The following is a 56,941-nucleotide window of genomic DNA, read 5'->3' on the forward strand; positions in this document are numbered from 1 at the left end:
CCTTCCTGACAGCAACTTCGAAGGCACCACGGGGGTGCTGCCTGCAACGCCCTGCGCCCCCGACATTCCATTTTAGGTCGTCGTGAGAGAGGGAAGGCGACCCACATGGGTCGCCTCCGGCTCGCGCGGAACAGTACCTGAGCTCATCGCCGTCGAGCGATTCGTGGCCCCGGTGAAGCTGGGTAACCCTTGCGGCGTCCCCTCCTGGCAGACAGCCGACATGATCGCTTATAGAGGAGCGGTCAACGTAGGCCGCTACACCCAATTTATCTCATCGGTGCGCGTAATCCGGGCAGGGGTATGCATTGCCAATAGCTCATGCGTGCAAATTTGGAACTGTCCCGGATGCGTCCAATTCGACAGAGCTGCCTCAACAGAGAGTAGCGTTGTCCATACGCCCTTCCGCAGAGATGCAGCCGTGTCCAAGCTCGCCATTAGTCTGTCCACACTGCTGGTTTTGCCCGGTGCCTCAGTTGCTCATCCAAAGGATGGCGCTGACCCGAAGATGCACTTCAGTCTTTATGACCAAGGCACCGGCCGGTTCCACATGTTCGAAAATGAGACCGGTAAGTACCAGGTTGGAGGATCTGAAAATGGCATCGGGATGACTCTCAACGACCAGTGGTCCAACTGGTGGCGCGTAGGTATGCGGCCACCGCCGGGTCAGAAGCTCGCGCCGGGCTTCTATCCCGAAGCAGGATGCCGCTACGGGCGCATCGCGTATCTGACGCTGACCAATAACAACCCGCCGTGCATGTACCACAGCCCAGGGCAGTTTGGATCATTCACGATACGCCAGATCGAGTTTAATCCTGCGGGCTCCCTCACAGCCTTGGAGGCGGTGTTCAAGGTGTCCGGCGGATCGCACGAGGCGCCGGGCACCGTCGGCATGATCCGCTACAACGCGTACCCGTTGTACTTCAAGCAGAAAGCAGCCAAAGAATCTCGCTGGGGGAAGGTGGACGAGACGTTCCATGGCGACTCCACAATTTTCACGCTTACAGGCGACCGCCGGAGCATCCGGTTTGAAGCCGCGGTCCCACGGGATATCTGGGCCTTTTCGCTCACGGCACCCAAGGGCAAGGTGTTTAAGGTCGGCCGCTACAAAACAGCGGAGCAACCCACTGCGTCCAAGGCGGGCATGGACATCCTCTGGTTCGTTGACGCACAGCGCGACCAGCCTTGGACGCGCTGTGATCTGGAAGCGTCCGGCCACAAGGCGAAGGCAGGACCGGGAGTACTCAATATCAGGGCGGTCCGTTACGACTCCGCCGGGAAAGTCTCAGGGATGCTTGCCGACTACGAGTTCCACTGCGTGGATGTAAACGGGCGAACCGAGTTGCCAATAACGGGCAAGTTCCGCATCAACATCTAGCTTGTCTAGTCCGCCACGCGGACGCATCCCCACATAGAAGGACATCCGGCTGCGGATCCACAGTAGCCATCGCGCGCGCGGGACCTTTTGCGTAGCCGTTCCGGTGTGGGCTGAACACTCTGCTTTTGCTGACCAGGCAATGTCCGCTACCGAGCCGACGCGGACGTGGTCTCTAGGGCGTTCGTGAGGGAAACCGCGCAGCTAATCGGTCGCCCCGCCGGATCGTTCTACGTCTACAGGCTCTCGTAGATCGACGTCACCAGCTGGTCGGGCTTGATGAAGGCCTTGCCGAGCGCCTCGTCTGTCTCGGCGGTTGGCTTTGCGGCGATCACCTGTTGCAGCGTCTTGCCCTCGCGCTTCATCCCGGCGATCGCGTCGCGGTAGCGCCGAAGCATGTCGCCATAGGCAGCCAGCTCGGCGCGATTACTGACGGGCCCGTGGCCTGGGACGACCAGTGTCTTGTCGTCACTCATCGCAAGCCCCGCGCGTACGGCAGCGAGAAAACCATCGATGCTGCCACCGGACTCGAGGTCGATGAACGGGTACAAGCCGTTGAAGTAGATGTCGCCCATGTGCAGCACGTTGGCCTTCTCGAACTTCACCAGTGCGTCGCCGTCGGTATGCGCCTTGGCGACGTGACGCGCGTGCACGTGGTCACCGTTGAGGTGCAGGGTGACGCCGTCCGCGAACGTGACGACCGGCAGCGCGCCGGAAGGTGCGGCTTCGCGCGCTTCGCCGCGGAAGGTGCCGGCGGTGCCCATGCGCGTGCGCACGTTGTGGTGCGCCATGATCACGGCGCCCGCCTTGCCCATCGCCTCGTTGCCTCCGGTGTGGTCGCCGTGCCAGTGGGTATTGATGACGAAGCGCAGCGGCTTGTCGCCCAAGCCCTTAAGCGCGGCCTGGATTTTTTCCGACATCGGCGCGTACTGGTCATCAATGATGAAGGCCCCATCATCGCCCACGCTAGCAACGATGTTGCCGCCCGCCCCGGTCAGCATGTGGGTGGCGCCGCGCAACGGGGCGACCTTGATCTGCACCTTCGAGAAATCCTGTGCGGCGACAGGCGCGGTGATCAGGGCAACGGACAGGGCGATGCAGGACGTGAGACGCATGGGGCACTCCGTTGTCGGTTAGGCAGATGCACTGTACTGCAGCCTGTCCCGGCCTCGGCGGTCGTGCGCTGCAGCGTCGCCGTAAGAGCGCTCGGCCAAGTCCGCTCCTGGCCGATAGCGGGCCTGGTCAGCAACAGCAAAGCGGTCAGCTCGGACCGGTACCAGCGACCAACCCGATCGGTATGCGCATCTGACTCAACGAGACCACTTGGACGTATGCGCTTGGGAACACCAAAACCAACGCCGGTGGTGTGCGTCGCGAGACGCCCTTGCGAGGGGACGTTGTCGTGACGCTTCAAGCCTGGCTCGACGTGGCGAAACTCACCGAAGGCCTTCTCTTCCGCCGCCTGTACCGCGGCGGCGCCACCGGTGCGGACCTTTCGCAAGATCAGGTTGCGCGCATCGTGCAGCGACGGGCACAACCGGCTGGCTTGGCCGGTGATTAAGCTGCACCCAGCCTACGGTCCGGCTTGGTGACCTAGGCCGGTCGCCAAGGCGTGCCGCTCGGCGAGCTGATGGCGATGACGGAGCATCGCAACGTGGGCGCCGTGATGGGTACTCCAAGGCTGGAGCTCTGCTTAGCAGCGGAGCTACCGATCTTCTGTCCGTGGCTCGAAAGGCGGTTCCCGCAGACCCGGATTTGAACAGCCATGGCGAGGAACAGAGGAAACCTACGCAAGCTAGGGATTGAAAATCCCCGTGTCGGCGGTCCGATTCCGTCGCCGGCCACCATGTTGGAAAAGCGAGAAAACGTAGGCCCCCGCGACGCTCTCAGGCTTGCGGGTGTCTTGTTTCCGGAGTCGGCGCCTCGCGTCACTTGGACACGTTCCCCGGCCGTTCTTCGGTGATTTGCGGGAACATCCCGCAATGCGTTGTACCCATCCTTAGACGGGGACTTCTCCTTAACGTCGAACGGACTACATTGACGAGGTTCGCCGTTAAGTCCCGATTGGAACGGCGCCAGAATGGCTTGTCACCGGCCGCAGGGCCACCAGACGCCCGGCCGCACGGGCGAACCCCGCATCCAAGACGAGGCGGACGATGTCGCTGCAATATCTCAAAGAAGCCGCCGCCGAAGGTGATCGCGACAAGCTGATTCGTTACGTGCGGCTCCACCTCGGAGACGGCAACGAGGAGGCGGGGCGGAAGGAGATCGACAAGGCGTGGTCGGAAGCGCTGCTGCCGCTTCTTGACGTTCCACCGACCGACCGCGAGTTTATCCTCGGTACGGTGCGCACAAAGGATGCGGCGACTCTCGCGCACCTCTTCTTCCACCTGCACTTCTACTTCGTACAGCGTTCAGGAGAATGGATCCATGACGGAAACCTCTAGCGGTCCGAGCGGTGGAAATGCCGCGCCGCAGGGCGGGCGCACGGCGGCGGAGATGCGGCCGGGGCTCTGGGAGACGGTCAACGATCGGTATCCGGGCTCCATGGTCGACAAGCAGGACTTCGTTCCGCTCGCGCCGCTGCCGAAGCCGCTCTCCGAGTGCCGCGTCGCCTTCATCAGCACGTCCGGCACCCAGCCGAAGGGATCGATGCCGTTCGATACGGTCCACCCTGTGGGGGACTACAGTTTCCGGCGCGTGCCGTCGTCTACGAGAGCGGAGGATCTGGAGATCCACCAGCTCAAGTATCCGACGGTGGGCGCGAACCGGGACATCAACGTGATCTTCCCGATCGACCGACTGCGGGAGCTGGCGGAAGAGGGCATCGTCGGCGGGCTGACGGAGAACTTCTACACCTTCATCGGCTACAACATGGACCCCGAGCGTCTGGAGCGATCGCTCGCGGAGGACATCGCGGCTGCGGTGGTGGCGGAGGGTGCGGATATCGCGCTCGCGGCCCCTGCCTGACCCATCTGCCATCAGAGCATCGCGCTGGTCCAGCGCGCTTTAGAAAAACGGGGTGTACCGACCGTCTCCCCCACGGTCTCGTTGGATGTGACGCAGAAGGCGAAGCCGCCGCGGGCGGTCTTCGTGCCTTTCATGATGGGCCACCACTTCGGGGTCCCGTTCCACCGCGAGCTGCAGCGGCGGATGGTCCTGGAGTGCCTGGATCACCTGGTGCACGCGCAGGAGAGCGGTGAGATCCGCTACCCGGAGATCACCTGGGCCCAGGCCCGGAAGCAAGGGATCGAGATCGAGCGCAAGCTCGGGCTGCGGAAGTAGGTTCGGGCGGAGCCGCATTGCAGGGGGCCGGGTGATCTGCCCGGCCCCCTGCGCTGGTACCCATCCAGCGCATCCCTCGCCACGGCACTACCGAACCCTGTCCCCAGGAGAGAATCCATGCAGGCCCCGCCCACCGAAGCCGAGCAGCCGGCGCGCCCCATCCGTCTAACCGAGTACTCGCATGGAGCAGGGTGCGGGTGCAAGATCGCGCCCGCGGTGCTGAATCGGATCCTGGAAGGGATCCCGCAGACCACACCCGATCCGCGCCTACTGGTCGGCAACGGAGCGCGCGACGACGCCGCCGTCTACGCGCTGGACGAGGAGCGGGTGGTGATCAGCACCACCGATTTCTTCATGCCGATCGTGGACGATCCCGCCGATTTCGGAGCCATCGCATCGGTCAACGCGATCAGCGACATCTACGCGATGGGGGGCAGACCGATCATGGCCATCGCCATCCTGGGCTGGCCGATCGACAAGCTCGACGCGTCCGTGGCGGGGCAGGTGCTGCGAGGCGCGAGCGAGGCATGCGCGCGGGCCGGTATCGCCCTGGCGGGGGGCCACAGCATCGACGCTCCCGAGCCGATCTTCGGCCTCGCCGTCACCGGCACGGCCAGTCGAAACGAAATCCGCGCCAACACGCAGGCGAGAGCCGGGTGCGATCTTTACCTCACCAAGCCGCTCGGGATCGGCATCCTGACGACCGCGCAGAAGCGCGGGGTGGTCCGCGCAGAGGATTTCGCGGAGGCTCGCGGGCTGATGCTCACCTTGAACGATCTGGGCCCTGAGCTGGCCCGTCTGGACGCCGTAGCCACCATGACGGACGTGACCGGCTTCGGGCTGTTGGGCCACCTTATCGAGCTGTGTGAAGGCAGCGGCCTCTGTGCGGAGATTCGCTACGAGGCCGTCCCCCGGCTGAGCTCGCTTCCCCGATATCTGGATCTGGGGACCCTGCCCGGAGGCACCACCCGGAATTTCCGCAGCTATGGACACAAGGTCGGACCCCTCACGGATGAGCAGCAGGCCATCCTGTGCGACCCGCAGACGAGCGGAGGTCTGCTGGTGGCGGTGGAACCGGGAGGAAGGGAGGAATTCCAGCGGGTGGTCCGCGCCCGTGGGCTCGATCTGGAGCCGATAGGAGCACTGAGGCCAGGCGGAGAGCAGGAGCATCTCGTCCGCGTCGTGTGAACTGGGCGGAGCTCGCTGCGATGGACCTCAGCGGAGGTAGTGCCGGTCGCCTGAGCGCCGCAGTACGTCCTTCTCGTTCAGGTACTCCAGAAAAGGGATGCTGTATTTGCGGGATAGTCCGAGCGCCCGGCCGAATTCGGCGGCGCTCACACCATCGAGCCCTTGGAGTGCCGGAGCACTCCGCAGGTGCGCCTCGGCAATCGGGTGCAGCGCGAAATCCGGGCTGACCAGAACGATCTGTCCCGCGGCGCGGAGCTTGGCCAGAACTCGCTCGACGATTTCCGGCTCGGATGCGTGCTGCCGGTGCAGGTCCTGAATTCGCGCGGGTTGCAGCCCCTCGGCCTTGAGCCGCCCCACGATTCGGCGGGCGATGCGACGCTCCTCAGCGCTGAACGCGACCTCGCCTGGATACAGCACCATCCCCGTCCGCTCCAGCCGGGTGTCGGCGCGTAACAAAGCGGCGGCATCGTTCTCCTGCTCGTAGAGTCGCTGCAGCCACGCGTGCAGGTCCGGGAGCCGCAGGCCCAGCTCGCGCCCGAGCTTCGCGAATGGCAGAAATTTCTCGTTTCGCGGCTGGCGGGCGACGTAATCGCGCAGCCGCGTGAGCAGCGCCTGTCCCTCAGCGCGGCGCCAGACCAGCGAGCCGGCTTCTTCCCTCGCCCCCTCCGGGCCCACGGCCAGCTCCGGGCTCTCCAGCGCCTGCCTGATCAGCTCCGACTCGCGGACCATCCACCTGCGTGCAAGCGCCGTCGTGCGGTACACCCCCCGGTCGCCACCGGCGAGGTATGTCGCGAGCCACGGCTCGCCACGTTCGCGCAGCGCGTGCGCCGAGCGTTCGGCGGGTGTGACGCGGCGAGGACGATCGGGCGAGAGGTCCAGAACCTCGCCTCCCCCTACCGTCACCCGTGGGTTAGTGCCACGAAGGATGAAGCGCTGCCGGGGGAAGAAAGCCATTTCCCTGGGCAGTTCCACCTGCGCCCACAGCGCGTCCCCTTCGTCGACCAGTCCCCAGACGCGGCACTCTGTTTCCGTAGCGCCCGCGTGAAAAAGCATTCGCAAGCCGTGCTTCCATTCCAACGTCGTGCCGTGGACGAGCTCCACGCGGACATTGAAAAATCGACCCGTGTAAGGGTAGTTTCGCGAAACCAGCGTATCGCCCCTTCGCACCGCGTCGGCCTCGAGCCCGGCGAGGTTGACGCCCACCCGGTGGCCGGGCCCGATCTCCCGCACCGGAGCGTGGTGGTTGTTCAGCGAACGGATCCGCCAGGCACCCGGGACCGATGAGATGGATACGTGGTCGCCCTCGGCGAGCCGCCCGCGCATCAGCGTCCCGGTGACCACCGTCCCGATCCCCCTGAGGCTGAAAGCGCGGTCGATGGGCAGATAGGGGAGCGCATCATCGTCCGGGTCCTCGCGCTCGCGACAGAGCGCGAAGATGGAGCGCTGCAACTCCGCGATTCCCCGCCCGCTGAGCGAGTCCACCACATGGAGCGGCTCGACACGGGCCCGCACGCTGTGCAGCAAAGCACCGATCTCCTCGCACGCCGTCGCGATCTGCTCTTCGCTCGCCAGGTCCGCCTTGGTGAGCACCGGCACCAGGCAGCGGACCCCGAGCAGATCCAGGATGTGGAGATGCTCCCGCGACTGCGGCATCACGCTCTCCCGGGCGTCCACCACCCAGAGCGCGAGCTCGAATCCTGTCGCTCCGGCGACCATGTTCCGGACCAGTCGTTCGTGGCCGGGCACGTCCACGACGCCGAGCTTGTAGCCGTTCGGGTGCTCGAGGTACGCATACCCGAGATCGATCGTCATCTCGCGGGCATGCTCCTCCGGTAGGTGCGATGGGTGGATCCCCGTCAGCGCGTGCACCAGGGTGGACTTGCCGTGGTCGATGTGCCCGGCCGTACCGATCAGTCGCACGCCTTCACTCCAGCGCATCCCCGGTCCCGCCGAGCTCGTCCAGCGCCCGCTGGAGCTCTGGCAGGTCCTCGGGAAAGCACGTGCGCAGATCGAGGTAAAAGCAGCCCTGCTGGACGTAGCCGACGATCGGAACGGGGCGCGTCGCGAAGCGGCGCTTCAGCGCCTCGGCCGAAAGCTCGCGATGCCGCAGCTCGAGCCCGAGGCTCTCGAAGACGGCCTCCGGGTTGGAGCCGCCCCCCAATCTTCCCTGGAGGGGGGTGCTGCGCACGCTCAACCATCGGGTTCCGGATTTCGGCAGTCGCAGCTGGGCGATCCGCGCTTCCAACTCGTCCAAACTCGCGTGGAAGAGGCGCCAGAGCGGCAAACTGCCCGCATCGCCGGCCAGGTACAGCTTCAGTGTGCGGTCCAGCAGCGCCAGGCGGACCTTGTCGAGACGGAGCACCCGGTAGAGCGGGTTCCGGCGCATCGCCTCGATGTGCTCAGCCGTGCCGAGGAGAATGCCCGCCTGGATGCTGCCGAACAGCTTGTCGGCGCTGCAGCAGACGATGTCCACGCCCCTGTCCAGGCTGTCCAGCACCCTCGGCTCGTCCTGCAGGAGAGCCGCGTACTGGTTCGCAATCAGCCCCGACCCGTTGTCCTCGATGACCGGGACGCCCAGGCGCCTGCCCAGCGCGACCATCTCGTCGATGGACACCCGCTCCACGAACCCGCGCTGCACGAAGTTGGACTGGTGGACCTTGAGCAGCACCGAGCTACCGGGTACGACGTGCTCCTCGAAGTCGCGCAGGTTCGTCTTATTGGTCGTGCCCACCTCGCGCAGCCGGCACCCGCTGGCCTCCATGATCGCCGGGACCCGGAAGCTGCCGCCGATCTCGACCAGCTCCGACCGGCTAACCAGGACCTGCTTGTTCGATGCCAGCGTGTTCAGCGCCAGCATCAGCGCAGCGGCGCAGTTGTTCACCACCAGGGCCGCCTCGGCTCCCGTCAACAGCTGCAGCTGGCGCTGCAGCCGGAGATCCCGGTTTCCTCGCTCCTGTGACTCGGGGTCCCACTCCAGATCAGTGTAGCCACCGAGATCGGACTCATTTAGTGCCTCGACCAGCGCCCCGAGCGGGGCGCGCCCGAGATTCGTATGGATCAGAACGCCCGTGCCATTGACCACCCGGCGCGGGGATGGCGTCTGGAGAGCCTCCGCTTCCCGTATGCACTGGTCGAGAATCGAAGAAAAGAGTGGGCCGGGCTCGTGCCTCTCTTCGGGATCTTCGAGCAGCGCCTGCCGATGAGAATCGACGGCGCGGCGCACCAGGCGGGTTCGGAAGGGATCGGCGAGATCGCCGCACGCCGCCCGGAATGCGGGGTCGCGGAGGATCTCGTGAACCGACGGGAGTGCGGCCAGGGGATGCTCCATGCGCTAGCAGAGCTCTCCCTGTGGGCGGGGCCGTAAGGACATCGAACTACCACGTGGTACGGGTCAGGACGGCGGAGAGATGCCGGAATCGAACCGGCCCGCAAGACGCCGTCCCGCGCCACGGTTTTGAAGACCGCGAGCCACACCTGTGACTGGATCTCTCCTTGGAGGCAACCCCGCAAACGCCACCCGTTGAGCGACAGGCGACGGGTCTCCGCTAACTCAATTACGGTACCAGTATCTCCGGCTGGGTTGAGACGTCAAGTGTGTCCCAACGTGCCCCAGAGGGCGTACCGAGACGCAATGATCCCGACACCGCCTGCTGGCCGTCGCGCATGCACCCTAGGCGCTTAGCCAATGGATGAACAATGCTAATAGCGCCGCACACCTTGCGGGGCATGATGCAGCTGAAGCAGGCCGAGCCTTAGCCAGGCCCCCGCCAGGAGAAAGTCTGCCTCGGCCCTAGTCGTTCGGATCAGGGTCGTCCATTGAGGCCACCTGCCACGTCGTGTGGAGAAAAACGCACGATCTTCAACTCCTCGCGGCGCGAGCGACGGCGCAAGGCCACCCGCCGCAGCTCTACATCGGGCGGCGCCGGCCCAAACATGTAGCGCAGAAAGGGGCCGGATGTCCTTGCCGCCATCCTTGGCACGGAACGTCAGCTGCCCTCCGCGCGCAGCCCTGTGGCGTGCAGAAACCTCGAGGCGGCTTTTCACATGGCCCTGGATCAGGTCGCGGATACCACAGCTGAGGTGGCCTTCTCCAAGGCGGCGATTACAAAGTTGTGTGGGCACTCCGAAGGGCCAAGCGGGAGCGTATCGAGGGTCGGCAGACCGTGCCTCAAGAGTTCGTGACCAAACTGTGCGTGCGCCGATGCCGATGCATCACGGTTCCAGTCGGGGCTGACCAGCCTGACGGCGCCGACCAGCCTAGGTCCGCTTCCGACCCGATGCAGACGTGCCCCGGATGTTGGGGCCTCGGGCTAGCGGTACTCCAGCACTGCGTGTGCTGTGCTCGTCAGGCGCTTCAGGGCGGCCAAGGGCCGGACGCAAGCCGCGCCCACGCAGCCGGGCCTCACTCGGATAGCGCACGATCGCGGGTGCTGTGCATCGCCGATGCCAGATACGGTTGGCACGCTGGACGATCCATACCCGTACCCATGCGCCGCCTAGGTAAGGGTCCGTTATTCTCGGATAGGCTGCGCACATACAGGGGAGGGACACGCAGCAACGTCCCCTAGGGAAGGAATCGAGATGAATCAAGTTGCAGGCGAACCGGTCGAGGGTGACGTCTCACTGCCGCCGAACCCCGAGCAACTTATGCTCGCGCTTCGACAGATCGGCTACTCCTTTGAGCAGGCGATCTCTGATCTAGTCGACAACTGCATCAACGCCGAAGCCAGACGGGTGCTGATCCGCTTCGAGTACGACCGGAAGTCGATCCGCAAGGTGCTGGTAGTCGACGACGGTCGGGGTATGACGCCGCGTCGGCTTACCGAAGCCATGCGGTTCGGCGCACACGAGGACGGCCAAGAGCATTCGCTCGGGAAGTTCGGTATGGGACTGAAGCTCGCTTCGTTCAGCCATGCCAAGACCCTGTCCGTCTACACACGCGCCGGTGGCACCGCGTCAGGCCGCCGCTGGACGGCTGAAGGCGTGGGCCGCAACTGGATCTGTCACGGCATTCCGGAGGACGACGTCCAGGCGGTTATTGCGGCGCCGTATCTGGACCTCGACCTGCGCCGCTGCGGCACCGTGATTGAGTGGGACCGCATTGACCGGCTAGTTCCGGGACGCAATGGCACCCGGGCCACGATCGACAATCTGACCTCTCGCCTGCGCGTGCACCTCGGTCTGCACTTCCACCGGTTCATCGAACGCGGCACGCTTTCGGTGAGCGTGGATGCACATGAGGTCGGCCAGTCGGTGCCCGACCAAGCGACGCGGATCGCGGCCTTCAATCCCTTCGGCTACGACCGAGTGGGGGACCCGAACTTCCCGCAGACGTTCGACGTGCGGATAGCCGGTGTCGGCGCCGTGCACGCGAACGCCCACATCTGGCCGCCCAACAGCAAGTCGCCGGAGTACAAGCTTGGCAACCGTGCGGCTTCGCGGCAGGGCTTCTACTTCTACCGCAATGACCGTCTCATCCAAGCCGGCGGATGGAACGGGGTGGTCGAAAGCGAGACCGAGCCGCACACCTCGCTCGCCCGCGTCGCCATCGACCTGCCACAGACCCTCGATGACCACTTCGGACTGAATGTCCAGAAGTCCGGGGTGAACGTCCCGGCCGGCTTCGTCGATGCGGTGCAGGGCAGCGAATCGCTGACCGGCATGTCGTTTCCGAAGTTCCGGCAGCGCGCGGCCGCGGTGTACCGGCAGAAGGACGAGCGCGTCCAGAAGGAGTACCCGTTCGTTCCCGGGGGCAGCATCCCGGCCGAACTCGCGCGCAGGGCCCAGGAGCTGATCGGCGGCGGTGGGAAGACCCGCGAGGTCGAGATCGTCTGGGACGATCTTGATGACGGCCGCATCTTCGATATCGACACGAGCGACGGGCGCACGCTGCGCATCGACCGCCGTGTGCGCAGGAAGCTGCTGGGCGGACGCAAGGGCACCGCGACCGACCTGCCGGTGTTCAAGACGCTGATATTCCTGCTGGTCGAGGCCGAGTTCGACAAGGCACGCCTGTCGGCGCAGGGGCGTCGCCGCGTGGAGCTGCTGAACGAGCTCATCTCGCTCGCACTGCGCCACGAGGCCTGAGGATGGATGCCACCCTGCCGGAATGGCACCTGCTGCGCGGGAACTACATCGACACGGCGACCCCGATGGACCACATCGTCGTGGCGTCGCCGGAGTTGCGGATCTTCCATGACCCGGACCGCAGCGCACTCGGCGTCCGGCTCCGGCTGGATCGTCCCCGCACGTGGTCGCGGGCCGCCGCGATGCGCCATATCTCGACTCGGGTGCTCGTCGCCTCTGGCGTCCACTACGCCGAGCTGTACACCACGCTGCCCGAACTGCATCGTGCCGTATATGCGCTAGTGCAGGACGTGGTGGCCCGGCTGCACGAGGGCGAGCGCGACTGCCTGCGGGCGATGGAGCTGAGCCTTGCGGACTTCGAGGCGCTGGTCGCCCGCAGCGTGCAGCTCTCGCGCGAGCGCGTCGTGGGACTACACGGCGAGCTCATGGTGCTCGAACTGCTTCTCGATGCCGGACATGACGCGATCGCCGCGTGGGTCGGCCCGCGCCGGCAGCCCCACGACTTCCGCCTGAACGGGTTCGAGCTCGAGGTGAAGACGACGCTCGCGAACGAGCGGCGTCACACGATCCACGGACTCAACCAGCTCACGCCGTCCCCGGGCAATACCTTGGACCTCGTGAGCGTGCGCATCGCGCCCCCGGGCGCATCGGGCGGTGCGAGCCTCGACGATCGCGTCGCCGCGCTCCGCCGCCGCCTCGCGCACGATCCCGCCACGCTGTCGGCGTTCGAGGCATCCCTCCAAGCCTCCGGCCATGAAGCCGGACATCCCGAATGTGCGGTGCCCTATGCGGCCGCCGCCCCGGTGCAGGCCATCCGCATCGGCACCGACTTTCCGTGCATCAGCCACGCGTGGCTGGCCGAGGCCCTCGGGGTCCCCGCGACCGGACGCGTCGCCGGTGTGAACCTGACCCTCCAGCTGGAAGGTCTCGGGCGACCCTTCGAAGCGCTCGACTATGGAGCAGCAGATGATCAGTGAACACGAACAGCGCGGCGCCGCGAAGGCCCTGCAGGCCCTTCTCACCGCGCTCGGCGTGACCGGGCCGCGCCCGTTCGGCAGGCGACTGCGCGACGAGATCGAGGAAGCCGACTTCACGGGCGACGTCGAGGGTGCGATCGCGCATGTGATGGACGCGATCCGCGGCAGCGACCCGAACGCGCTCCCGCACGCGCTGTTCGCCCGCGCACTGCGCGAGTGGGATGCCGCCACGGACACCGACTGGGACAGCGGGACGGAGCGGCTCTCCCAGGAGCGTCGGGATCTCATCCTGCGCAAGCTCGCGCTCGATGAGGACACCATCGCCGCGGTCGAGCGGAGCATTCCGATCGCACGCAAGTTCGACCAAGCAATCGTGATCGCGGACTCCCACCAGGAGTGGTACACGGACAGCCGCAAGTGGAAGCACCGGTTCTACTGGCCGCGCTACCAGAAGTACCTCGAGACCCAGGCCGGCTGGGACGAGGAGGGCATACGTGCGCTCGACCATGCGACCGACCAGGTCATCCGCCGCCTCTCCGATCCCGAGCGCAAGGATGCCCACGCAGTCCGCGGACTGGTGGTGGGCTACGTGCAGAGCGGCAAGACCGCCAACTTCACCGCCGTGGTCGCCAAGGCGATCGATGCGGGCTACCGCGTCGTGATCGTGCTGGCGGGCGTGCTCGACAGCCTACGTCTGCAGACCCAGCGGCGCCTGGACAAGGAGCTCGTCGGCCAGGAGCAGATCAACCGGGACAAGGCCTCCTACCTGCCCGACGAGTACGTGGGTGACCAGGACTGGGACCGCTTCGTCCGCTATGGCGGCATGCCGAGCGAACACGGCGCATGCAACCTGCGCCGCATCACCACGTCGCGGTCGGACTACAAGGGTCTGGGGCAGGGCAAGGACGTGCTGCGCCTCGAGAAGCTGTTCGCGGACCGGGCGGCCAACCATCCCGACAACCTGCACCCCGCCGCCGCACGCATTATCATCATCAAGAAGAACTCGCACGTCATCCGCAAGCTGATCAGCGACTTCCGCGAGCTCGGGGTCGGGCTGGACGACATGCCGGTCCTGATCATCGACGACGAGTCCGACCAGGCATCGGTGAACACCATCAACCCCAGCCGCGGGCGTCGCCGGAAGATGAGCGAGCGCGAGGCGCGCGAGGCCGCTCAGGCCGAGGCCGAGCGCACCTCCACCAACCGCGCGATCGTCGACCTGCTCGGGATGTTCCCGCGGTCGCAGTACATCGGATACACCGCCACGCCGGCGGCGAATGCCCTGATCAACCCGGAAGACTCGCGCGACCTGTTCCCGCGCGACTTCATCGAGCTGCTGCCGCGTCCGCAGAACTACATGGGCATCGCGGACTTCCACGACTTCGACGAGGGCTTCAATCCCCTCCATGACGAGGAGGTGGAGCAGCTCGGTGTCCGCTCGAACCGCAAGGCCTTCGTGCGCAAGGTGGAGAACCACGATGACGACACGATGTTCCGCCAGGCGCTGGATGCCTACTTCCTCGCGGGTGCGATCAAGCTGTTCCGACACGCGCGTGATCCCGGGTCAGTGAACGTCCGCCACCACACGATGCTCGTACACCGTGGTGCCCAGCGGGTGGTCCACGAGGACGACCGCAGGCGCGTGTGCGAGCTGCTCGGGGCGAACGCGTACTCGCAGGAGTCCGCCAAGCGCAGGCTGTGGAAGCTGTGGGAGGAGGATTTCCGCGAGGTCAGCGAGGTGCGCGAGCCGGATCTCGCGCGGCCGGAGTCGTATGCGGACCTCCACGGCTTTATGGTCGAGGCGATCGACAGGTTCCAGCGCAACGCCAAGCAGGTGCTGATCGTCAACGGCGACAACGAGTACAAGGATGACATGCCGGATTTCGATCGCGAGGATGTGTGGAACATCCTCGTCGGCGGCGCCAAGCTCTCGCGCGGCTACACCGTCGAAGGCCTGACCACCACGTACTTCGTGCGCAAGGCAGCGGCAGGCGACACGCTCATGCAGATGGGTCGCTGGTTCGGTTTCCGCCGCGGCTACCGGGACCTCGTCCGCCTCTACGTCGGCACCCAGGTGCCCGCGGGCAAGGCGTCGGCCGGGAAGGATGGCATGGCCAAGCCGGCCAAGACGGCCGACCTCTACGAGATGTTCGAGTCGATCTGCATGGACGAGGAGCGCTTCCGGCGCCGGATCGCGATGTACTCGCGCGATGGCATCCGGCCCATCCAGGTGCCGCCGCTCGTTCCGATGGGCATGCTGGTGCCCACGCAGCGCAACAAGATGTACAACGCCGAGATCCAGATGGAGAACTTCGGCGGGCGCCACGCCGAGTCGGGCCGCGTAACCTTCAAGCCCACGGAACGCGCGGAGAATGTGGACAGGCTCGCCTCACTGGTGGAGGGCGCGCCGGCCCACACCGTGAACCTCACCGGTCGTGCGGCGGATGGAACACAGCGCTCGCTCAACGGGCGCCTGTACACGCTCGGCGCGGACCGCTTCCTCGGGTTTCTCGAGCGCTATGCGTGGGGCACACCCGAAAGCCAGTTCGCGAATGTCATCAGCTTCCTCAAGGGCACGGGCGCGGACTCGCCGGGGGTGGACCAGTGGCTGCTGCTCATGCTCACCAAGCCCAGCGCGAAGAGCCACTGGGCGTTCGACGGCTTCGACCACGGGGCCTTCGAGCGCAGTGTGCTCAACGGACGGTTCAAGGTGTTCTCGGAAAAGCGCCACCGTGACATCGCCGACCATCTCACCGGCATCTCGTGCCTGCCGGTGGCCGATGCCGCGCTGGACGCCCTGTGCGCGCCGCGCCAAGCCGTGGCGCTGCTCTACCCGACAGTGCGCAAGGGCGACGGCGTGAAGGCGAAGGTGGCGGACCGGGAGATCACGCTCGGCCTGGATCTGGCGTTCCCACCCAATTCGATCCGCCAGCGCATGAACTGGCGGGTCCGTGACACATCGCCAAGCGCCGGTGCGTTCGTCGATACCCCTGTCCCGACCTGACGGGCGGGTGTGCATGCATCACCCATGTGCGCGGCCCATGGACTGCTGCAGGTGCAGGACCTCTGACCCGGCGCAGCCCATGTGCCAACTGTAGGGAGTGGACACAGGGGTCAGAGTCTAGTTCTGCCTAATCTGCTCTTGATCGAAGCCGCGTGCAGCCCGAAGACGTCGGGTTCATCTCCTGCGAGAAGCGGGGGCGGGTTCATTTCTTCGGAAACTAGACCTGTCCTCTCAACGTCTTGCAGCTCACGTGGCAGGCTGCGTGGCCGCTTTAACGTCTAAGGGTGAGTCTGGCGTCGTCCGCCATCCTTATGGCGTTAGCCTAGAGCGGCAGAATCAGCGACGGCCGCTTGGACCTGACCTCAATTTCGAAGAACTCAGTGAAGGTGATGACGTTCGAGTTGCCGTCGTAGGCCGATTCATTTGCCTTCTTCAGCGACTCCGGAACCACAAGCGAGATGGCGTTCCTGCCCATTTCATCGATCGCCTCGCTGGATATGCGGTCATCGACGGTTGCCAGAAAGATGGCTCCGAACGGCTTTTCCAAAGCCAGCTGCTTCCACCGCTCGCGGAGGGTGGTTTTTAGGGAAACGATTACTGCATCCCCGTTCGCGTTGAGTTCACTCACATCCGGCAGGACAAAATCCGGACGCCTGCCGCCAAAGACAGCCTGAGCCTCGTGGTGCACCCGGCCATCTCGGAAAAGTCTCTCCACGTGGTGCTCGAAGGAAAGACCTGCCCGGCTTTTTCGAGTTTGTGCCGCGCTCAGGAAGATTGCGTCCAATTCGGCAAAGCCGCGGACGAGATTGACAATGGGGTCGCCCCCGCTGGAAACAAGAATTCGGGCTACTTGTGCGGCGCGGAAGCGCAGCTCTGCCTGCTTGTAAATGGCGTACTCGATATCCCGGCTAATGCGCATAACGGCGTCGCCCGGATTGCGAATCGAGAAAGGGTTCATGTCGCGTCCACCGTTCTCGCTCAGCCACTTCGCCTGCGCTTGGCTCGCGAGAGTTGCTGGAGGTGGCATCGCCTGAGTCTTTATGAACCGCTCTAGCGTTCCGTCCTTGATTGCCTGCACCAGATCGCCGATGAGTTGATCGGTGACAGATGTCTGAGCTGCCGGGAGGGCGGGATCGAACAGACCGTAATGGAAGTCTGCATCAAGCTGAAAGGCGGTCTCGACGATCTCTGCTTCTTGGCTTACTGAATCAACGACCACGAACCAGTAACCAGCACCGGATACGTCCTCTTCGAGCTTGCCTACCAAGAGCAAGGATGCCGGCGACAGCGCCTTGAACTGCTCCTTTGGTATCCCCGTGTGTTGCCACTCGTACCTCGGCTTAGCATTCGCTTTGCCGGGGTTGCGCAGCGAGAAGTATTTGATGGTCGAGTTTCTGACTTCACCTGACGCTGGCCAAAACGTCGGATATTCGACATCAAAGATGTGCGGCTTGTCCGGATTGGAGTTTTTCAGTTGCGGAAAGAAGTCCGACTCAGCGATGGGGCGGGGAATGAAGAATCCGTTCTGGTGGCCGTTGCTGGCACTGTCGGCCCAAGCCGCATCGTTGCGGGCCAGCTTCTTGATGAAGAGTCGTCGGCTGCGCGAGATCCAAGCCGAAATCTCGTTCCATTCAGGGTGGAAGCCCATCGTTGTTCCCCTTCTCTATTCCTAGGCGTGGCACTTAGAGGCGGCTCGTTCAACTCGCAAGCTTAGATTACCGGCACGCACCCGCGAACTCCTCCCAGCAGCTGCCTGACCTTTGCGTCACGCCTACCCTCTCTCGACTGTTTGGGGCGGGAGGGATGACAGCAGCCTGACTTGGCGAAGGCGTCACTTTGGCGCGTTCGAGACGATCCTGTTTGCAAGGGCGCCGATAGCATCCGCTTTCACGTCGGCGTTTTGTCCGCGGAGCTGGCACTCCCATATCGTCTCGATGTTCCATCCGAGCGCGCGCAATTCCGCTTCTTTGCGAGCGTCGCGCGCCTGATTGGCCGCAATCTTGGCCTCCCAAAAGTCCGTACGTGTCTTCGGTAGACGGAACAGATGGCAGCAGTGTCTGTGCCAGAAGCACCCGTGCACGAAGACCACCGTGCGGAACTTTGGCAGCACGACGTCGGGTCGCCCGGGTAGCTTGGACCCGTCAACCTGATAGGTATCGCCCAATCGGAAGCGGAAGCCTAGTGCGTGTAGTCCACGCCTGACCTCCAGCTCGATCTTCGTGTCTTTTCCTTTGACCCGCGACATCAGCGCGGAGCGCTGCTCCGGGCTGATGATGTCCATGGATCAGGCGACCTTGCGGTCCACTACCCCGGCTTCGCCGATGCGGTCCAGCAGAGGCACGATGAGCTCGGCCACAGCACCGATTACCGGTACGACGACCGAGTTGCCGAACTGCTTGTAGGCGCGCGTATCCGAGACGGGAATCCGGAACGTATCCGGATAGCCCATCAGGCGGGCGCACTCGCGCGGCGTCAGGCGACGCGGATTCTTCTTCTTTCCCTGGTCGACAAGGATCTCGGATCCGTCCTTGTAGTACCGGGCGGAAAGAGTGCGGCAGGTGTCCTTTTTCGTGACCAGCCCGAAGCCGAAGCCGTTGCCCTTCTCCCGGTGCTTGGTGGCGTAGTTCTGCAGGTATTCCCAGAGCTTGTCCGACAGGGTGTAGCAGTCGCGGACCTTGCCCTTGGGCCCCTCGAGATAGTTCGGATCCACCGTCTCGGACCCGTCCTGCGGATGCAGGATGGACGCGAGCTTCGGGCCGGCCTCGATCGGAGGCAAGTGCAGGTCGTCCCAGCTGAAAGGTACGGGCTCGCGGAAGCCCACGATGATGATGCGCTCGCGGTGCTGCGGCACGAAGTGCTTGCCGTTGATGACCTTCGTGTGGACGGTGTAGCCGAGCTCGTTCTGCAGCACGTCGATGATCGTGGAGAACGTGCGCCCCTTGTCATGGCTGACGAGGTTCTTCACGTTCTCCAGCAGGAACGCCTTCGGGCGCTTGGCCGCGATGATGCGCGCCACGTCGAAGAACAGCGTGCCCTGCGTCTTGTCGGCGAAGCCGTGCGGGCGGCCTAGCGCGTTCTTCTTGGAAACGCCGGCGATCGAGAAGGGCTGGCAGGGAAAGCCGGCGAGCAGGACGTCGTGGTCCGGCACGTCGTTCTCGTGCACCTGCGTGATGTCGCCGGCGAAGACGTGTCCCGGGCCATCGTGGAAGTTGGCCGCGTAGGTCTTCTGCGCGTAGGTGTCCCATTCACTCGTGAAGACGCAGCGGCCGCCGAGCTTTTCGAACGGAATACGCAATCCGCCGATGCCGGCGAACAGGTCGATGAAGCGGAAGGTGCCCGGATCGGTCGGCGCCTCGCCCAGTGGAAGCAGGCGCTGTCGGATGGCGTCGGCGACATACGCCGGCGGCTCGGTCTCGCGGATCTTCCAGCGGCGCACGGTCTTGGGATCGACCTCCAGCACCTTCGCGACCTCCTTGGGAGAGTAGCGCTTGAGGGCGAGATCGATCAGTTCGTACGCGTCCATGGGGGCTCCGGGAAGAATAGGGACAGTATGTCCAGAGTTGTCCCAGCGGAAAAGACTTTCCATCGGGAAATGTCGTATGCCGGCGCCGGAAAACTGCCTTCTGATGGGGCGGGCTGGACTGACCTGTTCAGTCTCGTTGGAGGCGTCTCAGAACCTGCGACTGCAGGGACGCGCTGTTTGTCTTCCCGGACGCTGGTGACACAGCCAGAATCGGCGCCCGGCAACGGTTAAAGAGAGATCGGATGCATCCGGAGCACAATTCATCGTCCCTGTCCCGACGCGACGAGCGTCAGGCTGAGGTCCATGCCTGGTGTGTGGCCGCGTTCGGTGACCACGACGCGTGGTCCATACCGCAGCGCGGCCTGCGGCTGGCGGAGGAGGTGATCGAAACGGCGCAGGTCTGTGGCTGCGATGCCGCGATGCTGCACCGGCTGATTGACCATGTATATGCGAAGCCCGTAGGCAAACTGGATCAGGAACTGGGCGGACTCAGTGTGACGCTACTGGCGCTCGCCGAAGCTGCAGGACTGAGTGCCGATAAGGCGGAGATGGCAGAGATCGAACGTGTCAAAGCGAAGCCGCTCGAGCACTTCGCCACGCGTAACGCCGCCAAGAAGAAGGCAGGCTTCGAGACGCCCTGACGGGGACATGGGCGCACTCACGTCACGAAGCCTACGCGCTAGGCCGGCAGCAGGCCGACTCAAGCATGACGCGTGCTGGCTTCATATGTCGGGTCCAATCAGCTTGCAGCAGACGCGCAGCCCCGTAGCGCAACCATCATGTGATGGCTTAGCTAGCGGCTTCGCCAAAGAGCAAGGGCCTCAGTAAGTAGCCGACGGCTCCTCTTCTCAATCTCAGTGGCTGTCCACTGCTGCTGGTTTGCAATCGTTTTGTAAGTTAGCCACTAAGGGCGCAGTCGGTGCAATGCGTTGCACGACAGGAACGCTGAGATCAGGCTGCATCTGGTCCTAGAGGCTGCCCCTATGTGCATGTAGCCGACCAATGCCCCTAATCCGTTCGGACCGCCGCTCACGGCAGCCGAATCCGCACGACACCTACTTATCGGGCGGCAGCATTGATGAGTACGCCGTTGACCGGCGCGGCCAGCACGACGGCTTACCGCAGGCCTCTCACACCGGCCTCCCCGAGGCTCGCTACTGAAGCGTTAGGTCGCTCTGATGCGCATTCGTCTCCGGGGCGCTAGCTGAGGGACTTCAAGCTCTACGCCGAAGCCGGGGCCTTAGGCTACTCGTCAGGACGCGCAGGAGCGCGATCCCGGCACGCGAGCGAGAATGTTTCTTAAACGTTCCGCCCCAAAACCCAGCCACAGTCACACTTCACGCGCTCTTCACGTTTCAGAATGGTGAGCCTTGAAGTGATGAAGACGCATGGCGACACGGTCTCTGAAGCATCCCCAGGCGGTCACGGCAGCGCCCGGGGCAGACGAAGCACGGCATGTCTATTCAGCAGCTGCAGGTGAGATCGAGCGCATCCTGGGGCACCTGGGCGAGGCCTCCGCTGACGAGGAGGTGGCGCAGGCAAAGCACAGCGCTATTGAGTCGCTGCGGCCTACGCAAGACCGGCTACAGCACGAGCTTTCTGCGCTCGAAGCTGACACGGATTGGAAGACGTTCACCATCGCGTTCTATGGCGAAACGAACGCCGGGAAGTCCACTCTGATCGAATCCCTGCGCATTGCGCTCGGCGAGCCGACAAAGATGGCATCGCAGACGCGCTTCCGCGAGTTGCAGGATCAAGAAGGCCTGACGCCAGAGAAGATCGACGCGGCCGCGCAGGCGGTCACGGAGGCTGGCGCGGTCCGGGCGCAACGTGAGGCCGAGCGTTCGGCGCTCCAACACGTCGACGCTGCGAGCGCAGATTCCGAGCGGGCAGCCGTCGCTGAGTTGGAGGCCGTGATCGCACGCAATCGTGCGCAGGCCTCCGTATGGACGAAGATCATCTTCCTGTTCCGGCCGATGCCGGAGCTGCGGCAGCTGGCCGACCTGCAAAAGCGCCACGCCGCAGAAGCGACCTCCCGCGCGGAAGCACGTGCGCGCGCTGGCCGGGCGGTCGACGAGGCTCAGCGGGACGAAGAACGCGCCAAGAACGCGCTGGCACGCCGTCAGGCAGCATTGGCGGAGCTGGCCGCGTATGCCGATGGCGGCATCATCGGCAACGGCCAGTCTGACTTCACCCTAGAGGCCACTTCGTATGCCTTCAGCGCCAGTGGCCAGCCGTTCGCCCTCATCGACGTGCCGGGCATTGAAGGCAAGGAAGCGCGCGTCATGGAGGCGATCCTCAGTTCCGTGCGAAAGGCGCACGCCGTTTTCTATGTAACGGATAAGCCGGCACCCCCACAAAAGGGCCAGCCGGGCAACCCCGGCACGCTCGAGAAGATCAAGGGGCATCTGGCGGCGCATACGGAGGTATGGACCGTTTACAACAAGCGCGCCACCAATCCGGCGGCCCTCGCGGACGCGTTGCTCAATGACGACGAGAAGCTGTCCCTCGACGGCCTCGACACCACGATGCGCAGCGAACTCGGTGATGCGTACCAGCGCACGGTCGGCGTGAGCGCGAAACCGGCGTTCTATGGTGTGGCCACCTGCCTTGTGCCCGGCTCGCCCGACGAGCGCGGCCAGGCGAAGTTTCTGGCGCGGATCGACCGGGCCGGGCTGCTGCAACGGTCGAACCTCGCGGGATTCCGCCACCTGCTCGAGGGTGACCTCGTCCGTGGTCACGAGCGAAAGATCCGGCGTTCGAACTTCAACAAGGCGCTCAAGGTCGTCGAAGAGGCGCAAGCGGCGCTCGAGGGCATCCAGAAGAAGTTAGTGCCGATGGAAAAGAAGCTGCACGAGCGCACCGAAGACGCGCGCCTGCAGATTCGAAGCGCCACAAATAAGCTGCGCACGCGACTCGACACGCAGGTGCAAGGCAGCGTCGACGAGTTCGCCACTCGCGTGCGGGAGGCGATCTACGCGCGCATCAAGAGCGATATCGACAACGACACCTTCAAGCAGGCGCTCGAGGCCGCCTTCGCCGCAGAACAGGCTTGGCTCGAGGAGCAATTGCCGGCTCGCTTTGAAGCGGAGCTGACGCGTTTGCAGAAGCAGATCGCTGATGTCGTGTCGCGTCTCGAGGAACAGACTCAGGAGCTGGCCGCCCTGTTCGCGGTGGTGGACGTGGGGGGCTCGGGCCGCGGATTCGAGCTCAAACTGGATCTTGATAGCGGCCTGAAGGTAGGCGCCCTGGTCAGCACACTGGTAGGCGCAGCATTGCTCTGGTGGAATCCGGCTGGCTGGGTAATTGTCGCCCTTGGCGCCTTCACCGCGGTCATCAGCCTCTACAAAGCGGTCCGCGGCTTCTTCAGTTCCGACTACCGTAAAGGTCAGCAGCGCAAGGCTGCTGACGAGAATATCGACCGCGTCGTTGAACAGATGCGCAGCTCGCTGGGGGATAACCTCAAGGACGGCCTCCCGGCGCTCGAGCAAAAAGTGGATGAGATCGACGAGGCGCTGGGACGCCCAGTGGCCGAACTCCGCTCACTCAATGCGTCGCTCCGCCGGTCGCTTAAGGCGCTCGAGGAACTGTCCGGTTCCATTAAGGCTCAAGGGGAAAAGTAATGAAGCAGACATTAGGGGCGTTCAACGAACGCCGCTCTGAGGTGCTGGGTGTGCTCGCTCAGCTCGACGCGTTCGTTTCCGGTGCAGACGCCGTAGGCATAAAGATCGACGAATCATTGCGGACGAAGCTGCGCAATGCGATCGGCCAGGTGGCGGCCGACAAACTCAAAGTGGTGCTGGTGGGCGGCTTCTCCGAGGGCAAGACCTCTATCGCTGCGGCTTGGATGGAGCGCCTCGAAAACGGCAGCATGAACATCAGCCACCAAGAGTCGTCCAACGCCGTCGCCGTGTACGACGGGGGGCAGGACTTCGAGCTCGTGGATACGCCAGGGCTGTTTGGATTCAAGGAAAAGTGCAGCGCCAGTTCCGGCGAGGTGGAGAAGTACAAGGACATCACGCGAAAGTACGTGAGCGAGGCGCACCTCGTGCTCTATGTCATGGGTCCGGCAAATCCAGTCAAAGAGAGCCACCGCGAAGAGCTTGAATGGCTGTTTCGCACGCTCAACCTCCTGCCGCGCACGGTATTCGTGCTCGGACGTTTCGACGAGGTCGCCGACGTCGAGGATCCGGAAGAGTACGCGCAGCAGCTGGCCATCAAGCGCGAGAATGTCACGCAGCGACTTAGGCAGCTGATCGGCCTCAGCGAGGCCGAGGAAGCCGAGCTGTCGATCGTGGCGGTGGCAGCAAACCCGTTCGACAAGGGCATGGGCCACTGGCTCAAGCACCTGGATGTGTTCCGAGAGCTCTCGCACATTGGAACGCTCCAGGCGGCCACGTCAGAGAAGGTCGCAGCTAACGGCGGCGCGCTGGCAATCGTCGAGGAGACCCGCACCTCCATCGCTCGCGATGTGCTCGCAAAACAGCTGCCCGTAGCGGTCGAGAACGACGAGCGCATCGGGCAGGAAGTCGCGCGACTAGAAACGATGACCGGCCGGCTGCAGAAGCAATTGGGCATGGTCTCCAGTGAGGTGAGTGAAGCGCGGTCCGCGCTGCAGGAATTTGTACTGCGGTACTTCGCCGATCTCATCCTGCAGGCGCAGGGGGCCACGCTAGAGTCGTTCAACCAGTTCTTCGAGCGGGAGGTCGGCCCGGGGGGCATCGTGGTCTCGACGCGCCTGCAGAACGAGTTCGAGCGCCAGTTGCGCGCTGTGAACCTCGAGATCCAGCGTATGTCGGTGGATATCAACGCGGAGGTCGACCACTTCAATACTGCCGTGGGGGCACTTGGCAAGCAGGGGCTCAGCTACCTTTTGAAAAACAACGTCATCAACAACACCAGTGTGCTGGCCGCGCGCGATGGCCTTGCGTCGGCCGCGAAATTCGTGGGGTTCGATATTGGCTCGATGCTCAAGTTCAAGCCTTGGGGGGCTACCAAACTCGCCAACGGGCTCAACGGCGTCCTGTCGGTCGTCGGCTTGGGGCTCGAGGTGTGGGACAGCTGGGAGCAGGCCAAGCGGGAAGAGGCATTTGCGAAGGCAATCGCCGAGATGGTGAAGAACTTCAATGGACAGCGGGAGGAGCTGGTCCAGCTGTTGCGCAGCGAAGGCTTCGTCGAACGGTTCTTCCCTGACTATGGGGAGCTCGAGGGGCGCATTGCGGAGGTAAATCAGGCGATGGAGGCAGGGCGCCGAAACCGGGAAGCCTTCAGGAAGTGGCGCCAGATGGGGGAGGCGATCGACGCCGAGTTCTCAGTAGTGGAAATGGCCGCCTGAACTCCAAGCCCGTGGGCAGGCACGCAGTGCGTGCCCACGCTCGGCTGGTACCTCGCTCATACGCATCCCGTCGTCGGTCACCGGGAGTCGCAGTCAGGCAGGCGAACGCACCCGGCCGGCATGATTTTCAGCGAGAGGCAGCGCGGACAGCAAGGGGCCGGGGCAGCATCTGCCGGAGCTTCCACATGAATACGTGTCTGCAGGCACTAGAAGGAGCCCGCGATCACTCCGGTCATCAGGTCCTCGTTCTGGAGTTTGGGTGGTCGAGTGGAACTCGGATAGACAATGTGGAAGGGAAGTTCAGGCCCTACGCCGGAGCCTGGGACCGACGACACCCGAGGAGCTGTACAGGTACTCAACAGTGAGGACTGCGACACATTCTTCCCGAGGTCGCTCTTGCGGACCGGCAACAGCCACCGGGAATCGGCTCAAGCTGGACGTGTCACCTTCTAGAAAAGATGCCACCCGGCCGCAGGAGCATCGTCACTTGGGGCATGGAGGCATCCGGCGGGGCTGAACACTCGCTCAGGATTAGGCCGCCATTGGAGTTCATGCAGCTATGAAAGGTCTAGGGTTTCCCCTGCTGGTTCTGTTCCTGTTCGCGCTCGCTGCGTTGCCGCTAGTTATTTTTGATGCGCGGCGCTTTGCAGGAAAATTTATCAGAGCCAATGCGCTACTCATTGCGCTCGGATCGGCCGCAATGCTGGCCACTTCAGAGGCGAAACGACCGGGCGCTTTAACGTTCATCGTTGCGATGGTGTTCGGCTTGGCGTTCTTGAAGCAGGTGGTTCAACGCCGTGGTATACCAATTCTTGAATCCATGGCTGGCCTTATGGTTTACAACGCCGTAGCGTCGGTAACGGACAGTGTCCTGCTTGCGGCTGCTGTTGCATCGAGCGCCGTCTTTACCTTAACGCTCGCCAGTGCTGCGAGATATCCGATTCGCAGCCATCATGCGGATTCTTAAGAGCCTGGCTGTAGTGGTAGCTGTCTTTCCAAAGTGACGCTGCTTCGGGGCACTGCAAGGGGGGCGGAGATCGATCTGTCAGGGAAGCGCATTGCTGGCCAGACCTCGCTGCAACGACTAATCAAGACTGTACAGGCCTGACGTCCGACTTGCGGCCTCCGGGACGACCCGGCAGTGGTCGGCGCCGAAAGTAGTCCAGGTGTTGTAAGTAGAGGTCCGAGACAATCCGTAAAGCCGCTCGAATCAAAGCTCAAAAAAAGGAGATGCAATGGCTCGCTTCACTGTCACGTTCGATGTCCGCAAGGGCAGCAACGTTTCGTCACCGTCCGCCACAGTCCAGGCAACTTCCGAGTCGATGGCAGTTCGATTAGCAGCTACTCAACTGAAGGCTGCTTATCCTTCGCTCCGAACATACACGTGGAGCCCGAAACGTATCTCGAAGGCGTAGAGTCAGCCCTTTGGAAGAGGTATTGTCGCAATTCAGACGTCAATTCGTTGGTATGTTTAGAAGAGCCGCGACTGGCGTTCCTGAGCAGTTTCGTCCGGCGTCATAAGGTGCCGCTGCGATTTACATTGCGGTACTCATCAGTTGATTTGGTCCTTGAGCCTCAAGCCGCCCGAGCGCAAAACGGCGCGGCCGGAAAAAGGGGAGGCAGGTTCCATTTGCCGGCGATCGCTGCGGCCCGCGGTTGGCTGAGCTTTTAATGAGGAGCGGGGGTAGTTAAGCCTCGCAAAGAACGCCGTCCGGTTGTCTTCAGGGTCGACTGCAGCCCTTTTCGCGCTAGCTGTGTAATTCCGCTTCCGCCATGCGAGTTCCCTTGCAGTGCGGATAGGCCGTGCATCCCCGGAATGCCGACCCCGTCTGGCGGTTCGTCCGCCGGACCATCGGTTCCGGGCACTTCGGACACGGGGGTGAAGCAATCTGCGCCGGTTCCGATACTAGCGATGGCGCAAGGGTCGGCTCGATCCGCAGGATGGGCGATCGCTTAGACGGAGCCGTCTGCCGCACCGCGTCCACCATTGCGACGAGGTCCCGCCCGGTGATCAGGTCGATCGCCTTCTCGGACGCGAAGCGGCGCGCGTCTGGCGTGTAGTCCCCCACGCAGACGATCTTGACGCCGTCGGCTGCGTGGTGGGCGAGCAGGCCCCACATCTCGCGCACCGTCGCCACCGGCACCTGCCGCTGGCGCCAGCGCTTGCACTGCACGAGCCAGGTGCGGCCTTCGCGTCGCAGCACGAGGTCGACGCCACCGTCCGCGCCGCCGAGCCCCGTCTCTTCGATCGAATAGCCCTGCCGACGGAACGCCTCGCCGACGAGTTGCTCGAACTCGCGCCAGTCGAGGGCCGTGATGCTATCGAGGCCGGTGCGGGTCTCGAGCAGTCGGGCCCTCTGGCGGCTGCGCAGGTAGGAGACACCGGCGGCGATCCAGCACAGGATCAGGACCGCCCACGCCAAAGGTGCTAGTGCGCCGGAGCGGAGTTGCTGGCTGAACGCCTCGGCGAGTTCGTCATCGCGAGAGCCGAAGTACCAGGCAGCGCCATACCGCACAGCCCAATACGCGAGCAGACCGGCACCGATGCCGACCGGCCAAGGCAGGGCAGCCAGAACGTCGAGTCCGCTTTCGCGTCTGCGTGCCATGTGTCCGCTCCCCTTGGTGGACTATCCAGCCAGTCGAGCCAGATAGGACACAGGCGCTAGCTGGCAGCGTACGGAGATGCTACCGGGCAAGTCGAACAGCCGGGGGCGATCGCGGAAGTCGAACAGGCGGTAGAGGTGGAAGTGGTCCGCGTCGGCCTCGGACCGGGCCAGCTCGTTGCGGCTCACATAGAACGGGGTGAGCTCGCCAAAAGCGGTCGTCTTGACTTCGATCAGCCGCTCGCGGCCGTCGTCGTCGAAGGAGAGGACGTCATACCCCAGCCCGTCTCCCTGCGTGGCTGCGACATGCTCGACCCGATCGGCGAGCTGGTTCTTTCCGCTGGCATGGAGTCGGCGTGTTTCTAGCTCTGCCACGAACAGTTCCCCCGCCCGGCCGAGTGAACGGTTCCGAGATTCCTGCGCGAGGTAGTCGCGACGAGCCGCCGAGAAGCGCGGCGCGTAGGCGGCAGGCTCCTCCGAGCCCTTTCGTGGGTGTGGCGGCGGCACCCAGATTGATCCGGTGTCGCCGGGGGTAGCAGTAACGGCCGGGCGGAGAACTGGCGCCTGTACCGCTTCCTGCAGGGCCGTATTCGCCTGCAGATGGCTCTCGACCACGTCCAGCAGTAGGGTCTGGAAGTTGCCCCGTGGCTTATAGCCGTCGATGTAGGGATACCCAAGGGCCACCGTCACTGCGCTGATATTGCAGTGCTTGAAATCGACCGACGGCCGGCTGCGACCGTCAAGACGCTCGAGGAGCGCGCGGGCGTGCTCAGTCTTGCTATAGCGCTGCCCGTTCAGTTCCATCGTGAGCATGCGCAGGTAATCGGCTACGCAGGCTTCAACCTCTTCCCGCGACCAGTTCTGACCTTCCGCCATGCCTCGCTCCCCCGGATCGTTGACACCAGGGTAGCGAACACCGGGAAGGGTTCGCAGCGCGCCTGACAATGGGGTCAAGCACACAGGGGTTAGGTTCTATTTCCTATCGACCCGTCGCCCGTGCCGGGGCAGACTCGGCGGGCACCTGGGGAGGGCGCATGGCCAAGCCGTACTATCTGATCGATTTCGAGAACGTGCAGCCCAAGGCGCTCGACCGCTTACGCCCGGGCGAAGCCCGCATCAAGGTCTTCCTGGGCCAGCAGCAGACCAAGCTGATGCTCGACCTGGTGCAGGCGCTGCAGCCGTTTGGCAGTGATGCCGAGTACATCTCGATCACCGGGAGCGGGCCGGATGCGGTGGACTTCCACATTGCCTACTACATCGGACGACTCGCGGTGGAGGAACCGGGCGCCACGTTCCGGATCATCTCCAAGGACAAGGGTTTCGATCCACTCGTCTGCCATCTCACCGCACGCGGCATCGGCTGCCAGCGGCTGGCTGAGCTTCCGCAGCCCGGCGCGTCGCCCGCGGTATCGAAGCCGCCGCCCGCGTCCGCCGATAGTACTGCCAAGAAGGCCGCCAAGAAGAAGGCGAGCAAGGCGGTCGTGATCACTGTCGAGCCCGCAGTGGCGCCGAAGCCTGCGACCGCACCGAAAGTGTCGACCGCGTCGCGGGTTAAGGTTGTGCTGGAGTGCCTCGCCAAGTCCACGCGCCCGACGAAAGTGAGCGGTCTGCGCGCGTCGATCAAGTCGTGGTTTAAGCCCGCACTGGACGACAAGCAGGTCGACGCAGTGCTGCAGAGCCTGCAGTCGAGCAAGAGGATCGCCGTCGAGGGAGCGAAGGTGACGTACGCGCTGGGCTGAGCATGGCGTGCCCAGGCGCGTCGAAAACAAGGTCAGGTACTTAGAGGCTAGGCAGCAGTTGTCACGCTGCTGGGGAGACGACCCCAGCATGGTACGTGCTGGAGTATCAGTTCGCGGACCATTGGGCAGCGGCTTTCTCGAAGTGCGCGCAGCAGTTCGTGGTCTTCAGGGCGGAGCTTTGTTGAGCCGGTCGATGAGTGCGCGCGCCTCCCAGACCCGATTGCGCTTGCGCTCTTTCTGCAGATATAGGATGCCTCCGTCCACAAGGGCATCAATGCCCGTGCGGGCGGAGCGGTCGGAGACATTCATCAGTTGGGCCACGCGCGCGGCGTCCACCACGGGATGACCCAAGAGCAAAGGCGCGAGGCGCCGGGCGACGGAGTCAATGCGGAACTTCTGAAGCCTAGTCCCCCACCCTTCCAGCATCGCGTCGAAGTCCCGCGCAATCGCGATCGCGTCTTGCGTGGATTCCACTACTGCACGACACGCGAGGGTGATCCAGGGCGACCAGTTACCGCGTACCTGCACTTGGTTGAGCGCGTTGTAATAGCCGGTCCGGTTGCGCAGCAGTGCACCCGAAAGATAGAGCGGCGGGTAGCCCTCGGCGGCGAGGATGAGCGGCATCAGCAGCCGGCCCACGCGGCCGTTTCCGTCAACGAAGGGGTGGATGGTCTCAAACTGGGCGTGCGCGATCGCCAGCTGTTGCAACGGCGGCAGGCGCAGGGCTTCATGCTCGCGAGGCGCGTATTGCAGCATGCTCGCTTCCAACTCTCGCATGCCGGGCGCGATCATCGATGGCGGTGCCGGTACGAAGGTTGCGTCCTCGATCCTGGCGGATCCGCCGATCCAGACCTGGCGATCGCGATAGTGCCCTTTGGGGAAGCTCTCCGGCTCGTCCTGCATGAGATGGGCGTGCATCGCACGGACCAGGTTGAGGTCGATCCCCGCGCGGCCGCGTTCACGCACTGCGTCCAGACCCAGCTGAAGCGCCTCCACGTAGCGCTCCGTTACGACGACATCAGGCGCGCTGCCGTCCGAGCTGCGCGTGACCTCATAGGCCAGCACATCGCGCAGTTCCGATTTCGTCCCCTCGATCTGGGAGCTTTGCACCGCCTCCCGGCGGGCGAGCGTCCGGGTCAGAAGGTCGGCGTTGGGTCGGTCTGCAAGACTGCCCTTGAGTTCTCCCAAGGCGCTCGCTGCCGCATTAAGGCTGGCGACCGCCGTGCCGTCCAGGTCCAAGCTCCGCGGGGTCGGCGGCGGTGCCATGGCCACAACGTGCGGCTGCCCCTCAACTGGGACCAGGAAGGGATGGAGGGGCGGTGCGATGTCGGTTCGGCGCACTAATAACCTTCAACAAGGAGTCCGGCTATTGAAGTTTACATGGATATACTTCCGTTAAGGTGCGGGCTGCGGAAGGATCGCTCTGCGCAGCCCGCACAGGCTTATTACGCTGGCAGCACGCCACCTTCTGCCGGGCGGCTGGGCGCTCTTTTCCACCGCGAGCCATGAGGTTCGAGAAGCGAGCTCGCGGCTGTCAGGGCGCCCGCAGTGCCATCGGCTATGTCGCTTCACACCGGTTGGCGGCGCCGCGTCTGTGAGTACGATAAGGGTCGGCCTGACTAGTCGCGGGAGACTCGGCAGGGTGATGTCGTTCCGCAGCAAAGACGTCATGTAGGCCACCCTCGTGCGTGGTGTCGCACGGACCCGTCCGCAGGGGAAGGTTTCGCGGGTCAAGCGCGTACTCGCCGACTGACCCTGCCGCCTACGCCAAGCAGCTGGCATCCATGACCTCCAACCCCGGGCTCTAGCTCAGACCGCTACTGAAAGGGGGCGTCGAAGCATAGGCACTTCAGGTCGCCAGATCGCTGCGGACGTGTCGACTTACTCGAGCAATGCCTTCGCCTCCCTCAAGCAGCAAGTCGAGTGGGGCTCGCCCATCGAATGCACCGTTGCGCCGGTGGACCCACGACCACCGAATGGCACTGTTCTCGGGGAAGAGCAACCGCAGGCCGGCATGGATCCCGAGCAGCACGCGCGCCCGATCGAGCTGTTCAGGGGTAAGGGCGGTGGGCGGGGTGGCGGCAATCGCTTCCCGGTCGGTGCCCAGCAGGCGCCGACGTGCCTGCTCATCCAACTGCCAACGATCGAACAGCTTGCCGACCAGTTGCGCTACCTCGTCCGGGCTTAAGCAGTCGGCTGAGCCGAGTGGATCGAGCATCTCAAGGTCTTTCCTGTTTCGTTGGGAAAGTTCGTCGTCTGGACACGACCTGCATGGAAGCGGGGTCTTCGCGCCTGGATGACGCGCATCGGAAGGACAGACAGCCTGCCCAAGTTCGCAGCTGTGGCCCGCCATGTCGCGAACTCGCTGAAATCGCAGACCCGACCGATTGCCACGGAGCGTACGTCACGGGTCTTCAGGCCACGACAGCCGCGTCGAATACGTCAAGGGACCGTGCTTACCGCTGTCGTCCCAGTCGACTTCGGACGGTGGGACGACCGCGTGTCGGCCAAGTGCGTCACGGGCGTGCGCCATCGACCCTACGTCCTCGATGGTCGGGAAGTGGCGCGCGATGACAACCGCCTGTCGTCGTAGCTGCAGCGGCAGGCTCCTGTCGCGCGCGACCTCGATCAGGAACGAACCAGCCCAGAGCATTGCCCTCGTCCTTTCCTTGGGCATCGTCATACGCATATCTCCTTGTAGTAAGCAGGGGAGGCAGTGGAACGCTTTATTGCCCGCTCATGCGGCGAGACTTCAGCCAACCCACCGGCGTCCGGCCCATGCCTTCGATGAAGCGCTGGGCATGGCGAGGGCTGTGGAACGCGCGCGGCCGTGGAAGGTAGGCGCTGAGCGGACGGATCAGTGTTGGTGCGAACAGGATGTCGTCCTGGATCAGGCGATCGAAGCCGCGCCCACGGACAAGCACGCCCCACGACGGGCGCTCGGTCCGCTCGAGCTTCACGACCTCGATTGCGCGAACGAGCCCAAGTAGCCGCGAAAGCTGGACATTGGCCAGGGATATCAGCTTGTAGGTCATCGGAATACTCCCGTGAGTCTGAAAAGGTCTGAGTGCCTACCGGCGGCGGACGCCTTCGAGATAGGCCAGGACATCGTCCGTCCGGCCCTGTTCAAGCAAATCGAGAGGGGAATTTCCCAAGTGCGTGTTCGCGCCGTAGAGCCAGGAAACTGCGGCCTCCCGGTCCGGGAGGATTGCGTCGAGCGCACGGAAGATCCGGATCAAGCCCAATGCGTTGTCGCGCTGCTCAGCCGTGACGCCCTCCGGATCAAGCGAGTCCACCGTGGCCGCCGCCACAAGCTGCGGCGCGAGGAACTGGGCTGTCGCACGCTCGGACAGCCGCAGGTATGAGGCGGCGCGAAGTGCCGCCTGCGCGAGGATGCGATCGGCGTGGGCAGTCGAACAGCCTGCGCCATGCGGCACGAGCCCGCGAGCGGCCAACTCCTCGTCGAGCGCGGCCTGAAACTCTGGTGAATGTGGTCGTAAGCGATCCGGGTCATCCACCCTGAGCCTTCCGTTCGGTCTGGAAGGCGTGGCAGCGGCCTGGCGGAGAGTGCGCCCGAGTTTCTCCTGGTTTTCCGGGGTGTGGCAGATCCGTTGCCAGGCCACGCGCCATGCTTCTGCAATCAGCGGCCCTATGTGCTTTGAAGTCATCACCATCCTCCTGAGGCGATCTACGGCATGAAGACATTGCGTTTCGTGGCTCGCATAGCGTGAGACGCTCGATGCACCGATGCGCGAGTCGGTTTCCAGCAGGGACCCCGGTTCGCAAGCGCGGGCCCGATCCTGCTTCTGGAGACCCGGAATCTGTCCCTCATACGACGTCCTAAAAAACCAGTTGCTGCAACGCATTGTCGGGTGGACCCGGAATCTGTCCCTGATACAAGCCCCCGAGAGCGAACCGTTGCAGGATGTCGCCGGGTTGCCCCGGCTTATGGAAAGCCGCTGGGCCGGGATGGCACGTGTCAGGCGGCTGTAAGCGCCCGGTCGCTGACGACCAACCCGCAAAGCCCCGCAACGAGCGCATGCCGCAGCCACGGCATCAGGCTCAGGTCCCATAGCTCGACGCCAAGTGTGTAGCTTCCGATTGGCCAAAGTGCGGTCAGGTTGAGCGACGCCGCAATCGCGAACAGCGAGGCGGTGGCTAGATAGGTCCACGTCCGCAACCGGCGGCAATGCAGGCCGAGCGCGTCGGCTTCGAGCGTCCTGGACATGAGCGTACGAAGCACGTGGGCCCGGTATGCATTGGCCAGGAGGGGCGCGGCGGCAGCCGTCGACGCGCTAGCGGCCAGCAGCCCGTCAAGCGCTGCTCGATAGATTGACACCCCGGTGCCGAACGACAGGGCGCACACGACAACGGGAACGATGAGCGCAAGAACAAAGAGTTTGCGGGCGACCGGGAGTGGGCGGGACCGCTCGAGGAAACGAAGAATCTCGGGATCCGCGCCGCGAACGACGTCGAGGGTGATCTTGGGCATGAGGCGACTCCGGGAGTGGAGGCGCCAGAGCACCACGCCGGCCTCTGATTCAAAGTCCGGAGGAAAACTGCACTCAGCGTGCTCGATGGCCGCGTCGTCCTGCCGCGAAAAAGCGGCGGCGGTAGGTGTAGCGCCGCGGCGGGTGTCTTCACGCGCGTCCGGAACCGGCGCATGACGAGCGAAGCCGGTCACCGAGGAGCCGTTCCATACCGCCGGCCACCGCTGGATCGCTCGACGCGCCGAAGGCAGGGCCGCCACCGCGTCGGCGAAGGGACTCACATCATTCGCATCAAGTAACGCTACCGCGCATGGCACACGCGGTAGCGTCCAGCTCTGCGCCGTTCGCCTTCTCCCCGGGCCGCAAGAAGCCCCGGCGCACGGTCGTTACGGTGCTGCCTTTACGCCACCCGCCAGGAGCGTGCCAACGTCCTCGACCGGGTGGCCCTTGAACGCCCAGTACGCCGTCACCTTCATGCTCCCGGACGGCAGCGTTTCGGTCGTGAAGTACTGGATACCCATCGCGCGGTCGAAGGCATTGAAGCGTGCGCCGTCGCCAAGACGGATCACATTGACCTCCCGGAGGCCGTTCTCGATGGCCGTCGCGAGCGGGCCATGCGCGGTGTTCTGCCATTCGAGCGACCAGAAGTAATGCGAGTAGTTCGGGCGGCCGTCCTGCTCGTAGATCTCGTTCGCTGTTTCCCAACTCCTGCACTTTCGGCCGAGTCCGTTCGGCGTGCAGCCATAGCCCTTGTTCACTTCGTTGCGGGCCATCGAAATGTTCAGCGGCACCGTCGCGCCCGTATCGACGTTGAACAGCGCGTAGTCGAACGCCTTGTCCTTCTGACCCGTCACGGTGCGGAAGATGGAGACGGCGTCGGTCAGGACCTTGTCGGGCTTGACCCGCCGATCGTCCACGCGCTCGAGCAGCACATGCCGCGTGCCACCAACGTCCCCGTTCTGGAACTCCGCCATGCGGAATCCTTCCGGCAACGCGATTGCCTTTGCGCCCTTTTCCCAGTCATAGCTCACCGCGCTCCCGTCCCGCAGCAACACAAGGCCCCGACTGGTCGGTCGCGCCTTCAGCCCGCCAGCCGTCTCGCCGGCGACGGACTGGAAGCTGACCGCATCGCCTCGTTCGGTCAGGTAGCCGAGCAGCATCGGCTGTGCGTCCGACCGGGCATTCATCAGCTTCACGAGGGCGCTGCCTTCGCCCGTGTCGACGATGTACGTCACCATCCCACTGACCCCGTCGCCACCGAAATCCACGATGCGACCGTCCGGATCGAGGAATGGACGTCCGTCCACGTTGAACCCGTCGGGACGCCGGGCGAAGACGACGAACGGCCCGGCGGCGATGCGTGCCTGCACGTCCGCCAGCAGCTGCTCGCGGCTCACCGACGCCAATTGTTCCGATGCCGGCGATGGAGCGGCGACCGGGACCGGCGCTGCGACCGAAGGCTGGGCCTGCATCTGCTCCGCGAGGGCGCCGGCCTGCTGCTTCATGCCGCCCAGCATGGACATCATCCGCACGCGCATCTCGCGCTGCTGGCGGAGCATCGTCTGTTCCTGCTCCGGGGTCATCTCGCCCAGGCCGTTCGCTTTCCATTGCTTGCGCATCTCGACGAGCATCTCGCGTTCTTCCGCGGTCGGCTCGATGTCCTGCGCCACGGCGGTGGAGGTCGCAAGGGCAAGGCAAATCGACAACACAAGGTGTCGGGACATCCGTATCTCCTTTGAAGTAAGCCGGTCGGACTCCCCAGTCCGAGCGTCGACGATGGAATTCTGGCACGCCGGGGCGGGCCGAAAAATCGGAAGACAAACTGTCCTCGCGTGCCCCTCAGGGTTAGCGGGATCTGCGATCGAGACCTCGGTCATCAGGCGCCCCACGACCGACCCACCAACGCGGAAATCGCAGTGCCATCCGCGCGCGTGAGATTCGGCACGTAACGCGAATACACGGTAAAGAGCATCTGCGTGTTCGCATGGCCCAGAACGCGGGCGACCCATTCGGAGTTTTCCCCCGCGGCAAGCATGAGCGTCGCCGCGGTATGGCGCGTCTGATAGGGGCGCCGTCGCGCGAGCCCGAGGCGGTCGAGCAGCGGATTCCAGATCCGGTTGGTGAAGTTGCGGGCGCAGATGGGCTTGCCCGAGCGCGTCGTGAACACGTGGTCGTTGAGCTTGTAGCTGGTCGCACGATGCTCCGACAGCACGTCGCGCACGACGGGCAGCATCGGGATGTCCCGGAAAGAGCCGGTCGTCTTGACGTTGGCCTCCGACTCCCCGGCGGTGAACACCTCTCGCACGCGGATCACACCCTGCTCGAAGTCGACGTTCTGCCACCGCAGCCCGTCCACCTCGCCGGTCCGCATCCCGGTAAAAGAAACGGGTCACCAGGTAGGCGCGATAGTCGGGGCGGACTGCCTCGCACAGGGCCTGCACCTCGCGCATCGAGAACGGGAACACTTCGGGCGGCGGCGCCTTCAGGCGCTTGATCCCGTCGGTCGGTGCGCTGAAGCCGTACCGATGGCCGGCCTCGGCCAGCATCTGGTGGAGCAGCACCATCACCTTGTTGATCCGCGAAGCGGACAGCGTGCCCGACCGACCCGGGGCGTCAGACAGGCGGGCGCGGAATGCGAGCACGTCTGCGCGCTGCAGGCTGTTGATCGGCCGATCACCGAAAGCGGGAAGCAGGTGGGCATCAAACACCTGGTCGACGCCATCGCGGTGTGTGCGGCGCCACTGGGGGCGCATCTCGTTCCGCCACTGTGCGTAGAACTCGGCAAACGACGGGACTGGGGCCGCCGGCTCGGGCGCCGGATGCGTCGTGGCCAGGCGCCACCGGTGTTCCGGGGCGGGCATCGTCGTCGAAGTGGTCGTGAAAGTCGTGGTGATTGGGGGTTGGGGCATGGCCGGTTCTCGGACTGGAGGGGTCTGCAGTTCACCGCTTGGACCCGACGCTCTAATCGGGCGGGTCTTTTGCATCGGCGTTCTGCAGCAACGGCTGCCCACGGCGTACGCGGTGCCGCACGCGGGCGTGAAGCACGGCCCCGATCACGGGCCAATGCCAAAACAAGCCGAACGAGACCCCGTCACCGTCCTTCCAATGCAGGGTCAGCCGGCCATCCGTGCCACGGCGGGGCGTGACGTGATCCATTCGGGTGCGGGAGCCCTCAAGCGCTTCGCGCAGTCCGCCGAATGCGTCCGGCGACCAGGTGCCGGCTCGGTCCAAGGTTCTGATCTCGGAGGTAAACCGTCTGAAGGCAGCCTGCTGGGCCGGTTGGATCTGCGCCAAATGGAGCTTGAGGTGGGCGAACGTCTTTTCGAATCGTTCGGGAAGTCCGGACGCCAGCTTTCCGAATCGGTCGGTCAGGCGTTCATTCGTGGGCGGGCACTCGAGCTTCGCGACCTCGATCGACAGTGCGTGCCCGACGGTGGGCGCCAGTTCGAGGTCTGCTGCCCAGGCACCGGGGTCGCCCGCATGCGTCACGCAGTCCACGCCGAGCAGGAGCTCACTGAGGGCAAGCCGCTCGAAGCGCTCCTCCGGCGTGCTGGGCCCGCAGTGCCTCCGCGTCCTGGGCGCGCGCGCCTTGGCAGGGCGGATTGGCGTTGGGTCCGGTTCGCGCTGACGGGACCTGAGTTTTTCCAACGCGATCCTCTCGGCGCGGGTCACCACAGGTCGGTCCCGTCGCGATACGTGCGCTTGCGCATCCGGTAATCGGACCGGTGGACGCTGGCGAGCTCGGTCCCGTTGAGTGCAGCGCGCACGGCGGTGGGCAGCTCGCATTCACGCCGGACGCGCGCGGCCTGAACGACATCGAAAAGGTGCACGTAGCAGCGCATCGAGGTCTCGGGATCGAGATGGCCCAGCAGCGCTGACACCGCGAAGAGGCGCGAGCCGTCGCGATCGGATCGCTCGGTCACGCGGCAGGCATAGCTCGTCCATCCCGCGTTGAAGTCCGGGCCGCAAACGAGCGACGCGCCGTCCAGCCAGCGCGCGGGATCGAGCACCGAGCCGTGGGGCTGGAACATTCGCAGCGTCATGAACGTGGCGGCCGAATGGCGCAACGTATGGAACTCCAGCGAGGCATCCCCGCTCACGTGGCGCATGCCCGCTTGGATGACGTCGTGCGTGCCCGAATCCGCGGGCGGCAGCCCGGGCGCGCCGCGGTCGGCAAACAGCATGTCCGTGCCGGGTCGGCCGAGGCCACCGAGGTGCGCGGCGCGTTCCACGAAAAGCGCGACTTGTTCTAGCTCTGCGGGCGTCACGAACAGCTCGAGGGGCAGGCGACGGGTAAAGGAGACGGTCTTGCCGCGCAGGTACGCGTTGGCCCGAATCGACAGGTAGCCATGCAGTCGACCGTCGACATCGACGTCGATCTGTAGGTCTGACAGTTGGCGCGTCTGCAATTCTTCCCAACGAACGCCGAGCCGATAGGCCAGGATGGCAAGGACCTTGTTCCGCAGGACGTTGTAGCTCTGCGCCGAGCCCTGCCGCGACAGCCACTTGGTGAGCCGATCGAATTCCACCGGGGTCAGCACGTTCGAACTCACCTCCCGCGCGGACACGACGCTCCGCCATGCGCTGTCCAGATGGATGCGCGGACCGCCCAAAGCCGCGACGAAGGCCAGGAACTGCGTCAGCCCGCGGCGGGCCTCCCCCGCAGAGCCCAACGGTTGCAACTGCAGGCGCAGCGCATCAAGCCGGACCGCCACCGCATCGAGGAGGTCCTGCGTGCCTTCCTGCTCGTGTTCCAGCAAAACGTCGGGCGGCAGGTCCAGGAAGTGTTCCAGGAAGCGCTTGGCAAACCCTTCCAGGTACCGCAGGACGCCGGGTGCACCCAGCCCCGACGCGACACGCATGCTCGACTGGTCCACAACGGCATGAACCCAGGCCCCCATGAGGGGCACCCAGCCGCCCACATGCTCAAAGCGCGTCTGCCAGGCCTGCAAATACTTGAGAAGTTCAAATCTGGTCGGGCGCTTCTGCTTCTTATTCTTGCCTTTGCGCAACACGCGGAGCATTTCATTCAATGCCGCCCGATGCGTGTGCTCAGGCGCGTCGCCCAGGGCGCGGATGCTGATCTTGAGCCTCTGTGTCCGCACGGCCGGCTCGGGCAAGGAGGTTGTGGCCGGTGCCGGCGAGCGCGGGCCGACCAGAAGCGCACGCCAGGCGTGGTCGGGCAGGGATGGGGCCAGCGGCATCGTGGTGGCGTACTGGATGCTGGTCGCATCCAGATGCAGGCTCCAGAACGCACGTGCGCTTCGGGCGAGCGTGGGCAAGGTGCACGACGGCAGCCTCAGGTGGTCGACTGCCGCCGCGAGGCACTGTGCTGGACCGGGCAGGCGCTTGGTCTTCGCGTCCGCGAGAACGCCAGCGAGGATCAGGCTCACCGGGTCCAGGATCCACCGCCGCACCGACTGCCAGGGTGACCGCGTGCGGCGTTGCTGCGCGCCATCTTCGTAGTCCGACGCGCCGAGCGCGAAGTCGATCCAGGCGAGGTCCACCCCGTCTTCGCTGCATACGCCCTGCCGGACGCGCTCGGGCACCTGTCCCAGCAGTTGCGGCAGCAGCACGGCCGAATAGTCCGCGGCGGCAATCATGAGGACGCCGGCCAGGACCTGCGCATCGACGCACTCGCGCAATCCGGGCAGGGCTCGCGCGAGCGCGTCCCGGCGCTGCATCGTGGCCAGGACGTCCTTGCGCGCGATCTTGGCCAGGCGCGAGCGGGGCGGGCGACGCGGGAGCGGTTCCTTGCCGTGCAGCGCAAGGTCCCAATCGCCGGCCACCGAACCGCGGCGCAGCATCTCGTCCAACAACAGGCGACCGGCTTCAATATCCGCGGCTGCTGGGGCGTCGCCAAGCGCCGCTTCGAGCACCCGGGCCTGCCGGTCGGCATCCCATGTGGCGTCCGGCGTCCTGCCGAGGATATCCGGGGCGTGCTCGGCGATCGCCCGCCGCAAGGCATCGGCGAGTACGGACCGTGGGACCTGCTTAGCCATGCCCCATCCCCCTGAGCGCCGCCAGACCCACGGACGTCATCGCTGCGTCCATCGCCTCGGCCTCCTCGGCTGTCAGGCGGATGGGAATGCTGGTGTACGGGGCCGTGGGGCGGCTTGCGCGGCCGGCATGGCCCATCAGGTGATGGCGCCGGTCCGTGCCCCAACCGAGGCGGCGCAGTGCATTGGGCAGCCAATGCCGGAAGACGTTGTCGGGCAGCGGCGCGATGGCGATCTTCCAGTGCGCGGGCGTATACGGTCGGGCCTTGCCATCCTCGCCAATGTGGAAGAACGCCGACGCGGGATCCTGCCCCAGGACGCCCACCACGGCGGTGCGGTGGATCGTGTAGTGGCGCCAGTGCGCGCGCGCCACGGGCATCGCCGGAATGACGCGTCCGTCCTGTCCGGTTTGTGGCTTCTCATTGGCGAGCCATCGGTCTCCGAGCGGCGCCAGCGCAGCAAACCCTGCGTTGAAGGGCCGGATGACCGAAGCCGCGAGCATGAGCGCGGCTGTGTAGTCGGTATAGGCGTTGTGGAACGGCCGGATGGACGGCAACGTCGGACGGCCACGCGGCAGCACTGCACATGCACTCGCCAGTGCGCGCATGTGCTCGGCGATCACCGACGCATCGACCGCGCGCTGGCTGCCCACGTAGCCCTGCAAGGGCAGGAGGTCGGGATCGAAGGTCATGCTGGGGCCGCCCAGGCGCCGGTCGATCTGCCGCAGCGCCCGAGCCCCGGCCCTGGCAATTTCCTCGACAGACAGTTTCTCGTACGTAGCGCCCGGCAGGTCGTGCGTGCCAGGCGCCCGGTTGCGCAGGTACTGCAGGTGCAGGTCCCCGCCCGTCACGTTGTTCAGTTCGCGGCCCAGCAGGCGTCCGACACGTCCGAGACGCACAGCGCTGTCGCGGCCGGCCGCAGCCCGCTCGATTTCCTGCGCGGCACTCTTGATTTCCGCCGGCTCGAAGAGCCGCCCGCCGGCGCGACGCTCGGCCCACTGCGCGAGGTGCGTCAGGCGATGCTCCGTGGGGTGTGCCAGGGGCAGCAGGCACCAGGGCGATGCAGGCGCGGCGCCGGGGACCGCGGCCAAGCGAGGGTTCACGTGGTTCGGAAAGAGCAATGCGAGCGGTGCCAGCAGCAGCCAGGTCGGGTCATCGCCCGGCGCGAGCGCCTCAGCCTGCTGCCAGACATCATCCATGCCGCGGGCGACGCGGATGCCGGGCAGGTCGTCGGTCGTCTGGCCGCCGTAGAGCGCGGCTTGCAGCGCGGCACGCGTTGCATCCGATAGTTCCACTTCCCAGGCGGCAAGGCGCTGCAAGTCCACCGGATGGATCAGCTCCATGCCGCCGATCGGCAACTGGTGGGCCGCCGCGCGTCGTGCGCGTTCGACCAAGCCGAGCTTGATCCGTGGATCAAGCCCCATGCTGAAAGCCTGTGTCCCTTGCCGTACTGCCTCCTGCATCCGCCTGGCCCGTTCGATCGGGCAGGTGGGTGTCCGCGGAGGTCTGGCCGGAGGCGCGAGGGGTGCCGCGTCGCTGTGCTGGGGCGGGCCCGACGCTTCCTCGGGATCCTGTACTTCCTCGGCTTGCCCTTCCGATTCCTCTGGCAGGGTCTGCGTTTCCTCATCCTCGCCGTCGGAGCAGTCAGCGCTACCGCGGGGCTTCGGGAGGCGCACGCCGAGCAGGAAAGCTAGGGCCCGCTTGTAGAGATTGATTTCGTACTGCTCTGGCGGCAGATCTAAGGCCAGCACCCGCTTCGAGAGCTCTCCGGCTTCAGCAACCGGGTCCCGACCGACGGCGAACACATCGGTCAGCTTTTGTGGGATGACGACTGCCCTGTTCCGTCCCTTGCCGGTCGCCCACTGGCGCAGGCTGCGGAAGCCGCCGGCCACCGAGGAGTCGAAGTCTTCCTCGTCGCGGCAACTGGACGAGGCCCAGACACGCAGCAGCAAGGCAGCCGCGGCATCGACGGTCCGGTCGGCGGTCGGGTCGGCGCGCGTCACGCCGAGCGTGGCGACCATGCCAAGGGCAGGGAACGTGCCGAAGTAGCGGTACGCCGGGTTGCTTGGTGCAGTCAGATGTGTGCCGAGGGTGGCGAAGTCGCCAGGCTGCAGTCCCAGTGCGGCAAGTATCTGGGGATAGGAGCGGGCGAGGCGCGCGAGGCCCGCGAGCACCGCAGGGCGCAGCGTGTCGGGAGCAGAAGCGGGCCAGCCGAGCACGTCGGGCAGGGTCGGGTGGGCATGCGCGCTCGGGGTAGCGAGCACGGGCGTCGGGTCGGGCTGTGGGGTAGGAGTGTCCATGCCGGGCAGCCTCGCCCGGCGTTTTTTTGGTTTCCAGTGGACACGTCGAACGATAAATGGCGACTTTGCGCGGGGCTTGGCCTCGATGCACGCCGGGATTCGTGCCGGTTGCCGGATCCGAAAAACCCCCGTCGCATGGACAAGGCATCCGCCGAGCGTGCGTTTTTCGCGGGTGTCGGGCCGGGCGTCGCCGTGTCCCCGAACTCGACCGAGCGGTACTTGCCCAAAAGCGGCATCGCATGGACACCGCGCACCCGATTGCGGGCGTCAGAAACGAAAAACCCCGCAGATTCGCGGGGTTAGGCGTGCGGCGTTAAAGCCGGTGCTGCTGGACAAAAATCTCTCGCGTGGTGGCTATGGGTGGACTCGAACCACCGACCCCAGCATTATGAGTGCTGTGCTCTAACCGGCTGAGCTACATAGCCGCGCGAGAACCGCTAATTCTTCATGCGGGGGCGCAGGCTGTCAATCACCTGTGGCGCGGCTTGTCGCGACCGGGGGTGCGTGGCAGAGTCGGGTCAGTGACGCAAGTCGGTCCATCCAGGAGTCCGCATCGTGATCGATCCGGACGGCTATAGACCCAATGTCGGCATCGTGCTGATGCACCCGGACGGCCGCCTGTTCTGGGCGCGGCGCGTCAATCGTGACGGCTGGCAGTTCCCGCAGGGCGGGATGAACAGCGACGAAACCCCGCTGGAGGCGATGTACCGCGAGCTGCGCGAGGAAACCGGGCTGCTGCCCGACCATGTCGAGGTGCTTGGTGCGACGCCCGGCTGGTTGCGTTACCGGCTGCCGCCGCGCGCGATCCGGCGCAACGACCGGCTGGTCTGCATCGGCCAGAAACAGGTCTGGTTCCTGCTGCGGCTGACCGGCAGCGAGTCCGACCTGCGGCTGGATCTCACTGACAAGCCTGAATTCGATCACTGGCGCTGGGTGGATTTCTGGTACCCGGTCGAGCATGTGGTGACGTTCAAGCGCGAGGTCTACTGGAGCGCACTGCGCCATCTGGCGCCTCTGGCGCGCGGTGCTGCCGGCCAGCAGGCGGTGCCGCTGCCGAGGCCGGAGCTTGATCCTGCGCGTGCGCGGCAGTGGCGCGAGGCGCCCGGGCGCCGGTATGTAGCCGGCTCGCGCGGCGGTACCGATGTGAATAATTGACAATCATTCGCATTCGTGGCGGAATGGACCTGCAGCCGTCGTGGCTGCTTCGTGTCCAGCTCCGGTACCACCGTATGTACGTCTGTATCTGCAACGGCGTGACTGATCGAGACATCCGCGAGGCCGCCGAAGGCGGTTGCCGCACGATGCCTGAACTGACAATGCGCACGGGCGCAGGCTCGACCTGTGGCAGTTGCATCGAGATGGCAACCGACATCCTCGAGCAGGCCCGCGCCGTACGCGAGCTTCCGCTTCCGCTGCTTCAAAACGCTGCCTGACGTTCTTCTGATCGCCTTGCGGTCGAGCCAGCGGATGCACTCGATTCGCGTTCCGTCATTGCCTGATCGCAGAAGCTAAACTGCGCGCATCGAAAGGCGGAGCACGGGCATGAAAGGCGATCCCAAAGTCATCGAATTCCTCAATCGCGCGCTCTACAACGAGCTGACCGCGATCAACCAGTACTTCCTGCACGCCAAGATGCTGAAGAACTGGGGGTTCAAGGAACTCGCCGATCACGAGTACCACGAGTCGATCGACGAGATGAAGCACGCCGACAAGCTGTCGGACCGCATCCTCTTCCTCGACGGGCTGCCGAACTTCCAGGCGCTGGGCAAGCTGCGCATTGGCGAGAACGTGCGCGAACTGCTGGGCTGCGACCTTGCACTCGAACACGACGCACTGCCGGTGCTGCGCGAGGCGATTACGTATTGCGAATCGGTCGGCGATTTCGTCAGCCGCAAGCTGTTCGCCGACATCCTCGAGTCCGAGGAAGAGCACATCGACTGGATCGAAACGCAGCTGGCGCTGATGGATCGTCTGGGCGATCAGGTCTATCTCGGCACGAAGATCGAAGGCTGATCCAGCTTTCCCGCCCGGCAAAGGGCGGTGGTTTCACGCGCTGCGCAGACGGCGCCGGAACAGCCGGCGCCAGGCCCACCAGATCAATGCGGCGAATACTGTGCTGGCGAGCACGACCAGCCCGAGAGCAAGCCACGGCTGTGCGAACACGAGGGCAAGGCCACCGAGCACGGCGGCGTCCTCGGTGGTGGATGCGGTCCAGTTGCTCAAGGGCTCGGGTGAGGTGTTGATCAGCGCACGTGTGCTGGACTTGAGCACATGACTGGCCAGCGCGGCAGCCGCGCCGGTTGCGAGTGCGCCCGCGCCGAGGTCGCCGTCCGGTGACAGCGTCGCCGCCGCGAGAAACGCGCCCGCCGGAATGCGCAGCATCGTGTGCAGCAGGTCCCAGCCCGAATCGACACCGGGGATCTTATCGGCGAAGAACTCGGCTGCTGCGAGCACGCCGGATACGCCGATGACCCAGGGCGATCGGGTAACTTCGAGCGCGGCCGGCAGGTCGAGCCAGCCCAATGCGCCTGCGACGCCCACTCCAAATACCGTCAGATACACGCGGATGCCGGCAAGCCACGCCAGCACGACGCCAACCGCGAACAGGTGCGCTTCCGACATCGACGTGACTCCGCGGGGCCAAACTGCAGAATGCAGGATAGGGCGCGTGACGGCCGTGTCATCGGGGAAACTACCCAGCCCACGGCAGAGCTCGTTTAGGCTGTGACCGGTTTAACGATCGGTACGCCGCATGACTCAATCCGCTGGCCCGGCTTCGACGCCGCGCAGTTCCCGTCTGGTGATCGCACTGGTGCTGGTGTCGCTCGCGCTGGGCGCGTGGGGGCTGTGGCAGACATTCGGCGCCGATGCAGCGCAGGCCCGCAGCGAGCTTTCGACCGCGCGGCGCGCGATGCGTGCGCAAGCGCAGGAGCTCGAGCAGCTGCGCCAGCGCGTCACCACGCTCACCCGCTCGGACCAGATCAGTCGTGATGCGAACCGCGACCTGCAGAGCACGCTGGCCGAGCGCGACGAGGAGATCGCCGGGCTGCGCGCGGACGTTGCGTTCTACGAGCGACTGGTCGGTGCGACCTCGCAGCGCCGCGGCCTCAGCGTGCATGCGCTGCGCATGCAGCCGCAGGACGGCAACGCTTGGCATTTCACGTCGACGCTGACCCAGAACCTCAACCGTGGCGCGATCAGCAACGGCCGGCTGCAGCTGTCGATCGAAGGCACGCGCGGTGGCCGGCTGCAGCGGCTCGGCTGGGCAGACCTTCGCCAACAGCCGGCGGCGCCGGGCGTGGATTACTCGTTCCGCTATTTCCAGCAGGTCGAGGGCGATGTGGTGCTGCCTGCCGACTTCATGCCGGTGCGGGTGACGGTCCGGCTTGTGCCGCGGTCCGGCGCTGCGCTGGAAGAGTCGTTCGCCTGGGGCGACGTCAGCGGCGCGACCGGCGCACGCAGCGCGCCCTGAGCGGCCAGTTACGCGAGCGCGCTCCCGTGCTCGCGGCTGTACGGGATCGCTGCGGCTCACGCGTGCGCTTGAATGCGCCGCGCGCGCGCGCCATGCTGGCGGCATGCAAGAAGAACTCACCATCGCCCCCGATTATCAGTCGCTCGAGCGGCCGCTGCAGTTCACGTCCGCAGCCGCGAACAAGGTGCGCGAGCTGATCGCGGAGGAAGGCAACGACGCGCTGAAGCTGCGCGTGTACATCCATGGCGGCGGCTGCTCGGGATTCCAGTACGGATTCGAGTTCGACGAGCAGCAGGCCGAGGATGACCTCGCGGTGCAGACCGACGGCGTAACGCTGGTCGTCGACCCGCTGAGCCTGCAGTACCTGATGGGCGCCGAGGTCGATTACACCGAAAGCCTGCACGGCGCGCAGTTCGTGATCCGCAATCCGAACGCGAAGACCACCTGCGGCTGCGGTTCGTCGTTCTCGGCCTGATGCCGGCCCCCGGCGCGCCCGCCTCCACGGTCGCGAGCGCGCCCCGCAGTGTTGCTGATGTGCCTCCGTTCGCGCTGGTTGGCGCCGGCGGCTGCCTTTCTGTGCTCGACCGAGCCGAACACCTGCGCGATGACCGGAATGCGCTTGATGCGCTGTGGCCGCAGTCGCGCGTATTGCTGTTGGACGCCGACGGACGCGCGCTGACCGATGCCGAGCAGGCGCCGCTGGCGCCTCGCGGCGCGCAGCTCGACGCTGGTGCCGGTGCGGCCAGTGATGCCGTGTTCCTCGGGCTCGACGATACGGGCCAGGCGTGGTTCTCGCTGGGCGCGGAGCTGACGGCGTTCGAGGCGCCCGGCCGCATCGACCTGCGCAGCGCCGCGGCGAGCTGGCCTGCGCATGAGGCGGCCGTCTTCGCCCAGGCCCGGGCGATGCAGCACTGGCGCCGGCGCCACCGGTATTGCGGTGGCTGCGCCAGTGAGCTCGAGATCAAGCGCGCCGGTTGGCTCGGACATTGCGCGGGCTGCGGCATCGAGCATTACCCGCGCTCCGATCCTGCGGTCATTGCCGCGGTGACCGATGGCGAGCGGCTGCTGCTGGGCAGGCAGGCGGGCTGGGCACCGGGTCGCTGGTCGGTGCTCGCCGGTTTTGTCGAGCCGGGCGAGTCGCTCGAGCAGACCGTCGCGCGCGAGGTGCTCGAGGAAACCGGGGTGCGGGTTCGCGAGTGTTGCTACCTTGCGTCGCAGCCCTGGCCGTTTCCTGGCGCGCTGATGCTCGGATTCGTGGCGCAGGCCGAGCCCGACGAGCCGCACGTCACCGGCGAACTCGAACTGGCGCGCTGGTTCACCGCCGACGAGATCCGCGAGGCGCAGGCGCGGGAACTGCGCATCGACGAGGGCCGTGCCGAACTGTCCGATCGCGATGGCCCGCTGCTGTCGGCGCGCATCTCGATTGCCCGCTGGCTGATCGAACAATGGCTGGTCGACCACGATCCCGCGCAAGCGGCTCGCGACGGGGCCGATGGTTCTGCGGGCTAGAATCGGGCGGTCGCCTGCGACACCGGAGCCTGGTCGATGTCCGCCACCCTGATCGCAGTAGTCGTTTCACTCGCACTGGCCCGGCTGGCGCCCGCGTTGGCGGTGTCGTTGCGCCGCTATGGCTGGTATGGCGCGTGGCTGGGGTGGCTCGCGTCGCGGCTGGGCCCAAGCGGCCTCTGGCGCGGCGCGCCCGGCTTTGCGATCGGCTGGCTGACGCCGGTGCTCGCGATCGCGCTGGTGCAGCTCGCGGTCGATGACGCGGCATTCGGGCTGCCTGGACTGCTGCTCGGCATCGCGGCGCTTTTCTACACCTGGGGCCCGCGCGACCTCGATGACGACGTTGAAGCGGTCGCCGGCGCGCGTGACTCCCGCACCCGTCGCGAAGCGGCGGCGCGGCTCTGGCCGCGCGGGGTGGCGCCGGTGCTCGGCGGCGGACCGCTCATCGAGGCCGTATTCCGCAACGGACTTCGCCGGTGGTTCGGCGTGCTGTTCTGGTTTTTGCTGCTCGGCCCGGCCGGTGCGCTCGGTTATCGGCTTGCGGCGCTGTCGGCCGAAGGCGAGGCGTCCGAACGCTTCGCGTCCGACGCACGCGGCATGGCGCGCAGGTGTCTGGCATGGCTCGACTGGCCGGCGGCGCAGTTGATGACGCTGTCGCTGGGGCTGGTTGGAAACTTCGACGCCGTGCTCGGCGCGTGGCGCGCCGCGGGCGGCGCATCGCTGCGCCCGGAACGCGATTTTCTCGGTGCCGCTGCACGTGCGAGCGTGCGCTGCGAACTGGCCGAGGAAGCGGCCGATGCCGCGGAGGATTACATCCGCGAGAACGGCGGCACGATGCCACCGCCGATCACGCTTGCGACGCCGGACGTGCCGGAGCTTCGGGATGCGATGAGCCTGCTCTGGCGCTGCCTGCTGGTCTGGCTTGCGGTGATGGCGCTGTTCGTGATCGCCGGCTGGGTGAGCTAGGCGTTCGCAACCGCGAATGCCCTGTGTCGACCGCGATTCTGGGGGGCGCGATGACTGCTGCGCATGGTGGTTTGAACGACGTCTTGGGCGGCTTCGCGACTTCTACACCTCAGCGAACGCGACGCATTGCGCAGCGGCAGTGGGAGTGGCCAAGCTGCAGACGCCCATGTCTTACGCCGCATCCCCGCGCATCGCCTTGACCCGGGCCTCGAGCATCTGCGCGTCGACGCGCTCGCCGTGGAGCGGCGCCTCCGCCACCACCTCGACCTGCGCGCGAAGGCGGCGCGGCAGCCGCGTGCGGCCACGCCTCGTGTCGCGGCGGCTCCACATGCTGGCCCACATACCGCGCAGTGCCATCGGGATCACCGGCACCGGTCGACGTTCGAGGATGCGCTCGACGCCGCCCTTGAACGGCGCGATCGCGCCATCCTTCGTCAGCGCACCTTCGGGGAAGATGCCGACGATCTGCCCGTCGGCAAGCGCGGCATCGATCTCGTCGAACGCGCGCTGCATCAGCGCCGGGTCTTCGCGCGCGCCGGCGATCGGGATCGCCTTCGCGGTCTTGAAGATCCAGCGCATCACCGGGATGTTGAATATTTTGTAGTACATGACGAAGCGCACCGGCCGCGGAATGCTCGCGGCGAGGATCAGCGCGTCCATGTAACTCACGTGGTTGCAGACCACGAGCGCGGCGCCCTCATCCGGAATGTGGTCGATGCCGCGTGCGCGCAGCCGGTACAGCGCGCGCACGAGCACCCAGCTCAAAAACCGCATCAGGAACTCGGGCACGATCGTGAAGATCCACACCGCGACCAGTGCGTTTGCGATCGCGAGCGCCAGCAGCAACTGCGGAATCGATATGCCGAACGCCCGCTGCGCCAGCAGGCCGAGCACGGCGGCCAGCACGATGAATGCCGCGTTCTGGATGTTCATGCCGGCGATCACGCGCGACATCTCCGAACCTGGCGTGCGGCTCTGGATCAGCGCGAACAGCGGCACTACGAACACGCCGCTGGAAAAGCCGATGCCGACGAGATCGAACGCGATGCGCCAGCCGCCTGGCGCTTCGAGGAACGCGATGAACGAATCGACGCGCAGCGGGGCAAGGCCCTGACGCTGGAAGTACAGGTCGAGCAGGAATGCGCTGATGCCGAATGCGCCGAGCGGCACCAGACCAATCTCGACCGTGCGCGCCGAGAGCTTCTCGCACAGTAGCGAACCGATGCCGGTGCCGATCGAGAACAACGCGAGCGCTGCGATGTACAGGCCCGCGTCGCCGCCGAGGTGCAGCTCCGCATACGCCGGCAGCTGCGCGGTCAGCACCGTGCCGACGAACCAGAACCACGACACGCCGAGGATCGCGTTGCGCACCGCGAGCTGGCGCTTGGCCAGGCGCAGGATGGCGATCGATTCGGGCAGCGGATTCCACTGCACGTGCAGCTCCGGCGCGCCGGGCGCGACGTGCGGAATCGCGCGGCTGACCAGGTGTCCCGTAACTGCGAGCGCGATGATCGCAGTGGCCGCGATCCACGGCCCCTGTGCGCCTCCGACGTCGAAGATCAGGCCGCCGACGATCATGCCGATCAGGATCGAGATCGACGTGCCCATCTCCACGAGACCATTACCGCCGGTCAGCTCGCGCGAATGCAGCACCGCGGGCAGGATCGAATATTTCACCGGGCCGAACAGCGTGGACTGCACGCCTGTGAAGAACAGCGCGATCAGCAACACGACGAGGTTCTGGGTCAGAAAGCCGACCGCCGCGAGCGACATGATCGCGATTTCCATCGCGGTCGTAGTGCGGATCAGCCGGGATTTTTCGAGCTTCTCGGCGATCTGCCCGGCGATCGCCGAGAACAGGAAATACGGCAGGATGAATAACGCCGGCGCGAGGTTCGCGTACAGCGCCTTGTCGTCCGAACTCACGTTCAGATAGAACAGCAGGCCGATGATCGCCTGCCGGTAGACGTTGTCGTTGAAGGCGCCCAGCGACTGGGTCAGGAAGAACGGCAGGAAGCGCCGCTGCCGGAGCAGTGCGTACTGGCTGTGCGGCGTGCGGTGCGGCGTATCAGTCGCCATGTCGGCCCTCCCCGGGACGCGGCGAGACTAGCAGAGCGCGGTGGCGTCCCTGCGCTGGCGCCGCGCCGGGAAACCGGGGCGCGATGCCGGCGTGCCGTGGCGCCGGCAACGGCCGCGGGCCGCCGGGGCAGGCCGTCCGCGGTCACGGCACGAAAACGGGCTCGGCCGCCGCCTGCTGCACCACGGGGCCGGCTAAGATGCGCGGCAGTTCGGGGGCGCATCGATGAAGCAGACCGGGTATTCCTTCCACCATCCCGTGGCGTTCTGGCTGGGGTGCGCACTCATCACGGCCGGCGTGCTGTCGCACGGTCCGATGTTCATGATGGGTCAACACACGCATTGGCAGATGGTCGGGATGCCGATGACCCTCGAGATGTGGGTCGGCATGGCGATCATCCCGGTCGGCCTGATGCTCTCGGCCTACGGGCTGCTGCCGCAGCGGGTGCTGCCGGGGCCGGGCGGGGTGGCGCAGCCGGCGCTGCAGTTCCACGTCGCCGATGGCGTCGCGCTCAACAACGAGCACTGGAAACTCGTGATCGTGCTGGTGGTGACGCTGGCGATCGACGTGATGAAACCGGCGACGCTCGGCTTCGTGATGCCGGGCATGAGCGCCGAGTATGAAATGGAAAAGTCGCGCGCGAGCCTGCTGGCGCTGTGCGCGCTGACCGGCACGACGGTGGGCTCGGTGGTCTGGGGCCGCATCGCCGACCGCTTCGGCCGCCGTGCGGCGATTCTGCTGTCGGCGCTGATGTTCATCGGCACTGCGATCTGCGGCGCGATGCCGTCGTTCGAGTGGAACCTTGCGATGTGCTTCCTGATGGGCGCATCCGCCGGCGGCCTGCTGCCGATCACATTCACGCTGATGGCCGAAACCGTGCCGGCGATGCACCGCGGCTGGTTGCTGGTCGCGCTCGGGGGCATCGGCACGTCCGGCGGCTATCTGCTCGCGGCCGGCGCGGCCGCGGTGCTGGAGCCGATGTTCAGCTGGCGGGTGCTGTGGCTGCTCGGTCTGCCGACCGGCGCGGTCATCATTTTCCTCAACCGGTTCATCCCCGAATCGCCGCGCTTTCTGTCCAGCCTCGGGATGCACGCGCAGGCACGCGCGGTGCTGACGCGGTTCGCGGGCCGCCGCGATGGCATCGAGCTCGACGACGCCGCGCACCCGGGCCCGCCGGTGATCGACGAGAGCCACCCGGTCGCCGGCATGCGCCAGCTCGTCAGTGGCCGGCACGCCCGTATCACCTGGGGGTTGCTGGTCGCGGGCACGGCCTGGGGGCTGGTGAACTTCGGCTTCCTGCTGTGGCTGCCGGTCAACCTGTCCGAGCTGGGCGTCGACCCGGCCGCGGCAAGCGCGCTGCTGGCGAAGTCGGCGATCTACGCGCTGCCGGGCATCGCGCTGGTGGTCTGGCTGTACTACCGCTGGAGCAGCTTCAAATCGCTGGTGCTGTTTCTGGCACTGACCGCGGCGACGCTGCTGGTGTTCGGCGCGCTGGAGGCGTTCGACGTGCGCTCGCAGCTGGTGACCTCGCTCACGACCGCTGCGCTGCTGGTCAGCGTCAGTGGCGTGATCGCGATGCTGATTCCGTACGCGGCCGAGATCTATCCGCTGCGCATGCGCGGCACCGGCTCGGGCGTGGTCGCAGCGAGCTCGAAGTTCGGCGGCATTCTCGGCGCCGGGCTCGGCGTGTTCGGCTTCTTCGACCATTTCGCCGCATCGGCCGTGCTGATCGCGGTGCCGATGGCGGTGGCGGCCGTCATGCTCTGGCGCAGCGGCGTGGAAACGCGCGGTTTCGGGCTGGAGGAAATCCAGGCCACGATCGGCCACTCGCGGGCCTGACACCGCCGCGCAGGCGGCGCCGGCGACCTGCCGGTGCGGCCGCAGTCATATCCGTGACGGCTATGAGCCCGCGGTGAGACGGCGAGGCCGGACAATGCCGGCCCGAATCGCAACCGGGCGGTCCCGCGGGGCCGCCGCGCCGTCATCCGATGAGCAGTCCACCCCTGAAGCCGCGCGTCCTCGACGAGGAGGCGAAGACCGCTGTCCGCCAAGCCTACGAGCAGGTCACCAGCCGCCTGCCTGGCTTCAAGGCCCGGCGCTCGCAGCGCAACCTGATCGCGACGTCTTCGCGCGCACTCGGCGCCAGCGGCGGGTTCGCGGTTGCCGAGGCGCCGACCGGTACGGGCAAATCGCTCGGCTACCTGATCGCGGGCATCCCGACCGCGCAGATCGGCAAGCGCAAGCTCGTGCTGTCCACCGCGACCGTCGCGCTGCAGAGCCAGTTGATGAGCAAGGACCTGCCGGCGTTCCTTGCCGCGACCGGCAGCGAGGCGAAAGTCGCGCTCGCGAAGGGGCGCGGCCGCTACCTGTGCGTGCGCGATGCGATGGAGCTCGCCGGCGGGCAGACCGTGCAGGCCGACCTCGGCCTCGAGCTGCCGAGCGCCGGCTGGCCGCGGCCGCCGCAGCTCGACGAGATTCGCGCGGTCGAGGCGCTGGTCAGCGCGTTCGACCGCGGCAGCTGGAACGGTGATCTCGACGAGGCCCCGCGGGCGATTCCCGACTCGGTGCGCCCGTTGCTGAGCACCACGTCGGGCGCCTGTGCGAACAGCCGCTGCGCGCATGCGCAGCGCTGCCCGGTGCTCAACGCGCGCCGCAGCGTGCGCGATGCCGACATCGTGGTTGCGAACCACGCGATGGTGATCGCCGCGCTGGAACTCGACGGAAACGCCGATGCCGACGCCTCCTCGGAGAACTTCCTGATCGGCGATCCGTCCGCGTGCACGTTCGTGTTCGACGAAGGCCACCATCTCGCATCGGTCGCGATCGAATCCGGCGCGTCGCAGCTGCACATGGGCGCGTTCGCGCGCCGGCTCGCGAAGATGGGCCCGGTGTTCGCCGCGCCGTTCCGGCTGCTCGACAAGACGCGCATCGGCAATCGCGAGCTGGCCGATGCGCATGCCGACCTCAAGCGATTGACCGACGCGGTCAAGGCATTCGACATCCAGTTGCAGAGCCAGTGGACGCCGGACTTCAACGAGCGCGACCCGATGTGGCGCGCGCCGCTCGGGCGCATCCCCGATGACTGGCGCATCCAGGCGCAGGCGCTGGGCGTCGATACGCGCAGCCTGCGTGACTGGCTCGAAGCCGCGCGCCGGCGCGTGATGCAGAAAGAAGGGTCAAAGTCCGATGAGCGTGCGATCCGCGCGATGGGCACGGCGCTGGAGCAGCTCGGCGAGGCGGCCGACCTGTTTACCGCCTGGGGCCAGGTGGACCCCGACGGCGAGCCGCCACACGCGCGCTGGATGACGGTGGGGCTCGACAAGGGGCTGGTCTGCCACGCCTCGCCGGTGTCGGCCGCCAAGCTGCTGCGCCAGCGGCTGTGGTCGCAGGCCGACTCGGTGCTACTGACGTCTGCGACGCTGAGCGCCGGCGGCAATTTCCGCGCGTTCGCTGCCTCGGTGGGGCTGCCGGCCGAGGCCGAATGCGTATCGCTGCCATCACCGTTCGACCTGCAGACGCAGGCGGTGCTGCAGGTGCCCGCGTTCCCGGTGCTGCCCGACCACGCCGACCATCCAAAGGCGATCGCCGAGTGGCTCGCAACGGGTCTCGACTGGTCCGCGGGCTCGCTGGTGCTGTTCACGTCGCGGCGCAAGATGGAAGCCGTCGCGGCGCTGATGCCCGCATCGCGGCAGTCGCAGATCCGCGTGCAGGGCTCGATGGGCAAGCAGGCACTCGTCGATGCGCACTGCGCAGCCGTCGATGCGGGGCAGGGCAGCGTGCTGTTCGGGCTGGCCTCGCTCGGCGAGGGCCTGGACCTTGCGCGTGATTACTGCTCGACGGTCGTGATCACCCAGCTGCCGTTCGCGGTGCCGACCGAGCCGGTGCTGGCCACCAAGTCCGAATGGCTCGAATCGCGCGGGCATAACCCGTTCATGCTGGTCACCGTGCCCGATGCGATCCGTGTGCTGACGCAGTACGCGGGCCGGCTGATCCGCACCTCGGAAGACACCGGGCGCATCGTGCTGCTGGACCGCCGCGTGGTGCAGAAGCGCTACGGGCGCGACATCCTCGATGCGCTGCCGCCGTTCCGGCGCGAGATCACGTACTAGGCAGGCCGCGCCGGGCGGGAGGTGTTGCGTCGTGGCTTGCGGGCGGGTCGATCTCGACGGGCTCGTCGCCGGGCTGTTCGAGGATGATCCGCGCGTGGCGCTGGTAGCTCCAGTACGACGAGGCCCAGTTGATCAGCACGCTGAGCCGGTTGCGGAAGCCGATCAGGAAGAACACGTGCGCGATGAGCCAGAACCACCAGGCCAGCGCGCCCGACAGGCGCAGGGCGCGCAGGTCGACGACGGCCGCCATGCGCCCGATCGTCGCGAGGTTGCCGAAGTCGCGGTAGCGGAACGCGGGCGCGGGCTGGCCGCGCAGTCGCGCCCGGATCACCCGTGCGGCGTGGCGGCCCATCTGCTTCGCGGCCGGCGCGATACCCGGCACCGGAGTGCCGTCGGGTTGCTGGACGCTTGCGAGGTCGCCCGCGACGAGGATCTCCGGGTGGCCCGGCACGCTGAGGTCGGCCGCGACCTGCACGCGACCGGCCCGGTCGGTCGGCGCCTGCAGCAGGCGGCCCAGCGGTGAGGCGGCCACGCCGGCGGCCCACAGCACCGTGCGTGCGCGAACGAAGGTTTCGCCAAGCCGGTAACCGTCGGCGTTGATCTCGCTGACCGGCGTGCCGGTCACCACGTCGACGCCGAGCCGTTCCAGCTGCTGCCGCGCCTTGATCGAAAGGGATTCCGGAAACGATGCGAGTACGCGCGGGCCGGCTTCGATCAGGCGCACGCGCGCGGTCGATGGATCGACATGGCGGAACTCGTCCCGCAGCGTGTGGCGGGCGATTTCGGCAAGCGTGCCGGCCAGTTCGACCCCGGTCGGGCCGCCGCCGATGACCGCGAAATCAAGCCATGCGGCGCGCTCGGCCGGATCAGCCGCCTGTTCGGCTTTCTCGAACGCGAGCAGCACCTGCTGGCGGATCTTCAGCGCGTCGGCCAGCGTCTTCAGCCCCGGCGCCACCTGCTCCCATTCCTCATGGCCGAAATACGCATGCGTCGAGCCGCTTGCGAGCAACAGCACGTCGTAGGCGAGCGTGCGGCCGCCGGCGAGTCCGAGTTCGCGCCGGTCGGCATGGATCGCCTCGACTTCGGCCAGCATGACTTCCACGTTGCGCTGGCGGCGCAGGATGTGACGCAGTGGCGCGGCGATGTCGGGCGCGGACAGGCCCGCCGTCGCGACCTGGTAGAGCAGCGGCTGGAACAGGTGGTGGTTGCGTCGGTCGACCAGCGTGATCCGCACCGCGTCGCGTGCCAGTGCGCGCGTGGCCCAGAGACCGGCAAAGCCACCGCCGACGATCACGACATGGGGCGTGCCCGCTGCGCGGCGTTCGGTGTCGGCCATCGGTGCGTGTTCCATCGCGTTCGGCGCGGGGAAGTATAGGCCTGCGCACGACGCGCGGCTTTCGCGGCGCCGCGTCTTCGCTGACCGGTGGTGTCGGATCGCCGCACCACCACGCGACCGAGACAGTGGTCGGGCCATGCTGGCGCACGTCGCAGCCACGAGGCGCCGTGCCCGACCCATCATGCAGACGCTCGCCCTTGTCCTTGCCGCCGCGCTCGCGATGGTCCATGTGTTCGCAGGCAGACTGCGCTTTCTCGATCATCTGCCACGCACGCGTTGGCTGTCGTTCGCGAGCGGTATTTCAGTCGCATACGTCTTCGTGCACCTGCTGCCGGAAATCTCGCGCGGCCAGGCAGCGGTCGCGGAGATGCGCGCCGAAGGCGCAGTGGCGGCCGAGTCGTTGCTGTGGATGGTCGCGCTGCTCGGGCTTGCGGTGTTCTACGGACTCGAGCGGCTGGCGCTGACCTCACGTGCGAAGAACGCGAGCGAAGGCGATGGCGACCGCACCGAAGCCGGCGTGTTCTGGCTGCACATCGGCTCGTTTGCGCTCTACAACGTGCTGATCGGCTACCTGCTGCTGCACCAGCCCGAAACCGACACCGGCGGACTGCTGTTTTTCTGGGCCGCGATGGCCGTGCACTTCATCGTCAACGACCATGGCCTGCGCGAGCACCACCAGCACCGTTACCAGCACGCCGGACGCTGGTTACTGGCCGCTGCGACCGTCATCGGCGCGCTTCTGGGTCTGGCGACGGACCTTGGCGAGGCGACCGTTGCAACGCTTACCGCATTCCTCGGCGGTGGCGTGGTGTTGAACGTGCTCAAGGAAGAACTGCCGGAAGAACGCAAGAGCCGGTACGTGCCGTTCGTACTCGGCGCAGCGATCTATACCGCTTTGCTGATGGCGCTCTAGGCGTTTCGATGCGCGGCTTATACAGCCGCGATCGTTTCACTCTCCCGCAATCGGCGCCTGGGGCCCCGCGGGTGCACGGCAGGCGTAGCGGGCAGCCGCGCTGTGCCGCTCGATGGTTTCGCGCGCCGTCGTGGTCTTCGCCGATTCCAGCCCGAGTTCCTCGATCACATCCACGCGGCGTTCCAGCAGCGCGCGACGCTCGGGCGAGCGCGTGACCGCGGCGACCTGCTCGATCACGCGCAGCATCCGCGCAAGCACGCTGGTGTTTCCGGCGGCGTTTTCCAGGATCTGACCGAATGCGAGCTCGATCGTGTGCTGGAACGTCGGGCCGCAGGCGATCACGCGCAGCACGCTGTCCTCGCTGCGGAACGGCGATTCGATCATCCGGTTCGCAAGCCGTTGCAGGATCACCGACAGGTGATCGAGGCAGATGATCGCGGTCGTGGTGTCGTTGATGCCGGGCGATAGCGCCTTGAGCGAGACGTCGACCAGCTGGCGGATGCCGTACAGCGGGTCGCGATCGGTCGTGCGGTAGGTGTCGATTGCGTACAGCAGGTTCAGCTCGCACGTCATCTTTTCATCGGGCGGCCGGCCTCCGCTGACGCTCGCCAGCGGCCGCTGCTCCATCGCGAAATCGCCGACGCCGACTTCCATGCGCACC

At 65.8% G+C, this 56,941-nt stretch carries 47 protein-coding genes, 2 tRNA genes and 1 pseudogene (2 of these 50 cut by a window edge); 24 read left to right on the forward strand and 26 right to left on the reverse strand.

What is annotated here, in order from left to right; genetic code table 11:
• Both ACFFGH_RS18290 and ACFFGH_RS18295 read left to right on the forward strand, forming a co-directional pair.
• Positions 1-76 carry the 3' end of a hypothetical protein gene (locus ACFFGH_RS18290; protein WP_386670885.1) on the forward strand. Its footprint begins 1,259 nt before the window's first position, so only the last 76 of its 1,335 coding nucleotides appear in the window; the start codon falls outside the window, past its left edge; its stop codon occupies positions 74-76.
• Positions 77-418: 342 nt separating this feature from the next.
• A complete protein-coding gene (locus ACFFGH_RS18295; RefSeq protein WP_386670887.1) occupies positions 419-1,375 on the forward strand; it encodes a hypothetical protein in 957 nt (318 codons plus the stop codon).
• 233 nt (positions 1,376-1,608) lie between these two features.
• Here the strand turns inward: ACFFGH_RS18295 and ACFFGH_RS18300 are convergent, their stop codons facing one another.
• On the reverse strand, positions 1,609-2,412 hold the full coding sequence (locus tag ACFFGH_RS18300; protein WP_386670889.1) for an MBL fold metallo-hydrolase: 804 nt from the start codon (positions 2,410-2,412) through the stop codon (positions 1,609-1,611).
• Between the two features lie 1,116 nt (positions 2,413-3,528).
• Between ACFFGH_RS18300 and ACFFGH_RS18305 the strand changes: the two genes are divergently transcribed.
• From ACFFGH_RS18305 to selD, 4 genes are all read left to right on the forward strand, one after another.
• The gene (locus ACFFGH_RS18305; RefSeq protein WP_386670891.1) at positions 3,529-3,819 is read left to right on the forward strand and encodes a hypothetical protein; all 291 of its coding nucleotides are present in this window, start codon (positions 3,529-3,531) and stop codon (positions 3,817-3,819) included.
• On the forward strand, positions 3,803-4,342 hold the full coding sequence (locus ACFFGH_RS18310; RefSeq protein ID WP_386670893.1) for a glycine/sarcosine/betaine reductase selenoprotein B family protein: 540 nt from the start codon (positions 3,803-3,805) through the stop codon (positions 4,340-4,342). The genes ACFFGH_RS18305 and ACFFGH_RS18310 overlap by 17 nt, the downstream gene beginning before the upstream one ends.
• 87 nt (positions 4,343-4,429) lie before the next feature.
• Positions 4,430-4,657, forward strand: a complete 228-nt coding sequence (locus tag ACFFGH_RS18315) for a hypothetical protein (RefSeq protein ID WP_386670895.1) — start codon at positions 4,430-4,432, stop codon at positions 4,655-4,657.
• A gap of 117 nt (positions 4,658-4,774) precedes the next feature.
• Positions 4,775-5,845: a selenide, water dikinase SelD gene (gene selD / locus ACFFGH_RS18320; RefSeq protein WP_386670897.1), complete on the forward strand. Its 1,071-nt coding sequence runs from the start codon at positions 4,775-4,777 to the stop codon at positions 5,843-5,845.
• A 27-nt stretch (positions 5,846-5,872) separates the two neighbouring features.
• Here selD and selB read toward each other — a convergent pair whose 3' ends face one another.
• The 3 genes from selB to ACFFGH_RS18335 form a co-directional block, all read right to left on the reverse strand.
• Positions 5,873-7,783 carry a selenocysteine-specific translation elongation factor gene (gene selB, locus ACFFGH_RS18325; protein ID WP_386670899.1) on the reverse strand — a complete coding sequence of 637 codons (1,911 nt, stop codon included), beginning with the start codon at positions 7,781-7,783 and terminating at the stop codon, positions 5,873-5,875.
• The gene (selA, locus tag ACFFGH_RS18330; RefSeq protein ID WP_386670901.1) at positions 7,770-9,173 is read right to left on the reverse strand and encodes an L-seryl-tRNA(Sec) selenium transferase; all 1,404 of its coding nucleotides are present in this window, start codon (positions 9,171-9,173) and stop codon (positions 7,770-7,772) included. Before selA ends, selB begins: the two co-directional genes overlap by 14 nt.
• A gap of 72 nt (positions 9,174-9,245) precedes the next feature.
• Positions 9,246-9,337 (reverse strand) — tRNA-Sec (locus ACFFGH_RS18335).
• A gap of 1,089 nt (positions 9,338-10,426) precedes the next feature.
• On the opposite strand from ACFFGH_RS18335, the gene ACFFGH_RS18340 reads away from it, so the two are divergent.
• The 3 genes from ACFFGH_RS18340 to ACFFGH_RS18350 are packed head-to-tail and all read left to right on the forward strand — an operon-like array spanning position 10,427 to position 15,913.
• Positions 10,427-11,932 carry an ATP-binding protein gene (locus tag ACFFGH_RS18340; RefSeq protein ID WP_386670903.1) on the forward strand — a complete coding sequence of 502 codons (1,506 nt, stop codon included), beginning with the start codon at positions 10,427-10,429 and terminating at the stop codon, positions 11,930-11,932.
• Positions 11,933-11,934: 2 nt separating this feature from the next.
• Positions 11,935-12,909 (forward strand): PD-(D/E)XK motif protein, encoded by a 975-nt coding sequence (locus ACFFGH_RS18345; RefSeq protein WP_386670905.1) that lies wholly within the window; start codon positions 11,935-11,937, stop codon positions 12,907-12,909.
• Positions 12,899-15,913 carry a Z1 domain-containing protein gene (locus ACFFGH_RS18350; protein WP_386670907.1) on the forward strand — a complete coding sequence of 1,005 codons (3,015 nt, stop codon included), beginning with the start codon at positions 12,899-12,901 and terminating at the stop codon, positions 15,911-15,913. The genes ACFFGH_RS18345 and ACFFGH_RS18350 overlap by 11 nt, the downstream gene beginning before the upstream one ends.
• Before the next feature lie 322 nt (positions 15,914-16,235).
• Here ACFFGH_RS18350 and ACFFGH_RS18355 read toward each other — a convergent pair whose 3' ends face one another.
• The 3 genes from ACFFGH_RS18355 to dcm all read right to left on the reverse strand — a co-directional run bounded on the left by ACFFGH_RS18355 (position 16,236) and on the right by dcm (position 19,436).
• Complete coding sequence (locus ACFFGH_RS18355) at positions 16,236-17,561, reverse strand: type II restriction endonuclease (protein WP_386670909.1); 1,326 nt, start codon at positions 17,559-17,561, stop codon at positions 16,236-16,238.
• A 183-nt stretch (positions 17,562-17,744) separates the two neighbouring features.
• On the reverse strand, positions 17,745-18,194 hold the full coding sequence (locus ACFFGH_RS18360) for a very short patch repair endonuclease (protein ID WP_386670911.1): 450 nt from the start codon (positions 18,192-18,194) through the stop codon (positions 17,745-17,747).
• Between the two features lie 3 nt (positions 18,195-18,197).
• On the reverse strand, positions 18,198-19,436 hold the full coding sequence (gene dcm / locus ACFFGH_RS18365) for a DNA (cytosine-5-)-methyltransferase (RefSeq protein ID WP_386670913.1): 1,239 nt from the start codon (positions 19,434-19,436) through the stop codon (positions 18,198-18,200).
• Positions 19,437-19,678: 242 nt separating this feature from the next.
• Between dcm and ACFFGH_RS18370 the strand changes: the two genes are divergently transcribed.
• The 4 genes from ACFFGH_RS18370 (at position 19,679) to ACFFGH_RS18385 (ending at position 25,738) form a co-directional block, all read left to right on the forward strand.
• Positions 19,679-20,077, forward strand: coding sequence for a hypothetical protein (locus ACFFGH_RS18370; RefSeq protein ID WP_386670915.1), 399 nt, complete (start codon positions 19,679-19,681; stop codon positions 20,075-20,077).
• A gap of 747 nt (positions 20,078-20,824) precedes the next feature.
• Positions 20,825-23,059 (forward strand): hypothetical protein, encoded by a 2,235-nt coding sequence (locus ACFFGH_RS18375; RefSeq protein WP_386670916.1) that lies wholly within the window; start codon positions 20,825-20,827, stop codon positions 23,057-23,059.
• Positions 23,059-24,771 (forward strand): LeoA/HP0731 family dynamin-like GTPase, encoded by a 1,713-nt coding sequence (locus tag ACFFGH_RS18380; RefSeq protein ID WP_386670918.1) that lies wholly within the window; start codon positions 23,059-23,061, stop codon positions 24,769-24,771. The genes ACFFGH_RS18375 and ACFFGH_RS18380 overlap by 1 nt, the downstream gene beginning before the upstream one ends.
• Before the next feature lie 559 nt (positions 24,772-25,330).
• Positions 25,331-25,738 (forward strand): hypothetical protein, encoded by a 408-nt coding sequence (locus tag ACFFGH_RS18385; RefSeq protein ID WP_386670920.1) that lies wholly within the window; start codon positions 25,331-25,333, stop codon positions 25,736-25,738.
• 781 nt (positions 25,739-26,519) lie between these two features.
• On the opposite strand, the gene ACFFGH_RS18390 is transcribed toward ACFFGH_RS18385, so the two are convergent.
• Positions 26,520-27,377, reverse strand: coding sequence for a restriction endonuclease (locus tag ACFFGH_RS18390; RefSeq protein WP_386670922.1), 858 nt, complete (start codon positions 27,375-27,377; stop codon positions 26,520-26,522).
• Positions 27,378-27,398: 21 nt separating this feature from the next.
• Positions 27,399-28,250, reverse strand: a complete 852-nt coding sequence (locus tag ACFFGH_RS18395) for a protein NO VEIN domain-containing protein (protein WP_386670924.1) — start codon at positions 28,248-28,250, stop codon at positions 27,399-27,401.
• A 158-nt stretch (positions 28,251-28,408) separates the two neighbouring features.
• Here ACFFGH_RS18395 and ACFFGH_RS18400 point away from each other — a divergent pair, with 158 nt between their 5' ends.
• Positions 28,409-29,113 carry a PIN domain-containing protein gene (locus ACFFGH_RS18400; protein ID WP_386670926.1) on the forward strand — a complete coding sequence of 235 codons (705 nt, stop codon included), beginning with the start codon at positions 28,409-28,411 and terminating at the stop codon, positions 29,111-29,113.
• A 165-nt stretch (positions 29,114-29,278) separates the two neighbouring features.
• Here ACFFGH_RS18400 and ACFFGH_RS18405 read toward each other — a convergent pair whose 3' ends face one another.
• The 13 genes and pseudogenes from ACFFGH_RS18405 to ACFFGH_RS18465 all read right to left on the reverse strand — a co-directional run bounded on the left by ACFFGH_RS18405 (position 29,279) and on the right by ACFFGH_RS18465 (position 42,326).
• The gene (locus ACFFGH_RS18405) at positions 29,279-30,352 is read right to left on the reverse strand and encodes a Fic family protein (RefSeq protein WP_386670928.1); all 1,074 of its coding nucleotides are present in this window, start codon (positions 30,350-30,352) and stop codon (positions 29,279-29,281) included.
• A gap of 610 nt (positions 30,353-30,962) precedes the next feature.
• Entirely contained in the window at positions 30,963-31,331 is a 369-nt protein-coding gene (locus tag ACFFGH_RS18410) for an antitoxin Xre/MbcA/ParS toxin-binding domain-containing protein (protein ID WP_386670931.1), read from the reverse strand.
• Positions 31,332-31,517: 186 nt separating this feature from the next.
• Positions 31,518-31,796, reverse strand: coding sequence for a BPSL0761 family protein (locus ACFFGH_RS18415; protein ID WP_386670933.1), 279 nt, complete (start codon positions 31,794-31,796; stop codon positions 31,518-31,520).
• A 43-nt stretch (positions 31,797-31,839) separates the two neighbouring features.
• Complete coding sequence (locus ACFFGH_RS18420; RefSeq protein WP_386670935.1) at positions 31,840-32,148, reverse strand: hypothetical protein; 309 nt, start codon at positions 32,146-32,148, stop codon at positions 31,840-31,842.
• Between the two features lie 36 nt (positions 32,149-32,184).
• The gene (locus ACFFGH_RS18425) at positions 32,185-32,781 is read right to left on the reverse strand and encodes an antitoxin Xre/MbcA/ParS toxin-binding domain-containing protein (RefSeq protein ID WP_386670937.1); all 597 of its coding nucleotides are present in this window, start codon (positions 32,779-32,781) and stop codon (positions 32,185-32,187) included.
• Between the two features lie 311 nt (positions 32,782-33,092).
• Positions 33,093-33,605 (reverse strand): hypothetical protein, encoded by a 513-nt coding sequence (locus ACFFGH_RS18430; protein ID WP_386670939.1) that lies wholly within the window; start codon positions 33,603-33,605, stop codon positions 33,093-33,095.
• 384 nt (positions 33,606-33,989) lie between these two features.
• The gene (locus ACFFGH_RS18435; RefSeq protein ID WP_386671307.1) at positions 33,990-35,327 is read right to left on the reverse strand and encodes a hypothetical protein; all 1,338 of its coding nucleotides are present in this window, start codon (positions 35,325-35,327) and stop codon (positions 33,990-33,992) included.
• Between the two features lie 152 nt (positions 35,328-35,479).
• Positions 35,480-35,974, reverse strand: coding sequence for a site-specific integrase (locus tag ACFFGH_RS18440; protein ID WP_386671290.1), 495 nt, complete (start codon positions 35,972-35,974; stop codon positions 35,480-35,482).
• Between the two features lie 259 nt (positions 35,975-36,233).
• Positions 36,234-36,587, reverse strand: a pseudogene (locus tag ACFFGH_RS18445) (tyrosine-type recombinase/integrase); the annotation flags it as partial.
• Positions 36,565-37,275 carry a hypothetical protein gene (locus ACFFGH_RS18450; RefSeq protein WP_386670941.1) on the reverse strand — a complete coding sequence of 237 codons (711 nt, stop codon included), beginning with the start codon at positions 37,273-37,275 and terminating at the stop codon, positions 36,565-36,567. The gene ACFFGH_RS18450 and the pseudogene ACFFGH_RS18445, both read right to left, overlap by 23 nt.
• Complete coding sequence (locus ACFFGH_RS18455) at positions 37,272-39,605, reverse strand: site-specific integrase (RefSeq protein WP_386670943.1); 2,334 nt, start codon at positions 39,603-39,605, stop codon at positions 37,272-37,274. The genes ACFFGH_RS18450 and ACFFGH_RS18455 overlap by 4 nt, the downstream gene beginning before the upstream one ends.
• Positions 39,598-41,901, reverse strand: coding sequence for a hypothetical protein (locus ACFFGH_RS18460; RefSeq protein ID WP_386670945.1), 2,304 nt, complete (start codon positions 41,899-41,901; stop codon positions 39,598-39,600). Before ACFFGH_RS18460 ends, ACFFGH_RS18455 begins: the two co-directional genes overlap by 8 nt.
• A gap of 348 nt (positions 41,902-42,249) precedes the next feature.
• Positions 42,250-42,326: transfer RNA gene (locus ACFFGH_RS18465), tRNA-Met, on the reverse strand.
• Positions 42,327-42,456: 130 nt separating this feature from the next.
• Between ACFFGH_RS18465 and ACFFGH_RS18470 the strand changes: the two genes are divergently transcribed.
• The 3 genes from ACFFGH_RS18470 (at position 42,457) to bfr (ending at position 43,914) form a co-directional block, all read left to right on the forward strand.
• Positions 42,457-43,056, forward strand: coding sequence for an RNA pyrophosphohydrolase (locus ACFFGH_RS18470; RefSeq protein WP_386670947.1), 600 nt, complete (start codon positions 42,457-42,459; stop codon positions 43,054-43,056).
• 74 nt (positions 43,057-43,130) lie between these two features.
• Positions 43,131-43,334 carry a (2Fe-2S)-binding protein gene (locus ACFFGH_RS18475; protein ID WP_386671291.1) on the forward strand — a complete coding sequence of 68 codons (204 nt, stop codon included), beginning with the start codon at positions 43,131-43,133 and terminating at the stop codon, positions 43,332-43,334.
• Positions 43,335-43,443: 109 nt separating this feature from the next.
• Entirely contained in the window at positions 43,444-43,914 is a 471-nt protein-coding gene (gene bfr, locus ACFFGH_RS18480) for a bacterioferritin (protein WP_386670949.1), read from the forward strand.
• Positions 43,915-43,947: 33 nt separating this feature from the next.
• Here the strand turns inward: bfr and ACFFGH_RS18485 are convergent, their stop codons facing one another.
• Positions 43,948-44,523, reverse strand: coding sequence for a DUF4126 domain-containing protein (locus ACFFGH_RS18485; protein WP_386670951.1), 576 nt, complete (start codon positions 44,521-44,523; stop codon positions 43,948-43,950).
• 130 nt (positions 44,524-44,653) lie between these two features.
• On the opposite strand from ACFFGH_RS18485, the gene ACFFGH_RS18490 reads away from it, so the two are divergent.
• From ACFFGH_RS18490 to ACFFGH_RS18505, 4 genes are all read left to right on the forward strand, one after another.
• Positions 44,654-45,373 (forward strand): DUF6776 family protein, encoded by a 720-nt coding sequence (locus ACFFGH_RS18490; protein WP_386670953.1) that lies wholly within the window; start codon positions 44,654-44,656, stop codon positions 45,371-45,373.
• A gap of 103 nt (positions 45,374-45,476) precedes the next feature.
• Positions 45,477-45,848: an iron-sulfur cluster insertion protein ErpA gene (gene erpA, locus ACFFGH_RS18495; protein WP_386670955.1), complete on the forward strand. Its 372-nt coding sequence runs from the start codon at positions 45,477-45,479 to the stop codon at positions 45,846-45,848.
• On the forward strand, positions 45,848-46,882 hold the full coding sequence (gene nudC / locus ACFFGH_RS18500) for an NAD(+) diphosphatase (protein ID WP_386670957.1): 1,035 nt from the start codon (positions 45,848-45,850) through the stop codon (positions 46,880-46,882). The genes erpA and nudC overlap by 1 nt, the downstream gene beginning before the upstream one ends.
• 36 nt (positions 46,883-46,918) lie before the next feature.
• Positions 46,919-47,845 carry a hypothetical protein gene (locus tag ACFFGH_RS18505; RefSeq protein ID WP_386670959.1) on the forward strand — a complete coding sequence of 309 codons (927 nt, stop codon included), beginning with the start codon at positions 46,919-46,921 and terminating at the stop codon, positions 47,843-47,845.
• Positions 47,846-48,016: 171 nt separating this feature from the next.
• Here the strand turns inward: ACFFGH_RS18505 and ACFFGH_RS18510 are convergent, their stop codons facing one another.
• On the reverse strand, positions 48,017-49,924 hold the full coding sequence (locus ACFFGH_RS18510) for an MFS transporter (protein WP_386670961.1): 1,908 nt from the start codon (positions 49,922-49,924) through the stop codon (positions 48,017-48,019).
• Positions 49,925-50,147: 223 nt separating this feature from the next.
• On the opposite strand from ACFFGH_RS18510, the gene ACFFGH_RS18515 reads away from it, so the two are divergent.
• Positions 50,148-51,761 carry an MFS transporter gene (locus tag ACFFGH_RS18515; RefSeq protein WP_386670963.1) on the forward strand — a complete coding sequence of 538 codons (1,614 nt, stop codon included), beginning with the start codon at positions 50,148-50,150 and terminating at the stop codon, positions 51,759-51,761.
• Between the two features lie 149 nt (positions 51,762-51,910).
• The gene (gene dinG, locus ACFFGH_RS18520) at positions 51,911-54,031 is read left to right on the forward strand and encodes an ATP-dependent DNA helicase DinG (protein ID WP_386670966.1); all 2,121 of its coding nucleotides are present in this window, start codon (positions 51,911-51,913) and stop codon (positions 54,029-54,031) included.
• Here dinG and ACFFGH_RS18525 read toward each other — a convergent pair.
• Positions 54,021-55,367, reverse strand: a complete 1,347-nt coding sequence (locus tag ACFFGH_RS18525; RefSeq protein ID WP_386670968.1) for an NAD(P)/FAD-dependent oxidoreductase — start codon at positions 55,365-55,367, stop codon at positions 54,021-54,023. The genes dinG and ACFFGH_RS18525 overlap by 11 nt on opposite strands.
• A gap of 181 nt (positions 55,368-55,548) precedes the next feature.
• Between ACFFGH_RS18525 and ACFFGH_RS18530 the strand changes: the two genes are divergently transcribed.
• Positions 55,549-56,280, forward strand: a complete 732-nt coding sequence (locus ACFFGH_RS18530; RefSeq protein WP_386670970.1) for a hypothetical protein — start codon at positions 55,549-55,551, stop codon at positions 56,278-56,280.
• Positions 56,281-56,316: 36 nt separating this feature from the next.
• Here the strand turns inward: ACFFGH_RS18530 and ACFFGH_RS18535 are convergent, their stop codons facing one another.
• Positions 56,317-56,941: the final stretch of a DUF2254 domain-containing protein gene (locus ACFFGH_RS18535; RefSeq protein ID WP_386670972.1), read on the reverse strand. Its footprint extends 737 nt past the window's final position; 625 of the gene's 1,362 nt are visible here — the last part of the coding sequence; its start codon lies off the right edge, out of view; the stop codon is at positions 56,317-56,319.

It is taken from the genome of Lysobacter korlensis (assembly GCF_042434515.1).

Bases quoted from the DNA above. Each gene is read 5' to 3' on its own strand.
- ACFFGH_RS18305 (WP_386670891.1), top strand. From the start codon at position 3,529: ATGTCGCTGCAATATCTCAAAGAAGCCGCCGCCGAAGGTGATCGCGAC.
- ACFFGH_RS18310 (WP_386670893.1), top strand. From the start codon at position 3,803: ATGACGGAAACCTCTAGCGGTCCGAGCGGTGGAAATGCCGCGCCGCAG.
- selD (WP_386670897.1), top strand. From the start codon at position 4,775: ATGCAGGCCCCGCCCACCGAAGCCGAGCAGCCGGCGCGCCCCATCCGT.
- selB (WP_386670899.1), bottom strand. From the start codon at position 7,783: ATGCGCTGGAGTGAAGGCGTGCGACTGATCGGTACGGCCGGGCACATC.
- selA (WP_386670901.1), bottom strand. From the start codon at position 9,173: ATGGAGCATCCCCTGGCCGCACTCCCGTCGGTTCACGAGATCCTCCGC.
- ACFFGH_RS18340 (WP_386670903.1), top strand. From the start codon at position 10,427: ATGAATCAAGTTGCAGGCGAACCGGTCGAGGGTGACGTCTCACTGCCG.
- ACFFGH_RS18345 (WP_386670905.1), top strand. From the start codon at position 11,935: ATGGATGCCACCCTGCCGGAATGGCACCTGCTGCGCGGGAACTACATC.
- ACFFGH_RS18350 (WP_386670907.1), top strand. From the start codon at position 12,899: ATGATCAGTGAACACGAACAGCGCGGCGCCGCGAAGGCCCTGCAGGCC.
- ACFFGH_RS18355 (WP_386670909.1), bottom strand. From the start codon at position 17,561: ATGGGCTTCCACCCTGAATGGAACGAGATTTCGGCTTGGATCTCGCGC.
- ACFFGH_RS18360 (WP_386670911.1), bottom strand. From the start codon at position 18,194: ATGGACATCATCAGCCCGGAGCAGCGCTCCGCGCTGATGTCGCGGGTC.
- dcm (WP_386670913.1), bottom strand. From the start codon at position 19,436: ATGGACGCGTACGAACTGATCGATCTCGCCCTCAAGCGCTACTCTCCC.
- ACFFGH_RS18370 (WP_386670915.1), top strand. From the start codon at position 19,679: ATGCATCCGGAGCACAATTCATCGTCCCTGTCCCGACGCGACGAGCGT.
- ACFFGH_RS18375 (WP_386670916.1), top strand. From the start codon at position 20,825: ATGGCGACACGGTCTCTGAAGCATCCCCAGGCGGTCACGGCAGCGCCC.
- ACFFGH_RS18380 (WP_386670918.1), top strand. From the start codon at position 23,059: ATGAAGCAGACATTAGGGGCGTTCAACGAACGCCGCTCTGAGGTGCTG.
- ACFFGH_RS18385 (WP_386670920.1), top strand. From the start codon at position 25,331: ATGAAAGGTCTAGGGTTTCCCCTGCTGGTTCTGTTCCTGTTCGCGCTC.
- ACFFGH_RS18390 (WP_386670922.1), bottom strand. From the start codon at position 27,377: ATGGCACGCAGACGCGAAAGCGGACTCGACGTTCTGGCTGCCCTGCCT.
- ACFFGH_RS18395 (WP_386670924.1), bottom strand. From the start codon at position 28,250: ATGGCGGAAGGTCAGAACTGGTCGCGGGAAGAGGTTGAAGCCTGCGTA.
- ACFFGH_RS18400 (WP_386670926.1), top strand. From the start codon at position 28,409: ATGGCCAAGCCGTACTATCTGATCGATTTCGAGAACGTGCAGCCCAAG.
- ACFFGH_RS18410 (WP_386670931.1), bottom strand. From the start codon at position 31,331: ATGCTCGATCCACTCGGCTCAGCCGACTGCTTAAGCCCGGACGAGGTA.
- ACFFGH_RS18415 (WP_386670933.1), bottom strand. From the start codon at position 31,796: ATGACGATGCCCAAGGAAAGGACGAGGGCAATGCTCTGGGCTGGTTCG.
- ACFFGH_RS18420 (WP_386670935.1), bottom strand. From the start codon at position 32,148: ATGACCTACAAGCTGATATCCCTGGCCAATGTCCAGCTTTCGCGGCTA.
- ACFFGH_RS18425 (WP_386670937.1), bottom strand. From the start codon at position 32,781: ATGACTTCAAAGCACATAGGGCCGCTGATTGCAGAAGCATGGCGCGTG.
- ACFFGH_RS18430 (WP_386670939.1), bottom strand. From the start codon at position 33,605: ATGCCCAAGATCACCCTCGACGTCGTTCGCGGCGCGGATCCCGAGATT.
- ACFFGH_RS18435 (WP_386671307.1), bottom strand. From the start codon at position 35,327: ATGTCCCGACACCTTGTGTTGTCGATTTGCCTTGCCCTTGCGACCTCC.
- ACFFGH_RS18440 (WP_386671290.1), bottom strand. From the start codon at position 35,974: ATGCGGACCGGCGAGGTGGACGGGCTGCGGTGGCAGAACGTCGACTTC.
- ACFFGH_RS18455 (WP_386670943.1), bottom strand. From the start codon at position 39,605: ATGGCTAAGCAGGTCCCACGGTCCGTACTCGCCGATGCCTTGCGGCGG.
- ACFFGH_RS18460 (WP_386670945.1), bottom strand. From the start codon at position 41,901: ATGGACACTCCTACCCCACAGCCCGACCCGACGCCCGTGCTCGCTACC.
- ACFFGH_RS18475 (WP_386671291.1), top strand. From the start codon at position 43,131: ATGTACGTCTGTATCTGCAACGGCGTGACTGATCGAGACATCCGCGAG.
- bfr (WP_386670949.1), top strand. From the start codon at position 43,444: ATGAAAGGCGATCCCAAAGTCATCGAATTCCTCAATCGCGCGCTCTAC.
- ACFFGH_RS18485 (WP_386670951.1), bottom strand. From the start codon at position 44,523: ATGTCGGAAGCGCACCTGTTCGCGGTTGGCGTCGTGCTGGCGTGGCTT.
- ACFFGH_RS18490 (WP_386670953.1), top strand. From the start codon at position 44,654: ATGACTCAATCCGCTGGCCCGGCTTCGACGCCGCGCAGTTCCCGTCTG.
- erpA (WP_386670955.1), top strand. From the start codon at position 45,477: ATGCAAGAAGAACTCACCATCGCCCCCGATTATCAGTCGCTCGAGCGG.
- nudC (WP_386670957.1), top strand. From the start codon at position 45,848: ATGCCGGCCCCCGGCGCGCCCGCCTCCACGGTCGCGAGCGCGCCCCGC.
- ACFFGH_RS18505 (WP_386670959.1), top strand. From the start codon at position 46,919: ATGTCCGCCACCCTGATCGCAGTAGTCGTTTCACTCGCACTGGCCCGG.
- ACFFGH_RS18510 (WP_386670961.1), bottom strand. From the start codon at position 49,924: ATGGCGACTGATACGCCGCACCGCACGCCGCACAGCCAGTACGCACTG.
- ACFFGH_RS18515 (WP_386670963.1), top strand. From the start codon at position 50,148: ATGAAGCAGACCGGGTATTCCTTCCACCATCCCGTGGCGTTCTGGCTG.
- dinG (WP_386670966.1), top strand. From the start codon at position 51,911: ATGAGCAGTCCACCCCTGAAGCCGCGCGTCCTCGACGAGGAGGCGAAG.
- ACFFGH_RS18525 (WP_386670968.1), bottom strand. From the start codon at position 55,367: ATGGCCGACACCGAACGCCGCGCAGCGGGCACGCCCCATGTCGTGATC.
- ACFFGH_RS18530 (WP_386670970.1), top strand. From the start codon at position 55,549: ATGCAGACGCTCGCCCTTGTCCTTGCCGCCGCGCTCGCGATGGTCCAT.